The organism is Paenibacillus sp. EB106-04-04-XG159 (assembly GCF_058791835.1).
This window is the reverse complement of sequence record NZ_JBYTDY010000010.1, coordinates 1-57,671: the sequence shown is the minus strand read 5'-3', so window position 1 is coordinate 57,671 and position 57,671 is coordinate 1. Positions and strand designations below refer to the sequence as shown.

The following is a 57,671-nucleotide window of genomic DNA, read 5'->3' as shown; positions in this document are numbered from 1 at the left end:
ACAAGGTTGCAGTCCTGCGCGGGATGCTTGAATATTTGCACACGCCAGGGGCGCCATCCTCTAAGCAGCGCTTGAATGACCTGTTTGTTGCTCTGCTGAATCGTGAATATGATCAGATTAAGCAGGGTCAACAGTTGGATCCTGCAGCTGCCGATTGCTTCAAGGATTATTATCGGATCAGCGGCGGCAAGCATGAGGGGCAGATCATTGCGCTGTTCATTCATGCTATCAGCCAAGCGAAGGCCGATAAAGATGCTGCTCGGGCTGCGGCTATTTACGCTGTTGCTCGCAAACATCATGCCTTCAGCAAAGTATTTTTCGATACCATACTGAATCGTGGAATGGCCGGGGCTCTGTTTGACCCTTATATGAAAGAGCAATTTGATACAGCAGATCGAGCTGGAGATGTCATTGACCTCGTATGTGAATGGGGCAGTTTGCATCTGCAGGTGTTGAGCAGCGTTTCATTTTCGAGCATGGCGCAGACTGCCTTGTTGGAGAAGCTCCGTCCAGAGAATGATCCGGTCACGGTCGTGAATGCGATTCTTGAACAGCTGCGCCGCCTGCCACGTACGAGATGGGAGGATGCTGAGCTTGCGGATTCTGCGTTAATAGAGAACTTAGCTTATGCCGCCAATGTATTCTTGCTGACAGAGCTTGATCTTGAATCGCTGACGAAAGAACAGCTGCTTCAGATCGGTTTCTTACAGCAACCGGATGAGGTAAGAGAATGGGCGGCTCGATTCGGCTCAGATGTGCAAGCCAAAGCTGCTATGATGCTGGCGGCTTACCAATGGTTTAGTTTGCGCCAGCCTGATATGAAGATGTTTGACGATTTATCGGATGCCGAGATCGAACAAGTACAGAAGCTTGGGCGCAAATGGTTGAGCCGTGAGGTCGTACCTTCACAATTCGACCGCATCGTACTCGCCTTTTATCGTGACGGCGATGCAGGTCTAGTGGAGTACGGAGCACTGTTACATTTCCTACAATCCTATGCCGCTGATAGAGAGATCGTCTACCAGTTCATGCAATGGTCGGAGTCGCATACAAGCTTTGTCCGTAAGCGTAAACCATCGCCTTCGTATAGTGCTGCCATTATCACGTATTTCAAAAAGCATGATAAAGAGGCGTTTAAGAAGCGAGCTTATCGCAAGCAGTATTTTGAACAAGCTGAATCGGCGCTCAAGCCTGTTTACGCCAAAGCTCGAATGGAGCTGGCTTCGCCGTTAATGCGTATGCTGACACGCAATCAAAAGGCAGTATTCGGCTTGCTGGCGATAGTTATCCTTGCAGGAGGCTCATTCATCGGCTTACAAGCCGCAGGAGTGTTCGATAAAGAAGCTCCACCAGTCACAGTCGATAATCCTGGAACCACTACTTCGCCACCAATAGTTGCGGAGAAGCCTATCGTCTATGCAGAGCAGGTAAGTAAGATCGTAGAGGGCAAGGAGCAGGTGGTAACTCAGCTCGTGTTTGGATTCAAGGATGGACAAGCTTGTGCTGAGTTTAAGCCCGAAACCTTGACCATTGTGGCTCCTGACGGAAGTAAGAAAGTGAACGATAAATTGGTGATTGCTTCTGCGTGCAGCGTTAATAGGGGGAAAGAGGCCGATCCTGTTAATGGAGCGGACGCAGGTACAGGAACAGGCACAGGAACGGATGCTGCTACCAATACCAATACTAATGCTAATGCTAATTCTGGTGCAAATGCGGATAAAGCGGCCGGTACTGGTGAAGGTGGAGCAGATAAGACCCAGCCCTCGGGAGCGGGTGACAGCACTGACAAGGGAACAGAGTCGGACGCCTCAGCCCCTGATTCAACAGACGTAAAGCAGGATGAATCCCCTCTGCTCAATCTCGTCACGATATCGTTGAACGAAAAATATGAAATGCCCATTGGAACGACAATTCAAATCGGTACGGAGTCGTACCCCCTAGTGGATAAACCGCTGAATGTACAATCTTAAACTGTTTAGCTTGTCTATATTATAAACGGCGTGATGAACCCGTATCTCCGAATGGAGGTACGGGTTTTTTGCGTGAGTGAGCCCTCGTTATGTTGGAGTTCATTCGCTTAGTGGTGACAATCGGGTACTATCCCGCTTGATCAGGAAATGGAAGCTTGGGGCGTAAGTGATAGTGACATAGTAGGGTGTAAATGAACTGTATGTTCATCGATCGGAACTTCCTATCTTCGGAGCATCTGAGTATTATCCCATTCGATCAGGTGAAGAAAAAGGATTCCTATTGTCTGAGTGTTTGGGTACTATCCCAATTAATCAGGAGGGTGGGGCCAAGGTTTGATTGATAGTGAACAGGGCAGGTCAGGTAAGAAGGGGTGACCATAGAGCAAGGATTCCTCTTGAGAGAGCGTTCGTGTACTATCCCAATCCATCAGGAAAATGGGGTATAGAGGGTGTGATAGAAAGTGAACCGAGAAGGTTGGGCAAGTAGAGGTGACCATAGAGCAAGGATCTCTCTTGAGAGAGCGTTTGGGTACTATCCCAATCCATCAGGAAAATGGGGTATAGAGGGTGTGATAGAAAGCGAACCGAGAAGGTTGGGCAAGTAGAGGTGACCATAGAGCAAGGGTCTCTATTGAGAGGCCGTTCGGGTACTATTCCAATCCATCAGGAAAATGGGTATAGAGGGTGTGATAGAAAGTGAACCGAACAGTTTGGGCAAGGAGGGGTGACCATAGAGCAAGGATCTCTATATTGAGAGAGCATTCGGGTACTATCCCAATTAGTCAGGGGAGTAATAATCTTTTCTGAGCAAAGGGGATAGTACCCGAATGGAGTGTAGAAAGGACATAGGGCAGGGGGATAGCAAAACGGATAAGTGGATCGGGTATGTCTAGTGAAGTGCTGGATGATTGATCGTGCTATCAATGAAAGTTTCTAGGAAAAAAGCGTGATGTACAGTTTCTGAGCAAAGGGGATAGTGCCCGAATGGAGTGTAGAAGGGACATAAGGTAGGGGGATAGCAAAACAAATAAGCGGATCGAGTATGTCTAGTGAAGTGCTGGATGATTGGTCGTGCTACCAATGAAAGATTCTAAGAAAAAAGCGTGATGTACAGTTTCTGAGCAAAGGGGATCGAGTATGCCTATACAGGCTCGATAAGCTGAGGTTTCATGATCTCTACCGCCTATTGGGCTCCAGTTCGTCATCCGTTTCGCATATGTGTCACGAATTTGTTCCGATGAAAGATTGGATATAGGGGTGTCCTGATGAATGAGAATGGCGACAGAACGTATGGTCCACAGTTAGAAAAAAATGAAAAAAATACTTGATATTTTTTCATTACGGCCATATTATTTAGAATTAAATTATTCAATATTAAATTAATAAAGCAGGGAGAATTGTTGAATGGCTGAGAACGATCAGATGGTTGAACTTCCCCTCCTGTTCAAGAAGCTAATCAAGAAGATGACACAGGAATGGAAAAGGCGCATACCTGAGGACTTGTCTATGTCGCAGCACCGCATGCTGTATGAGCTTAGTCAACGAGGACCGATGAAGGCTATTGAGATGGCGGAAATATTGACGGTCACTGCGGGAGCTATTACAGGCATGACGGATAAGTTGGTTGAGTATGGTTGGGTTGAGCGGAATCGCAGTGAAGAGGACCGTAGAATTGTTCGACTGCAATTGACGACAGAAGGCGAGAGGTTAATTGACTCGTTAAAAGTACGGCAAAGAGAGACGATGTTAGCGTTTCTAGATTTTTTGCCGCCGGAAGATATCGCGCATTTGCAGCGGATATTCACACGTATGCTGGATGAGATTGAAAATACGAAGGGGGAATAGCTGATTGGAGCATTTATCTCATAAACGGAAAGTATCGATCATGCTGGCGATTATTGCAGCTATGTTCTTCTCTGCGATTAACCAGACGATCGTAGGTACGGCGTTACCTCGTATTAGTGCAATTTTGAACGGAATGGATCATTATACTTGGGTGATTACGATCTATATGCTGACTTCTACCATTGCCACTGTTCTGGTAGGGAAGTTATCCGATATATATGGGCGCAAACCGTTTATATTGACGGGTATTGTATTTTTTGTTATAGGTGCGTTCTTGACAGGTTTCTCGAAGGATATATTTCAATTAATCACTTACCGAGGCATCCAAGGTGTTGGTGCCGGTATTATTATGTCCTCTGCCTTTATGGCTGTAGGGGATCTGTTCGCACCTCGTGAACGGGGCAAATGGACTGGAGTTATGATGTCTGTATTTGGTGTATCAAGCGTGATCGGGCCTGCACTTGGCGGCTTAATTGTAGATAATATGCCGTGGCAGTGGGTATTCTGGATCTTCCTGCCGCTTGGAATTGTAGCATTCGTGATGATAATGACGATGTTTCCGAAGACCGAACGACGCGCATCGGAGTCAATTGACTACTTGGGTGCGTTATTCTTAACGTTGACTATTGTTCCACTGCTGCTTGGTTTCTCATGGGCAGGTACAATATATGCTTGGGGATCTCCAGAAATTATCTGGATGTTCACGGCTGCGCTCGTATTTATGATTATATTTGTGATGGTGGAATTGCGAGTGAAGAGCCCTATTCTTCCCATGTATCTCTTCCGCAACGATATTGTTACACTATCGAATTTGATTGGTTTCATCATGAATGCGGGAATGATGGGCGCCTTAATCTACCTGCCGTTCTTCGTTCAAGGCGTTGAAGGTATCGCGCCAACTTACTCGGGGTATGTTACGATGCCGATGTCGATCAGTATGGTGATTATCAGTTCCTTAGTTGGGCGCTGGATTACGAAGACAGGGAAATACAAGCGTTACGCGCTATGGGGAATGCCATTTATGATCGGTGGTATGATCATCATGGCTTTTATGAACAGCGTATGGGTAGCTGTTCTTAGTATGATTGTATTTGGAGTAGGTATGGGATTCGGAATGCCTGTATTCTCGATCACCGTACAAAATGCAGTAAATCCTCGGGATCTCGGTGTAGCAACAGCTTCATCGCAATTGTTCCGCAACTTGGGCAGTACGATTGGGATTGCGGTTATGGGTACGATCATGTCTACCAAATTAGCTGGCAATATTAAAGAAGCGATGGCATCTGCACCTAAGGTGGATATGACGAAGCTGGATCCTGCGGTAGCAAAGAATCTAGCAGTGCTTCAGAATCCGCAAGCGCTGCTGGATCAGCCAAAGCTCGAGGAGATACAGGCTGCACTTCCAGATGAAGTACAATCACTCTTCACGCAAATGCTAGATATGCTTCGTGACGCATTAAGCTCTTCCCTGACAACTGTATTCTTGTCAGGATCTGCGCTGCTGGTGATTGCAGCCGTTCTGACCTTCTTCTTGCGTGAGATTCCGCTGCGAACCTCCAACAGCCTGTATCCAAAAGAAGGACTGCAGCAAGGCGATCAGCCTGCTCAAGCTTCAACAGGTGCTGCAGTTTTGGATAAAGCTTAATCATTAGTAATAAATAGACTGGATAGGCTGGCGTCATAGTTCATCGTGAGATGCGCCAGTCTATTTTAATGGTGGTTTCCATATTATTATTCAAGATATTCGTTTTCTCACTGTAATCTTGCATCTGGTTTATATACAATAACGATATAATCTGATAACGCTTGCAAGGAGGAAGTTAATATGAGAGTGGATGCTCATCAGCATTATTGGAAGCTTGAACGTGGTGATTATGGTTGGTTGACCCCGGATATGAAGAAGTTATATCGTGATTATGAACCTAAAGATCTGCTTCCAAGCCTAAAGCAGCAATACATAGATAAGACGATTGTGGTTCAAGCGGCAGCGACGTTGGAAGAGACGGAATATATGCTGTCGTTGGCTGATCAGAATGAAACAATAGCAGGTGTAGTAGGATGGGTGGACTTGTCAGATACGAATTGGCGTCAGCATCTGGAGCAATTCCGCAAGCATTCGAAGTTTGTAGGCTTCCGCATTATGATTCAGGACATGCCGGACGCAAGCGTAGTACTAGAGCCTGCATATATAAAAGCTCTGCAAGAGATTGAAGCGGATGACCTGCCTGTGGATCTTCTGCTAAAGTCGGATCAATTGCATGTACTGACTGAACTGATGAAGCATGTTCCGCGTTTGCGCGGAGTTATTGATCATATAGCTAAGCCTCGGATCACGGAGGGAATTATAGAGCCGTGGGCTAGTCAAATGCAGGAGTTGGCGCAGTATCCGAATCTGTTCTGCAAACTGTCAGGGATGGTGACTGAGGCGGATCATGTTCAATGGAAGCAGGCAGACTTCGATGAATATATTAAGCTGTGCATTACTCATTTCGGTGTAGAACGAGTTATGTTCGGCAGCGATTGGCCTGTATGCCTCTTGGCGGCAGGATACGAAGATGTGGTGAATGTGCTGATGCGAGCGCTGCCAGCGGACTTTACACGTGAGGATCAGGATAAGCTGTTTGGAGCAAATGCATTGCGATTCTATAAGCTTGACTTGGAGTAGTTTAGCGAGCTTATAAAGATTGAAAGGCGCACACCATGGAATGGTATGCGCCTTTCTCTATTCAAGGAATGTTATTTATTGAGATGAGTGCTGCTTATAAGCGCTAATATCTACTCCGACTCCATCAGCTAAACGAGTTCCGAACGTGACATCAGCACGGAAGAAGTTGCAGATGGCGCGCATCTGTACTTCTGGTCGACATACCTTAAGATCGTTGACGATATTGAGCACTAAGCGATCTTGCTCTTCTGGAAGCAAGCTGCGATATCGCTCGCTAGCTTGTGTGAAATCGTCTGTCTTCTCGATCTTGCGGCGCATGGTTGTGCCGTGCAGGGGCATTTCACTCTCCGCGTACTGAGGCGCTTCCTTATAGCCAGGCACTTGGCTGTTAGGCTCATAATTCGCAGGAGACGGATTCTGATTAACCTGCATCGCACCGTCACGCTGATTGTTGCGAACGCCTGCGAAAGGACAATTCACGGGGATCTGCAGATAGTTCGCGCCTAATCGGTAACGTTGAGTATCCGGATAGGAGAACAGTCGGCCTTGAAGCAGCTTATCCTCGGAAGGCTCAATGCCTGGCACGAGCACGCTAGGTGAGAAGGCAGCCTGCTCGACTTCCGCAAAGAAATTCGTCGGGTTCTGATTCAGCGTCATGCGGCCAACCGGCATAAGCGGGAATTGGTCCTCCGGCCATACCTTGGTCGCATCGAGAGGGTCGAATGCCAGCGCGTCACCGTCTGGTTCCATGATCTGTACATTCAATTCCCATTCGGGGAAATTGCCCGCATCGATAGCTTCACGCAGATCGCGGGTAGCATGGTTAAAGTCCTGACCGCCGACTTCAGCAGCCTGCTCAGCAGTCAAGCTGCGGATACCCTGCTGCGACTTCCAGGTGTATTTGATATAGCGTACTCGCCCTTCGACATTCACCCATTTGAAGGCATGAACGCTAAAGCCGTCCATCTCGCGATAGTTGGCCGGGATGCCTCGGTCTGAGAACACCCATGACATCATGTGTGTTGATTCAGGTGTTAAGGACATGAAATCCCAGTAATGATCAGGTGTCTGGATATTGGTATGCGGTGCTGGCTTCAAGGAGTGAACCATGTCAGGGAACTTTATTGCATCGCGTATAAAGAATACAGGCAGGTTGTTTCCAACGAGGTCATAGTTGCCCTCCGTTGTATAGAACTTAACTGCGAATCCGCGAGGATCACGCAATGTTTCTGGTGATGTGCCGCCATGAATAACGGTCGAGAAGCGTACAAACACTTTCGTTTCAGCTTCTGGATCCTGCAAGAATGCCGCCTTGGTGTACTCTGCCATGCTCTTATAAGGCTTGAAGACGCCATAAGCGCCTGCACCGCGCGCATGCACGACGCGCTCAGGGATACGCTCGCGGTCGAAATGTGCCAACTTCTCTAGCAGATGATAGTCTTCAAGCAATACGGGACCGCGCTGACCTGCGGTCTTGGAGCTTTGGTTGTCTGATACTGGCGCACCTTGATTCGTCGTTAAGTGTTGCTGTTCATTCATAGACTAGCCTCCTGTACATCGTTATTGAGAATGTTTATCAATAAGGTGATATTACTCTAACACAAAAATAATTACTTATCAATAATAATTATAAATAAATATAAGTTATAAATTACGAAATATATTAACGGGATAAGATATTAATTTGACTAATAAAAACGAACTGAGGAGGGCAGCTTCGGTTCGATCTGAAGAGATGCTTAGGTTATGTATATTCCTTGATATGCCTATGTAGTCGAGATTGAATCCAAATAGCTGCATCGATCGGATGGGTGATTGGCAAATAGTGATCGAACGGGACTCTAGTAATATGATGCGGCAATATTTCGGCGGGAAGCTTGAATGTATCGTCGTGTTGACCCCACAATATGGAGATTCGCTCAGCATAAGCGTTGAAGTTGATCTGAAACTGAAAGGTCTGTTTATCGGATAACAACGCAAGTGACTTCGCAGTTGCATATCTAACCCGCGGCGAGCGGAGTTCCTCGATGATCATGGATATGAGATCGTGTGGTATATGATGGTACTGTCTGTTACCCTCCATCAAAGGCAGGGATTTCATAATAAAAAAGGGTGCCATCCAGCGTAGAAGCAATCGGGTAAGGCATTCGTATTTATATAAACGAGGGACAGGACTTAATATGGGATGCAGGAGAAGTAGATGTTCGATTAATTCAGGAGCACGCTCGAATACTTTATGGGCTATTAATCCGCCGAAGGAGTGTCCTGCAAGCACCACTGGCCGATCTGAAGATTGCAGTGCTTCGATAACGGACAAGTGAATTCCTTCCATATAATCCTCATGGTCGCAGCTTGGCGAACGCCCGTAGCCTGGAAGGTCCAGAAACCACATCGGGATGTTCTTCAAGAAGTGAGCAATCGGCAGCAGCATATCAGATGAACTGAAATTGCCATGTATAAATACAAGGGTCGGCATTGAAGAGTCGCCAGCAATCTCCCATGTTGCCAGTCTGCCTCGTTGCCCGCGAATTATCGGTAGATCGGAACGGAGATAACCGGGTAGATAGCGATGAAGCGGAGTGGGCTTCTCTATTTGACCTTGAGCGAGTTGAATATCATTCGGTGGACCGAGTGCGCTATCGAGTGATATTTTCGGAATACGGATGGTTATACCCGACATATGCGAGATTCGGTAATCGACATCCGCTATGACAGATGAAAGCAGCTCTTCGGTGTGGAGAACGGGCAATTGGTGACGTTCTCTAAGCTTGACGGTGGCGCTGGTGTCTGGAAGCGCGGCCGCATGCGGTGAGGGCTTATCGGGCGGTGATGCGAGGAACCGCCCGATAAGCCGCTGCGGCACCGAGCGCAGCGGTGCCGCGACCCGCAGCTCGCGCGCTATGCGCTGCGCGAGCTGCTTCGCTTGCAGCTGCTGACCCATAGGGTCCAGCAGCGGGTACGTGTCGGAGCGCGGGTCAGCTTCGCTTACCAGCGCTCCGACATAGGCTGCCACCGTATCCACGGATACGAGGGGCAGCCACTCTGTGCCGCGGCGGCCGGCAGGCATGTTGCCGGCACAGCCGCGGCGCGCCGCGCTCACGAACAGCCCGAAGCTGCTCAGCTGTTCGTGAGCGCCAGTCCGGGCGTCGCCAATAACGACGCCCGGACTCACCACAGACAGCGGCACGCCGAGCTGATCGCTCGCTTGCCGCAGGTTCGCTTCCGCGCGCAGCTTCGCGCGTTCGTAGTGCTTTATGGGGCGGGCTTCTTCGCCAACGCTCAGAGGCCCGCCCATATAGATAACATGTCGCAGCGAGTTAGACTCGCACATCGCCGACATGAACTGACACACATGGCGAGTGCCGTGCACCAGAATACGATCTGCCTCTTTCTCGCTCATGTCCAGATCCATTGGTCCTCCCGCATGGATGAGGACCGACGCAGTAAGAGCAAGCTCACGATGATCCGCGGATAAGCCCAGATTGGGAAGATCCAAGTCGCCGATGAGTGGAATAATACGATCGAAGGGCGTATTGCCGCGCTCATTGCTGTGCTGCAGGCTCGACCGATCCATTTGCGTCAGCACTTCTATAAGACGAGATTCCGAACGTGTAACAGCTAGGATTCGGCAATCGTGTAAATGAGCTAGGAGGTGCTTCATAATATATCTTCCGATAAAGCCGGTGGCCCCAATGATTAGCACAGTCTGCATAGTGAATCTCCTTTTCGGCAGAATATGTCATATAGTGTATATTCTTCTACGCAGTAATATGTCGGAAGTTGTGACATCATACAATAATTATGGAAAATATAGACTGTTATGAATCGTTCGGACTTCGAATAAGGAGCGATTCGGCGTCAATATTGGTTTAGGTTATTGGAGTTCAGCGAGTGATATTGGTGGCAGTCTACAGTTTGATTAGAGTGGTATGCTAATTGTGACGGGGAGAAGAATATGAAATATTTAACAATATTCTGTCAATTGCGTGTTAAAGCTATTTCCATAGTATAATATCAGCAAATCATAGAACAGCAGGTGAAGATGAATATGCAACCGATAGCTAAAATTGCAGAACAGTTGGACATTGTACCGGATGAACTAGAACAGTACGGCAAATATGCCGCCAAGCTTAGCGATGAATTGTGGGAACGAATTTGCATGAAGCAGGACGGGAAGCTTATTCTAGTTACAGCTATGAATCCAACGCCAGCAGGTGAAGGCAAGACGCTGACAACGATCGGTCTTACACAGGGCATGAACCGCATTGGGCACAAGACCGTCGCTGCGCTGCGTGAGCCGTCTCTTGGACCATGTATGGGAATGAAGGGTGGAGCAACAGGCAGCGGAGGGGCGCAGATCGTTCCTGCAGCGGATATTAACCTGCACTTCACTGGCGATATCCATGCGGTGACATCTGCTCATAACCTCGTTGCGGCTATGCTGGATAATCATATTTTCCATGGAAATGCACTTCGAATTGATCCGAATCGCATCTTATGGAAGCGCGCGGTGGACATGAATGATCGGGCGCTGCGCCGCACCGTTGTTGGCTTAGGCGACGGCAACGGCACAGTTCGTGAGGATGGCTCGATGATAACGACTGCATCTGAAGTCATGGCGGTGCTTGGTCTTGCAGATCATATGGCAGACCTGCGCTTGCGCCTTGGACGCATGCATCTCGCCTACTCTATTGAAGGTGAGCCTATAACGGTTGATGATCTGGGCGCGACGGATGCGATGTGTGTCCTGCTTCGCCACGCGATTAAGCCTAATCTCGTTCAAACGATCGAAGGAAACCCAGTGCTCGTACATGGCGGGCCTTTCGCCAATATTGCCCACGGTTGTTCCAGTGTGTTGGCAACGCGCTTTGGCTTGAAGCTCGCGGATTATGTTGTCACGGAAGCAGGCTTCGGCGCAGACCTGGGCGCCGAGAAATTCATGAACATCAAGTGCCGCCAGGCGGGGCTCTATCCTTCGGTCGTTGTCATTGTGGCGACAGTGAAGGCATTGAAGTACAATGGCGGAATTGCGAAGGATGCGCTGACCGAGGAGAATCGAGAGGCTTTGAAGGCTGGATTCGCTAACCTGGCGCGTCATATTGAGAATGTACGTAAATTCGGCGTGCCTGTTGTAGTAGCTGTAAACCGCTTTGCGACGGATACGGAAGCTGAACTGGAAGATGTGCTTCGCTACTGCCGCGAGCATGGGGCGGAGGCAGCATTGTCCGAAGCTTGGGCGAAAGGCGGAGCAGGGACAGAGGAGCTGGCGAACATAGTAGCTTCAATGGCGGAATACTCAAACGCTAAGCAAGAGTTCAAGCTGCTGTACGCTGATGACTTGCCGCTTAAGGAGAAGATTGAAACGATTGTTCGCGAGATCTATCGCGGGGCAGGCGTACGTTTCTCTCCGCGCGCAGAACGCGCGTTGAAGAGCATAGAGGCAGGTGCTGGCCGCTCACTGCCGATCTGCATGGCGAAGACTCCTTACTCTTTCTCGGATCAGCCTAAATTGCTGGGGGCTCCATCGGACTTTATGATGGAAGTGAGCGATGTGCGGTTGTCGAATGGAGCAGGCTTTGTCGTTGTAGAGACGGGCGCGGTGATGACGATGCCAGGATTGCCGAAGTTGCCGGCGGCGCTCCACATTCGATTGGATGAGGATGGTTCAGTGAGGGGATTATCCTAATACACATACATATTAAACATTTTGCATATCCGAGCTCTGGCCAGTGGTCAGGGCTTTTTTCTGTTCCTGTATAGCAGTATTCATGTGTATGAAAATACCAGTTGATGCTGCGGCTCCCAGTATAATAGAATAATGCCTGTTGTGGTCAGATAATGGAACTTATATATCAAAGGGGAGCAACAGACAGATGAAAATGGAACAACATAAGGTTCACATCGCAACAGCTGATCCAAGCGCGTTAGGATTGTTCGGTCTCGCCATGGTTACACTTGTCGCATCTTCACAGAAGCTAGGATGGACGGATGGAACGTCATTTGTGCTGCCGTGGGCTATCTTCCTAGGTGCGATCGCGCAATTATTTGCGTGTGTTCACGATGCAAAGAAGGGCAACACATTTGGTACAACGGCATTTGGCGGGTATGGATTATTCTGGTTGGGTGTCGGTATGTCTTGGATGATTCAGCATGGCGTATTCGGAGAGTCGATGGCCATGAGTGCTGATCCGAAGCAGCTAGGTCTCGCGTTTGCCGGATACTTGATCTTTACTTTGTTCATGACAATCGGTGCGATGGAGACACATAAAGTGTTATTTTTCATCTTCGTACTCATTGACATATTGTTCCTGGGTTTGACGATGGATTCTTTCGGAATTGCAGCGCACACGATGCATACTATTGCAGGAATAGCTGAATTCGGCGTCGCGTTGCTCAGCTTCTACGGCTCAGCGGCGTCTGTATTGAATCCGCATTTTGGTCGATTCTTTCTTCCAGTAGGCAAGCCGTTCGGCATATTTAAGAAGCAATAATTCTAATCATCTAATTCCAGTGCATTTTGCGCTGTCACACGAGCGTCTTCTGACGCTGCGGTCTTATACCGCGGCTTCGGGGGCGCTTTTTTTGATGGATGAAGCAGCACTACTTAGAAATTAAATATCCCTAGCCACGGGGCGACGCGGCTAGGGAAAATAGGGGGTTACAAAGAAAGTGTGAACCATATGCAATCATATGTGTTCATTACTTCTATTGCCGAAAGTTACTTTACGCGTGAGTTGTTCTTAACGAATTCAACGATCTCGTCCACGTAACCGAATGCAAGCGCAGTTACGGTATCAGCTGCACCGTAGTAGATTGCGATGCGGCCAGTTTCCGCGTCCACGAGGGATGCACAAGGGAATGCTACGTTTGGAACGTCGCCAACACACTCGTAAATAGTTGATGGTTGCAGCAAGTATGGCTCGCTGCGGTACAGCACTTTCCAAGGCTGTTCAAGATCAAGCAATGCTGCGCCGAAAGCATATACGAAGCCGTTGCAAGAGTTCAACACGCCGTGGTAGATCATGAGCCAGCCTTCGCTAGTTTCGATCGGAATCGGACCAGCGCCGACTTTCTTGGACTGCCATCCACCCAATGTTCCCATTACGTGACGGTGGCGGCCCCAGAATTCCATGTCAGGGCTCTCGCTGTAGAAGATATCTCCAAATGGTGTATGTCCTGTGTCAGACGGACGGCTAACCATTGCATAGTTGCCGTTAATCTTACGAGGGAACATAACGCCATTACGGTTGTAAGGCAAGAATGCATTTTCAAGCTGGTGGAACGTCTTGAAGTCATATGTGTAAGCTACACCGATCGTTGGACCGTGGTAAAGGTTACACCAAGTTACATAGAAACGATCTTCGATCCAAACGACGCGAGGATCGTAGCCTTCGATGAAGTTGCCGATCTCAGGATCGTTGCATTCAAATTTAAGAGGCTCTTCGTTAATATCCCATTTCAAGCCGTCTTTACTGAAGCCTACATGCAAACGCATGTAACGGTTGCGATCGTCGCAGCGGAATACGCCAGCGAAGCCGTCTTCAAAAGGCACAACAGCACTGTTGAAGATACTGTTGGAGTTAGGAAGCAGATCGCGTGGAATTACTGGGTTCTGGCTATAGCGCCACAGGACGTCGCGATGACCTTCAGGACGCTCTTCCCAAGGCATATTCGGTACGTTAGGGCCGATGATGTTAAGTTTGCTCATGAACATTCCCCTCGCTTTACATAAATAAGAGTAAAAATAAGTGCTGCAGCGCATCAATGTTTACAATTGTAAGATTGTGAGCTGCTTCAGCTTGTTGTTAGCGTTTTCTTTACACTCTAAATGTAAAATAAAATGCACACTATGTCAATACATAAGTGTGCATTAATGTGAAATAAATGTGCAATTATTAGTTGGGAATGTTACATTAATTCAAACTATTGTTTATTCATCTGCACAGCCATGCGAATAAGCTCTTTCGGACGATCCGGGTGCTCGATGCGCCAAACGAGTTGTTCACCTGCGCGCATGCCCATCTCTTCCTTAGGTACATCGACTGTCGGGAGGCTTGGAAGCAAGTAGGCCAGCTGCCCGATATTGTCGAAGCCGGTTAGGATCATCTCTTCTGGAACTCGATGCCCAGCTTCACGCAGCAAATAGATTAGTTCGACAGCGATCTCGTCATTCGCGCAGACGAAGCCGCGAGGGAGTCGTTCCATCTCTTGCAGTGCTTTACGTAATTGAGCCGCATCATAATAGTGGCGGGGCAAATGGTTGATGATGCTCAATGCGGGATCCATTGCAATTCCGCTGTTATTCATGGCTTGCTGGAAGCCTAACCAGCGCTCTTGATAGCTGAGGCATGAGCCGACGTCCCCGACGAAGCCGAGTTCTCGGTATCCTTGAGAAACCAAGTGCTTGGTCATCTCATATACGCTGTCTTTGTTATTAACGAGCAGGGTGTCTGTCTTCAGATCATTCATATTGAAGTCAGCATAAGTATCTACGAAAAGCGAGGGGATACCCGTGCTCTCTATTCGTTCGTAATACGCGCGCAGGAAGGCGCCAATGGTGACAATTCCCGCAGGTGTTTGCTGCTCGAATAACGCCGGCAGCTTCAGATGATCCTCTTCCTCCTCATCTATAATCGTCATAGCCACTGTATATCTATGTTCCTTCAATGAGGTGTTTAATCCTTTTATAAATGAAGTCCAGTAATGGTTCCCCACATAATCAGAGTGCGTAAGCAGCGCAATAAGGCGGTTGCCTCTGTGTACGGCAGGCTTCTGAAGCTCTTGCTCCTGCGCTTGTACTTGGAAGGACTCCAGCATTCCAGGAGGAAACTTGGTATAGCCCATGTCTATCGCGCGCTGAATAATGAGGGAACGTGTGTCTTCCTTCAGTCCAGGTTCATTATTAAGCGCTTTCGAGATCGTGTTGCGCGACAATTGAAGCGCGTCGGCGATATGCTGCTGAGTAATCTTCTTGGTCATTAGATATTCGCTCCGAATGTTGAATTGGTCCGATACGATGTAGATAACTACCTATATGAAGTATAAAGTAGCTTTACAAATTTGACAAATGTAAAGTTGATATATGTTCATTAAGCGGCTTGCTCCAGTTATTTCAATCTTGTCGTCCAATGTGCTACACTAGGCGTGATTTCTATCGGCATAATTTGGTGTAGAGGAGGATAACAGAATGACAACGCTGTTGATTGTTGATGATGACAAGGAGATCGCTCAATTGATTCGGATCTACGCGGTCAATGAAGGATACAACTGCTTGCTGGCACATGACGGTTCGGAAGCGCTCAACGTCATAGAGCATGAGCCGATTGATCTTATCGTGCTCGATGTAATGATGCCCAAGCTGGACGGGCTTGAAGTGACGCGCCGTATTCGAAATAAGCAGCAAGGGATCCCCATTCTGATGATAAGCGCGAAGACAGAGGATATGGATAAGATCATGGGGCTGATGACAGGCGCCGATGATTATATGACGAAGCCGTTCAACCCGCTGGAGCTGATGGCTCGCGTCAAGTCGCTGCTGCGGAGAACTTATCAGCTGAACCCGCGCATGAAGGCGGGGGAAGCGGTCCAACAGGATGGAGTGCTGCAGCTCGGGAAGCTGGAGGTAAATAAGGAGCTTCATACGGTGAAGGTGGACGGCGAGGCTGTACATCTGACCTCCATCGAGTTTGAGATCCTGTATACGATGGTGAAGCAGCCGGGTCGAGTATATCGTGCGGAAGATCTGTACGAGCTGGTGTGGAAGGAGCCGTTCCAGGGGGCTCATAATACGATTGCCGCACACATCAGCAAGCTGCGAGACAAGGTTCATAAGCACGGGCAACCTTATATTCATACTGTATGGGGAGTAGGGTATAAGGTGGAGGATAGTGGACAATGAAGTGGAAGATGCTGCTTTACGTCGCATTATCGCTCGTCATCTCCTTAAGTGTTACTTATCTATCATTTTTATTTGTCGATACGCTCTATCGCAGCGGGAGAAGCTCCGGAATTTTGGCTGTAGCAGAGATTCTAAGAAGCAGTATTGGAGCTGTACCTGTCGTCATATGCAGCCTGTTGTTTTGGTTTATCGTGGCCTATCTGATCATGATGACGATGTTCATTCGGCGCATATCCAGAATTACAGCCGCTGTGCAGGAGATGGCTAACGGGAATCTCTCGAAGCGAATCGAGGTCGGCGGCAAGGATGAGATCGGCAAGCTGGAGTACAATATCAACTACATGGTAGAGCAGCTTACCCGCTCGATGGAAGAAGAGCGCTTGGCTGAACGGACGAAGGCAGAGCTTGTTACGAACGTCTCACATGATCTGCGAACACCGCTAACGTCTATTCTAGGTTATCTCGGCTTGGTGGAGCAGGATCGTTATCGCGACGAAGTGGAGCTGCGCCATTATATTCATATCGCGTATGAGAAGGCGGAGCGCCTTCACTTGATGATAGAGGATCTGTTTGAGTATACGCGTATGAGCGGCGGTGCACCGCTATCGCTGCAGCAGGTGCAGCTTAACGGTTTAATCAGTCAGCTGTACGTTCATTATCGTCAGCCGATGGAGGATGCCGGTATGGAGCTGCGGATGCAGATTCCAGATACGCCAGTCATGATCCAAGCGGACTCGCTTAAGCTGGTGAGGGTGCTGGACAATCTGCTGACGAACGCGATGAAGTATGGCCGCGATGGCGGGGCTGTAGATATTCTGCTTAAGAAGCAATCCAGAGCGGCGACGATCGAAGTGGTCAATTATGGTGAGCCGATCCCAGAAGCGGATCTTCCGCATGTGTTCGACCGTTTCTATCGCGCGGATAAATCGCGCGGCGATGATACACGAGGGTCAGGACTTGGCTTGGCGATTGCACGGGCGATAACGGAGCTGCATGGCGGAAGCATTCGGGTAACGAGTGACCGTCAAGACACACGTTTTATCGTAGATTTCCCGCTATCATCATAATTTCTTCATAATTTCGCAAAGGTTCTTTAAACTCTCCTGTCTATACTGAGTCCATATGATCTGGTCGAGAGCGAGGAGAGTTAACGATGCGACAAATGAAGAGCGAGCCACAGCAGCTGCAATCCACATCTAGAGCCAAGAGAAAACGAACGGGCCGTAAGCTATTGGGCGTGATGTTTATTGCAGCAGGATTGTTGTGGATGTTGGAGATAATGGATGTGCCGATCGCCGATAGCACTATTAACAAAGCATATGGACAGGTATTACAAGTGAGGGACCAGTTTATGATGTCTACCAACAATCGTATGCTTGCTAAGGAGCATATAAGTGCCGAAGCTGCTGCTGTAATAGATGCCGAAACAGGTGAGATTCTGTTCTATAAAAATGACGAGAAGCGTCTTCCTCCGGCTAGTACGACTAAGATTATGACCGCATTGATCGCGCTGGAGTCAACGAATCCTGACGAAGGCGTTATGGTTGGGGACGAGGTGCTCTGGACGGAAGAAGATGAGAGCACGGCAGGCTTGGAGTCAGGGCAGCTGATGACGTGGCAAGAGCTGATCACAGCTATGATGCTTCCTTCCGGCAATGATGCCGCGAGGACGATTGCGGTTCAAGTCGGCATGAAGCATGCTCCTGCAGGCGCAACGCGAGAAGAGGCCTACCAAACGTTTATACAGCTGATGAACCAACGCGCCGCATCGCTCGGTATGAACGATACGCACTATATGAATCCGCATGGCATGCATGATAAGAGACATTACACAACGGCGAATGATCTGTCTAAGCTTGCCCGCGAAGCGATGAACAATGAGCTCTTTCGTGAAATAGTCGAAGAGAAGCAGGCTAATCTTGGAGTGACTTATCAGGATCAATATAGTGAAAAAATGGTCGTTAATCGGAACCAGCTGCTGCAGCCGGACAGCGGCTATTATTATGAAGGCGCGATCGGCATTAAGACAGGTTTCACCGATCAAGCCGGATATTGTCTGGTCTCATCTGCGGTCCGCGAAGGCACAGAAGTGATTGCAGTCGTACTTCATTCTGGGATGGAGGAAGTATGGACCGACTCACATACGCTGCTCGATTATGGCTTTGAACGTTTGCTGTAACATACAAAGAACCTCCAACACCGTTGAAGCGGCATTGGAGGTTCTTGTCGTTAGTTAGGCTTACAGCTTCGTGATCCGTCCATCAATCTTAGCGGATACCGCTTTTGCATTGATGATGTATTCTTCGACCACTTCGTAGAGCGTTACGCCTGTATTAAGGGCATTGTCTTTCTTCAGCATCTCGTAGCCGTCCCCGCCTGCGATGACGAAGTCGTTCGTCGCGATCCGGTAAGTCTTAGCGTCATCGATAGGTTGGCCGCCAACCTTCACATTCGTTACGCGGCTACCCGCAGGCTGCTTCTTATCGAAGGTGAATGACATGCCGCTCACATGCGGGAAGCGTCCTCCGCTTTCTTCGATCTTGCTGACGCCATTCTCAAGCGCTGCGCGAAGCTCCTTGCCCGTTGCTTCCACAACAGCCAGTGTGTTCGGGAATGGAAGCACATCGTACAGATTGCGCTTCGTGATATCGCCCGCTTGGATCGAAGCGCGGATGCCTCCGCCGTTCGTCAGCGCGACATCAGCTTCGAAGCCAGGCATCGAGCGCGTGCGCTCCAGCATAGCGTCTGCTACAAGGTTGCCGAGATTCGTTTCTTCGGCGCGGATCTTCGTGCGTTCACCGTCAAGCAGAACGGAAGCCGTGCCGATCTTTTCATTCAACTGTCCATCTGTATTCTTCTTCAGCTCTTCTACGCGCTTCGCTGTCTCGGCATCAGCAACGGTATCCTTGTTATACTCAATCAAGCTGCTGGAGAAATGCACGAGCTCGTCATTATGATAGAACATATCTACTCGGCCGAGGGATTTGCCGTATTCCCAGTCCTGAACGATGTATACGCCGTTCACGAGTTCAGGCCTCGTCAGCTTGGTATGGGAGTGCCCGCCGATGATTAAGTCTACGCCTTCCACTTGCTTCGCAATCTCGCGATCTGCCGCAAGGCCGGAGTGCGATACGATGATGACTTCATCTGCCATGGATTGCAGCATAGGAACCCATTCCTTCGCGACCTCAACCGGGTCCTTAAAGGTTAGGCCCTTGACGTTGTCAGGATGGGTGACAATTGGAGTTTCCTCCGTTATCAGGCCGAGGAATGCGATTTTTTTGCCTTCTATTTCTTTAATCATATAAGGATCCAAGAGCGGTTTATCATTAGCGTCAAATACGTTGGCACCGAGAACGGGGAATTTGAACATCTTCGATACCTTCGATAATTGCTCGTGACCGAAGTCAAACTCATGGTTGCCGGCGACCATCATGTCGTAGCCGATCGGGTTAACCAGTGCCGTGATGGATTCACCTTTCGACAGGTTGGCATAAATCGTGCCTTGAATCATATCTCCCGCGTCGATCAGCATCGTATTCGGATTCTCCGAACGCAGCTCCTTCATCAAGGTGACGAGCTTGGCATAACCCATTTCCACCTTGCCATCATCAAGAACATGACCGTGAACATCATTCGTATGTCCAATCGTAAGCTGAACCGTGATTGCATCACCAAGCGCGTCAACGAATTCTTGGCGAGTCACTTCGCTGCCTTCCAATTGTAGATCCAGTCCAGCCTGTTTCGCGACAGCTTGAAGTGTCTCTGGGCTTGCTGGCTTGTGCAGCAGCTTCCACTGCTCCGGTGTAACAATGCCATCCTGCTTCGCCCATGTCAGTGCACGAGCAGCCCAGCTTCCTTTCACGGCTGGATCGATCGCCTGTACTTTTGCCTCTCCGCCTTGTACACGCGCCAGCATGACGACGGCTTCCACTAACGTAATAGGACGAGTTAGCTCCAGGCCGTCTTCAGAGCCGTTTATGTACGCTTTCTGCTGCATCCATGCGCTGTGATCGATAGGCTGCAGCGGAGCGGCTGCCAGAGGTCCTGCTATTACGGATGCAAGTAATGCAGTTAACGATAATGCAAGTCCAAGCTTCTTACGATTCATCAATGGACACCCCCGTGGTATGATTAGAGCCTTGTCTAGATGGTATCATAGACAATTTGTGGGAATCGATACATACTGTGTTAAGCCAATGATAAGATTTCATGAACAATCGGTGCAATCGACAATGACACTGGTTGATGGCCGGCACGATCCCTCCCTCATTTCTACAGTTCCCAACAGAATGTAAGTGCTTACAAAACTCTAGTGCAGCATGCGCGTTACCTAGATATTGTACCTAATTTGAAACCAATATGGCAATAACATCCTTTACACTCCTGAAGGATAAGCGCACACCCTAAATATAAACACATTCTATCTATACCCAAACAAAAAACCGCCGGAGCACCAGCTCCAGCGGGTATGATACATCGTATGGTCACGCTAATCCTGCGTCTTACAGTTCATCAAAGCCGTTATCGTCGCCTACTTTGCCGTAGTTGCGGGATTTCGCTTCAAAGAAATCAGTCTTGGTCGCATTCAGCGCTTCATCAGAGAATGGCTTAATCCATGGCATACAGTTGATATCTACGTTCTGATACGCTTGCTCCAGTCCCATCATTTTCAGACGGCGATTGGCAATGTATTTGATGTAATCGGACAGCTCGCGAAGATCGATGCCGCGGACTTTGTCCAGTGTGTAATGTGCCCAGTTGGTTTCCAGCTGCACCGCACGATCGATTGTTGCATACACGTAGTCCATATTTTCCTTCGTATTCAGTTCCGGGTAGTCCACCAGCAACTGCTTGAACACTTCGCCGAAGAAGTAGCAGTGCTGATTCTCATCACGCTGAATGTACGAGATCATCTGGCTAGTGCCCATCATCTTCTGGTCGCGCGCGAGATTGTAGAAGAAGGCGAATGTACTGTAGAAGAAGATCCCTTCTAGAATCAGATCGGCAACGAGCGCTTCGAAGAAGGTCTGCGGCGTCTGCTCATTGCGGAAGTTCTGATAGATGTCGGCGATGAAGCGATTGCGCTCCAGCAGCACTTTATCATGCTTCCAATATTCGAATATCTCTTTCTGCTCTTGATCGGACACGAGGGAAGACAACACGTACGAGTAGGATTGGTTGTGTACAACCTCCTGTTGACCTATGATCGCAGCGATCGCCTCCAAGGAGGAATCGGTAAAGTAATCGCGCACATCGCCGACGAACATCGTTTGCATCGAATCGAGAACAGCAAGCAGGGAAATATTGATCTTGAACGTATCCTGCTCCTCCTTCTCTAGAAGAGGGTATTGCTGCGCGTCCTTCGCCATCGGGATTTCGTCTGGAATCCAGTGGTTGAGCAGCAGAACTTTGTACAATTTGTACATATGCGGCATGCGAATGTCGTCCCAATTCAGGATCCCGGAGCATTCGCCGTTAATGATGCGCGTTGATTGGTTAGGTGCTTCCGTGTTGAAGATCATCTGCTGGTTCAGCAGGTTGGTCATGGTTGTCATGTAAAATGAGCTCCTCTCTCTTCGCTAACGAGTGCACCCGCCGAATCGGAGCTCGACAGGTGCGCGGTTGTTTGAAACTATGGAAATGGTTATGAACTGCAGGATTCACACTCATCAATGGTTAGTGCTTGAGAACGTACATAATAGGTCGATTTCATACCTGTGCGCCATGCATCCAGATGAAGATTCAAGAAGTCCACAGCTCGAATGTCCGGTCGAACGTACAGATTGAAGCTCTGGCCTTGATCGATATGGCGCTGACGCGCGCCTGCCATGCGGATAGAAGCGTGCTGATCCAGACGGAATGCTGTCTTATAGTACCAGATCGTCTTCTCGGACAGATCTGGAGCAGGGTTCGCAATCTTATAAGTTGTCTTCTCCTCGTAGCTGAGCAGATCGTATACAGGATCGATACTTGCTGTCGAACCCGCGATAATCGAAGTTGAACCGTTAGGCGCTACCGCCATCAGCCAGCCGTTGCGCATGCCGTTCGCTTGTACTTCCGCCGCAAGCTGCTGCCATTGCTCAGTTGTTACATATGCGCCTGAACGAGTGCCCGTCGTATACTCGCGGTCAGTGAAGTATTGGCCATTTTCCCAATCAGAGCCTTGGAAGAGCGGGTATGCGCCTTTTTCCTTCGCCAGATTCATAGAAGATTGAACGGCAAGGTAGTTAATACGTTCGTACAAGTGGTCATTGAACGTAACAGCTTCTGCCGACTCCCATGCAATGCCTTCTAGCGCAAGCAGGTGATGCAGCCCGAATGTGCCTAGACCGATCGCGCGGTAGCGGCTGTTCGTGTACTGGGCTTGCAGCACTTGAATATTGTTAATGTCGATAACGTTGTCGAGCATGCGCACTTGAATCGGAATGAGGCGCTCCAGCACGTCGGCGCGTACAGCGCGCGCCAGGTGAATCGAGTTCAAGTTGCAGACGACGAAGTCGCCTGGAATCTTGCTGATCACGATGCGTGTTTGTCCGTCCTTCGTAACGAGCTCTTCATGCTCAATTACCGTTTGCGATTGATTCTGGAATATTTCCGTACACAAGTTGGAGCAGTAGACCATACCGTGCGCCTTGTTCGGATTCGCACGATTGACTGTATCCTTATAGAACATGTAAGGTGTGCCCGTCTCCAACTGCGACTTCAGAACACGCTTCATAATATCGATTGCCGGCAGCGTGATGCGCGAGAGATTCGGATTAGCGACTGCTTCCGCGTACTTGTCACGGAATGAGCCGTTGCCGAATGACTCGTCATAGAAGTCTTCCAAGCCGAGTGCGCGGCCTTTCTCATCTTTCCAGCCCATCGTTTTCTTGACTTCATGCGGACAGAATAGATGCCAGTCGTCGCGGCTGTCTACAGCTTCCATAAACAGATCCGGAATGCTGATTCCATGGAAAATATCGTGAGCGCGCATTCGCTCGTCCCCGTTGTTCAGCTTCAGATCCAAGAAGGAGAGGATGTCCTTATGGAATACATCCAAGTAAACGGCGACTGCGCCTTTGCGTGTGCCTAACTGGTCAACGCTTACCGCTGTATTGTTCAGCTGGCGAATCCAAGGGATAACGCCGGAGCTTGTATTCTTATGTCCGCGGATGTCCGAGCCTCGTGCTCGTACCTTGCCGAGGTAGACGCCGATGCCGCCGCCCATCTTGCTTAGGCGGGCTACATCGGTATTGGAGTCGAAGATTCCTTCGAGTGAATCATCGACCGTATCGATAAAGCAGCTGGACAATTGGCCTGCGACCTTCTTGCCCGCATTTGCCATTGTCGGTGTCGCCGCTGTCATATATAAATTGCTCATCGCCCAGTAAGCTTCCTTCGCCAGCTGCACTCGGCGTTCCGCCGGCTCCTTATGCATCAGGTACATGGCGATGACCATGTATCGTTCTTGCGGCAGCTCCATCGTTCTGCCATCAAAGTCGGTGGTCAGATAGCGCTCCGCCAAAGTTAATAAGCCGATGTAGTCGAACAGTTCATCGCCTCGAGGATCGATCGCGGCGCCAAGCTCGCGGATCTGTTCAACGGTGTAGGCCTCGAGCATCTCCTCACGGTATAAGCCCAGCTCGACCAGCTTCTTCACGAGCTTATAGAAGTCTCCGTACGGCTTGTCCGGGTAAGCTTTATAGTTGCGATGCAGAGCCGCTTCCTTGTACAGCTTCGTCAGCAGCGCGCGAGCCGCAACAAACTTCCAATCCGGCTCCTCGCGTGTCACGAGCTCCAACGCGGTCATGATCGCAGACTGCGTAATATCGCTGGCCTGGATGGAAGGGTGACGCAGCTTCGTCATGACCCCGCGATGCCATTGGTCGCGATTCAGATGCGGGAAGTCTTCCATGATCCGCTCTCCGTAGCGAACGATGCGCGCCTCGTCAAAGGCGAGCGAGCGGTTGTTAGGCTTTAATACGGTATTTATCGTGTAAGTCGTAATCATCTTGTGGTTCCTCCTCCGGATTATCCGTTCGACAACATATTAAAAAGCCGACCAATCCCCAACAAATAGGGATTCAGGTCGGCATAATCAATGGTTTAAGCCCATAGCTAATAGCCCATGCTTGAACTGTACCAGCACCTGAATGGTGGCTGTTAGACAGTAACAAGACATAGCGAGGCCGCACGCAAGGACAGCAGTAAGCGTTGAATCGGCATGAACATGATTCTCAACGAACTGTGCGTCTTGCATGAAGAAGCTAGTTCCTGAACATTCCCTATTCCGCGTAGGATATGTTTCGTGTTGCAGGCAGGTCTCCTGACTTCGGAGCCATCAGCTGCCAACGCCTTCCCGATATCACTCAGTGGCGGGGGGCGCCTCCTTGCAGCACGTGCTGCAAATCGCGCTTGGCGAGCATAGCTGTCAGTGTGGCTGACAGCACTCCATACAGTGGCGGGACCGTGACGGATTCGCACCGTCTTCCCTATTAAGCGCAGCCTGTTTCGGAACGTCGAGCTGCTAGAGATAACGAATACCTCGGGCTCGAATTCTGTCCGTATTCAGGTCTGCTTCACCTGCTACATTTCAATATGTAGTTGTGCTCTAGTAAATATACTACAACATATTGAGTGTGTAAATAGTTTTACGGTGATAAATATCACATTTCCAGATCGATAAAGACTTGTAATTTGGATGCCGTTGTGTTAGACGATCGGGGTGTACATAGCAGCCAACTGTTCGATTTCATGTGACGGATAGATGTGAATTTCTGACTTGGAAGCATCGGAAACATTAGCAGCATTGGCTGCCGCCAGCATGCCGCAGGCGACTTGAGAGGCTTCGATCGGACGATAGCGGCGCAGAGGTCCTCTCAATAAGAACCGCATAACCGGAGCAGTCCAGATGGCAATCTGTTCTCCGAATCGAAATTCCTGCCGTTTGCCTACTAATAGAGATGGACGGAATATGTGCAGGGCAGGCAGCGAGAGCGCCGCAAGCGATTGCTCAAGTTCTCCTTTAACACGGCTGTAGAAGATGGATGACTTCGCATCTGCCCCCATAGCTGTGATGACGAGGAATTGGGTGGCACCCGCATCTCGAGCGAGTTGAGCAGCCTTTAATGGATATTCATAATCCACTCTGCGAAAGGCTTCCTTCGTCTTGGCCTTCTTTATCGTTGTTCCGAGGCAGCAATATACATCATCTACCTGAAAATGTTTGGCCGCTTCCTCTAAGTTGTTGTAATCGATGACGTGTTCTGTGACGCGCTGCAGGGCAATACCCGTCGATCGCCGGCTCAATACCTCCACTCGCGCATAGCTGCTCGTGATGCGCTTCAACAGTTCGCTTCCGACCAGACCGCTTGCTCCAAGAACTAATGCACGTTTATCGCTCATCATCATCCGCTTCCTTTCTTACTAATATGAATAGATAGTTCTAATATTATAAACTATTGCCGCCCTTGAAGTCTCTCGCAGGTTGAGCAAAGATTACTTGTGCGAAGGCATGGCTGCGGCATTTGCATAGTGGAATCATTCATCCTAATACAGAATCCTGCGGGGGAAACTCCGCAGGATTCTTTGCGTATAAAGGCAATATAGCGGATCATATCCATGTATGTGCAATTTTAGAGGAATACGGGAATAATAGTGATGATTCGGGTTATGAATGGAGCATCATACATCATAGAACATAGAGATGAACTGCTATATATTTCAATCGATGTATGAAAGTGATTAAAAGGAGGAATGCATATGGCTGCACAGCAATCACAGACAGTGGACATACGAACTTTGAAATCGAAACGAATCAAGAGGTATGCCGCATTATTGGGCGTTGGCCTGCTTATGATGCTGATGACAGGCTGCGTACCCGGAGATGGTTCTTACAGTCCTGCTGATCCAGCAGGCTTCTTCTGGGGAATATGGCACGGGTGGATCGCGCCGATCAGTCTAATTGCTCAGTTGTTTAGCGATTCGTGGCGCTTGTACGAGCCGATTAATTCGGGCTGGTGGTATGATTTCGGATTCTATGTGGCCATCATCAGCGGTTTTGGCGGAATCTCGTTGTCACGCAAGCGCAAAAAGTGATGGATCGTATAACCATCATGGATTATTTACCAAGAAAACATTTTATATAGAGATCGCGTCTAATGTTAAAAAGGGGCAGCCTAGGCGGTCCCTTATTCATCTTGCACTATGGAGCAGAAGGAGTGAATTGGATGAAAGCAGGACGACGCTTGCGTCAGATTGTACAAGCAGTTATGGGATGTGTGCTTGCGCTTTCGGCGACACCGGTGCTGGCTGTCAGTGGACATGATAACGGCTCATCACCTGAGAAGATGACACCAACCGCCTCTATTGATGCCATTGCTCATCAAAAGATAGGTTTTGTAGATAAAGAAGATGGTACCATTTACTATGTAGTTGAGCCTGCTGGTTCACATGATCGATCCTACATTGTGGAGCGAACCCCAGACGGCACGCTTATGCGCTGGGAAGACGATTATGAAGCGATCTACAACGTAGGCAGCAACCAGCCAATCGTATCCGTAAACGCAGGTGAAATGGGTATCAAATATGACTATAACCAAACCTACTATTACAATACGCAGGACGATAAGATGCATCATGGCCAGTTCTTCAGTTATTCTCCGGATGGAAAATGGGGGGTAACCAAACAGATTCTATGGCATTCGGCAGTCCCCGCAGAGGACGGAAGAATACCTATCTCGATGGAGAAGAGCTACTGGCTGAAGAATAACGCTACAGGAGAAATAAACGAATGGTTCTCTAGCTATAACACGAGTCCAATCTACTGGATGCCGGATAATAAACTGCTCGTACAACGTTACAGTGAGCAGGCGAAGCAGAATGAGATTGATATCTATGATCCGGCAACGAATCAGTGGTCATTCGTGAAGTATGCTTCACTGCGCGGATATAATGCGAACAGCAATTCTATGCTATATGCGCTGAATGAACCAAACCGGACGGAGCAAATATACGACTTCAAGACGCAGCGATCGCATAAGCTGACGGGGCCAGCGGAACGTGAGAAGATAACATCGTCTGCTGAAGAGGGATATAAGGATCTTCCTCAGCTGGATCAGAAGCTGATCACGATGTCGCTGCCGGTCAAATCGATTGCGCTAGTTCATGACCAGTATCATGTCGTTCATATTGACGGCAAGGATGTAGCAGTGGACTACACATTTAATAAGAATGATAACTTGTGGATCCCTGTCAAGCCGCTGCTTGACGCTCTTGGCTGGAAGATTGAAGTGCAGGAGACGAGCGGGAAGCACAGTCAATATGTGATTACTTCTGATCAGGGTCGTATTGAATTGACGCCTGACAACAGCCTGATCGTGAAGGATCGATTATTTATGACACTTAGCCAATTGCAGTCTCTGGGCTATTCTAATGTATCTGTAACGGCTAATGTGAAATAGGGCATCGTATAATTTGAAATGAATGACGTATAAACAGGGCTATGCATTCCTTGAGGGGAGTGCATGGCCCTATTATGTATGTTTTCCTGCTCTCTTGCCGGTGATGTTATGACGATTTGACGATATGACGTTAGGACAGATCCCGTTTGGTAAAGAAGGCGCATGAGATAAAGTAAGAGATGATCATCATGAGAGCAGAAACACTGAGTGCAGCCACTCCTAAGATGTTAGCGGATGAAACGGTCGTGATTCCAAGCTGCCCGATCAAAAAATCTTTCTGAATCAATGAGAGTCCCCCGATGATTAAGGCGATGATAATGATGATGGATACCATATTCTCTTTATCTTTCATTAGCAGATATACAGGGATATTCACGCTGATGATGATGAAGCCGAGTGAGCTGACCAGCAGGATCGTGAAGATGTTGACGTCTACATCAAAGCCGATGAGTGGCAGCAGCGCCGTAGTAATAAGACCAAGGCCTATACCGGCCAAAATAAAAACAATGGTGGAACAGTATTTCGCTGTGATGAACTGTTTACGGGTAACGGGAAGTGTATTTACGAATGAATACGTATTATTTTTCTTATCCATAGCGAGATTGTTTAAGAATACAAATACACCTGTTAAAATACCGGAATAGATGAAATTGTGCATCATCTGATAACTGGATATCGACAGCAGCAGCAGGATGAATAGGGCCGTTGGCCAGATGTTGAGGGACTTTTTGAATTCCATGTTCAGAAGTGACGCATTCATAATAGAATTCCTCCTTGAAGTGACCGTCTAGTATGAAAATACATAATATCCTCAAGTGACGGACGTTCATAGACGACCTGCTGTTCAAAGATGTGCATGGCTGATTCGCGCTCTTTCACCAGTCCTTCGAATCCGATCTCCGTTTCACGCAAACCGATGAATAGGGAGCGAATATCAGCATCCAAGAGGCGCTTATCGCCTTTTACGAGCACGTAATGATCAAACAGTTGATCCTTCTCCTCATGCAGTACGATTCGGCCTTCATTCATAAACAGCACGTAGTCGGACATCCGATCGAGGTCTGTCGTCACATGCGTGGAGTAGATCATCGTCTTGCGTTCATCCTGCATCCATTCGCTGAGGAGATCGAGCAGCTCGCGGCGGAATACGGGATCAAGTCCCGCAGTCGGTTCGTCCATGATGAGCAGATCAGGTCGATGAGAAAGTGCGACGGCGATCGAAAATTTCATCTTCATCCCCTTGGAAGCCTCGTCAATCTTCGTGTTCTCCTTCAGTTGAAAGTGGCTCATCAGCTGCTTGTACAGCTTCTCATCCCATTCTTTATAAAATGGGGCAATGACCTCTTTCATCTTCTTCATCGTAAAGCGTCCATAGAAGTGACTCTCATCGGAGACGAATCCGATACGCTGTTTAATCTCGATCTCGTCTCTTGGCATGTCAAGTCCAAAGATGCGAATCTGCCCCTCAATCGGGCGCACGATATTCATCAGCATGCGGAGCAGAGTCGTTTTGCCGGCGCCGTTTGGTCCGATGAGACCCGTAATATAACCTTGCTGTACGTTGAAAGTTAATGAATCGGTTTCGTAGCTGCTGAATGTCTTGCGAAGTTGCTGAACTTCAATGGCGTTCATTGTTCATCCTCCTCATAGAGCATCTGAATATGGGCCAGTAATGTGTGCAGTTCGATGTTCAAGTCTTTGGCTTCTTGTACGGCTTCTTCAAGCTTGGTCTCCATCTGGCGCACGCGCTGTTCACGAATGAGCTCCGGATTGGCTCCGGATACGAAAGAGCCTTTGCCGACGACGCTGTCCAACAGTCCTTCGCGTTCTAATTCTTCATAAGCGCGCTTCGTCGTGATGGCGCTGATCTGCAATTCCTTCGCCAATAGGCGAATGGAGGGAAGCGGGGATCCCGCGGGCAGCTCGCCGCTGAAGATCGCGTTGCGAATCTGGCGAACGATCTGCGCGTATATAGGCTCGTCCGTAGACGGGGAGATGTGAATATAGATCATAGGCGGCTTCACCTCGTTTAGTGTATATATTTAATATATACACTATGTACGATGAAGTCAAACAGAAAAAGCACATGGATCATCACGTAAAGTGGTGTCCCATGTGCTTGATATCTGTATGAAAGTATGGCGCGGACTATGAGATACCGGCATTTTTCTTTAGGCGGTTTACGATCTGTAAGAAGTCCTCGTGCGAGATGCCTGGCGCGAATTCTTCCGGCATATCCTCGAGGTCCGGTATCGGCGCGCCTACAGGAGTGCCTTCTCTCACTTCCAGCTTACCGCCGTCGATGGGATGTGTACCGCTCCAGATGAGTCCGATGTCCTTATAGTCGTTATCGCTCCAAGTATAGAGCACGCGGCCGAGGCCCATATCCTCGAACTTGCGCGCCGAATGGAACGCGTAATTATCGAGGTTGGGGATCGGAAGCATCTTCGTCATATCAACACCTGTCGCGATCTCCAGCGCTTTCGAGTAAGCCATGATATGAGCGCCGCCGCGTACGAGCAAGTATCCGATCATCTCTCGAGCCGTCGGATGATCGGTCATTTCGTAGACGCGCATCTTATGTGTACGCGCTCCGCATTCCAAGAAGAAATTGTGCACCAGATCCAGCACAAGGTTGCCGCTGTTGAACACATAGTCGCCTGCCCACGGGCGACCCATGGAGTCGCCGACCATAGCGGTCTGGGCGTTGGCGATGAAGTGATACGTATTGCGCACATCCTTGCCTGGGCGCAGTGGAGCGGAGTCGGGGGGACCTGGCTGTGTGGTTCCTTCCAGCACGAGATTAATGGTATTAGTCACTAGCTCGACGTGGCCGAACTCCTCAGCTGTTATGCTGGCTACAAGATCATAGAAAGGCTTAAGCTTCTTCTTCTGGCGAAAATTAAAGGATTGGAACATATAATTGTTCAGTGTGGACATCTCCCCGAATCGTCCACCGAGCAGCTCTTGCACGGCCGCCGCGGCGTTAGGATCGCCGTGCTTCGGCTGCGGCAGCTCGATCGCCAAGCGATTGATTCGTTTGAACAAGGATGACACCTCCTCTGTGAAACGTGTTTGCCGTCTGTCGTACAGGTTGACATTAGTCGATCATTCATTCCATTGGATAATTCCTATGTAGTAAGGTGGATGTCCTATGCCAATGCGTATGGGAGTTGGTGACATTTGTCTTGCGAGTATGAATATTTATGTGATAAAAGTACAGTAAGGAGCACAAACGAGAATTCACAGTTAGTATGCTTCGACAGTATGTGTAGCCTAAGAACTTCATCTCTTAACTTCAGCGTAGGCATGTAATTAATGTAATCAATAATAGATGTAATGGAGGAGAGTCACTTGAGAATTTATGTGATACGCCATGCAGATCCGGATTACACCAACGATACGATTACTACAGCTGGACATAAGGAGGCAGAGGCGTTAGCGGATCGATTGTCTCGCGTTGGAGTGGATTATATGTATACGTCCCCGCTCGGTAGAGCACAAGCCACGATGCGCTACACGTCGGAGCGGCTTCATTTGCAGCCAGAAACGCTTCACTGGACGAGAGAAATCACGGGCATGTATACGACATTGGAGGCATACGGAACGTTCAGTCCTTTCAATACACCTGGAGAATTGATTCTCGATGGTGACACATTGCCTGGATCTCATGATTGGTTTGAAAGGCCGTATTTTACAGACGTGCGGCTGCAAGAAACGATTGCAGAGATTCATCAAGGCTCGGATGAGCTGCTGAAGCGACATGGCTATGAAAGAGTAGGGGGTCGATACCGCTGCATTCAGCCGAATGACAGCATAATCGCCGTATTCTGCCATGGAGGCTTCGGACTAACCTGGCTCGCTCATCTATTAAATTTGCCACTGTCGATCGTATGGTCATCTTTTTGGCTGGCGCCGACCTCAGTGACGACAATATTCATGGACCAGCGTTCCCATGAATGGGCTGTCCCGCGCTGCATTGAGCTCGGTGATACATCTCATTTGCATGCTGCAGGACTGCCCGTACAATTGCGCGGTATTTGGAAGGATACTTTGGATTATCAGATGCAACAGCTACCATAAGCTATAATCGGTTTACATTTCGATCTTATGCATAGCAGTATGCTTGTAGTAGGTTGGAGTAACACCGTAAACATGTTTGAATTTCTTAATGAAGTAGGCAGAACTGTTGAAGCCAACCTTAGCTGAGATCTGCTCGACATTCAGATTAGTCGTCAAGATCAGCTCACCTGCTTGCTGCAGCCGCTGTTTCGTGACGAAATCGGTGAAGTTCAATCCGGTTTCTTCCTTAAATATGCGGCTTAAATAACGAGGGCTCAACTGGACCTGTTCAGCGACCATATCGAGGGACAGTTGAGTACCTAAGTTAGCTTGAATAAACAGCATAGCTGCTTGAACAATTTCATTGTTCTTGTTGTTGCTGCGACTCTCAATGTACTGAAAGGCGGATTCCGCAACGCTGATAAGCCATTGCTGAATTCGGATGATATCCTTCGCTTGTTTGAAGCCTTCACGAAGCTCCTGTTCGATCCCATCCTGTGATTTATAATGTATTTCGATTAAATATTGACGCACTACAGTAAATGCTTCTCGCCATTTATGGTGGCAGTGCTCCGCTGAATAATTGCGTTCAGCTAGCAGGTCGACGAATTGCTGCACGCTTTCCCGAACACGATGGATCTTCCCGGTACGCAAGCTGGCGGCAAACTCCTCCAAGTATTCCTCACATATAACCTCGTTGCTTCCTTCCCTTTCCAACAACGTTTCTCCGTAGTAAATGCCGTTTGCAGGTAGAAAGAATTGATAGTTCATCAATGCATGCGTCTTATGGAACGACAGATGAAGGTCGAGTGGTGAAATGACCCACGGTCCTATAGCAGCTGCAATACGGGTGGAGAAGGTGATGTCGACATAGCGGGACACATCTCGAAGCAGGTCGACTATTGGTTTATCATGAGCCTCTCTAGCTCCTACAATGGCACATAGCTGATCGTTTCCATATTCCGCAACTAACCATACCAGATGATGATCTGAATAAGCTTCGATATGTTCGATTAGACGATATTTCAGAAATTGACTGTTTTCTAAGTTGATGTATGCCATTTGTTCAGGATCAGGCTTTATCAGGACGGCACAGAAGCAGGGCATGCTTAAATCCATCTGCAACAGCTTTACTCGCTCTGCTAACTCTTCCTGACTGCGAATCGTTTGACAAAGCAGTCCCGTAACGAAATTATGCTTGATGATCGGCATGTTGGTGGTAAGTGTATCTTGCAGCTCATGAACCCTATTTGACAAATTATTAATGACCTTATCGATCAAATGATATTCGTTGACTGTCTTATCGCCCTGCGGTTGATGGAACAATCCAGCAGCCTTAGCAATAATCGAGCGGAGCGGGTGATACATATTGAACGTAAAAATGTTAGAGATGATGATTCCGATCAGAATGGCGATGATACAGATTAGAATTAAGGTATTGCGAATGACTGCCGATTTCTTGTAAAACTCATCAACTGGCGTAATGTTAATCAGCTTCCAGTCCGTTCCCCCAAGCGTCTGATAGGTGATCATAGATTTCACATCATCTACTTGTTCGATGAAGTTGCCGGACCGTTCAGAAGATTGCAGGATATGCCGGATGTAGGGTTCCTGCTTTATATTTCGATATAAGGATTGCGGCTGACTGTCAGAGACGATATCCCCTTGTGTATCTATTAGAAGCATCTGACCGACGTCGGTCGGCTCGGACGATCTAATAATGCGATGCAGAGCTTGTTCATTCACATGAATAGCAACGTACCCTTTAATCTTGTTTGGATCAGAAACGATAGGATACGCACGTACGAAAGTCACCAGATCGGAGGCCTGCGAATTACAGCATTGAGCGCCTGGCACTGGACGCGCTGCAAGCCATATATCCTTTCGCTGTGAGCGCTCAATTGTCTCGATCCAGTCGGTATGGAGCGTTCTGTTATTATCCATAATTGTCATGCCTGTTCGAGAAGAGATCACCATATTGTTGACTTTGTAATAGACGCTGATGGAGTCGAGGATATCTGAATTGCTGGTAACGATCATTTGGAGCATCTCGTAAATGTCCTGAATCTTCATGTGTTTGCCAGACACGGTGTTATTGAACAGCAGCACGAAGTTGTCTTTATACTCTTGTGAGGCGACCAATTGCAGATATAGCTTATCCGCATGATTGACAACCTTATCCTCCATGATCTGTCTGATCTGAGCGAGCATCCGATGATTTACCTTCTGCACCTGTTCGTTGAAGTTGGAAGTGAAATAGACATAAGAGGTAATCCCGACAAAAATTAGGGTGATTAGGATTAGCGCAATATAAGACAATATCAATTTGTAATATACGGTGTTCCATTTCTTAAACAGCTTCATCGTTGATCTCCAGCTCCATTGTGATCCGAATGGTGAAATGCTTTCGGTAGGTTAGGTATATCAGGCAATGTATTTACTAATAGGTGAACTTATTATTGTAAACGCTTTCAATAGGTTGTGAACGTACTAAACAGCGCCTTATTTCATAAATAATACCATTTTTATATGTTTCTGTGGAAGAAAAAAAGAAAATGTCTTGATGAAGAACGTCGTGAATTATCCCACTTTTCTCATGATGAAGATCCTTATATTTTCGTGAAATCTTGCTATTTCTCAAAGATCGATTATGCACTATTTTGGTAACAAAGCCTTTTAGGTCATTCTAGTAGGCCTGACAACCAAGAAAGGAGGAATGATATGAACCGTACGCCGCTTATTCATGACCAACGATCGGTAATTCATCGCATCTTTACACAATTGTGGCTTAACCATCTGAGTCCTTATTGGAAAACGAGGTACCTAGTTCTTCTGTTTCTGCCAGCGATCGCATACTACATCATTTTTCATTATGTTCCGATTTACGGGATTCTGATCGCCTTCAAAGATTATCGGTTCAAACTCGGCATATGGGGTAGTCCTTGGGTTGGCTTAGAGCATTTTCGCGATTTGTTCAGTTTGCCTAGTTTCTGGGAGGTATTTCGTAACACCATTATTATTAGCTTCTATAAGCTAGTATTCAGCTTCCCAGCACCCATTATTTTGGCACTGATGCTTAATGAGGTTAGACATATGATCTTTAAGCGATTCGTGCAGACGATTAGCTACGTGCCTCATTTTTTATCATGGGTAGTCATCGCTGGACTATTTGTACAATTTCTTTCGCCGTCGATAGGGCCGATCAATATTCTGCTAAAGGCGTTCGGGATCGATCCCATCTATTTTCTCGGGGACCCGAAGTGGTTCCGCGCTGTACTCGTGCTGACTGAGGTGTGGAAAAGTGTCGGTTGGGGCACGATCATTTATTTGGCGGTATTGACGGGTATTAATCCTGAGCTGTATGAGGCATCTAAGGTAGATGGCGCTTCCCGCATGCAAAACATACGTTACATCACATTGCCATCCATGGCTCCGGTAGTGACGATCATGTTTATTCTTGCTGTCGGTCAAATCGTCAACGATGACTTCGACCAAGTGTTCAATCTATATTCTCCTGCCGTTTATCAGGTCGGCGATGTACTCAGTACCTATACGTATCGAAGGGGACTTGTTGAGCTAGAATACAGCTTTGCAGCTACTGTTGGCCTGTTTAAGAACATCATCGCATTTGTGCTGATTGTCATTACGAACACGATATCTAAGAAGATAAACGAGTACGGTTTATGGTAGTCTCGCGATGTACTGTTCAAACGGCTGATGGAAATGACAAAGTGATAAGGAGGTGGTAGCATCGTGACTGGCAGAAGAACCTTAATGAAATCCGGATATGTATTTGACTTTGTAAATTATTCTTTATTGATTCTGCTGTGTGTCGTGACGATATATCCTTTTCTGTACTTGCTAACGCTCTCCCTTACGTCTGGAGATGTATCGTTGACGCAATTGAATATCATCCCCAAAAAGGTGACTTTTCTGAGTTACGAGAAGGTGTTGACCAATGAATATGTAGCTAACGGATTTGTTCGTACGTTGACCCGTACCCTTATTGGAACAATTGTTACGGTAGTGGCGATGGTCCTCACTGCTTACCCGTTAGCGAAGAAGCAGTTCCCACATCGAGGATTTTGGACTATGTTTATTGTGTTCACCATGTTTTTCTCCGGTGGCCTGATTCCAAACTACTTCCTGATCAAGAACCTTGGGCTTATGAACACCATATGGGCGCTTATATTGCCAGGCCTGATTCATACCTTTCAGATGCTTATCGCCCGCAACTTCTTTATGACCTTGCCTGAAGCGTTGGAGGAATCAGCCAAGATTGACGGTGCGAATGATATTACGGTTCTTTTTCGGATTGTATTTCCGCTATCCATGCCGATCATTGCCACTCTTACATTATGGTCAGCTGTCGGGCATTGGAATGCATGGTTTGACAGTCTCATCTATATTACCGATTCGCATCAGCAAGTACTGCAGGTTGTGCTGCGGCGTATCGTCTTGGAAGGAACCAAGCAGATGATGGACTTGGGTGCTTATAATGACGAGAATATCATTGCCAATCCTGAAACGATCAAGGCAGCAACCGTTATGGTAGCAACTATTCCGATACTGCTCGTGTATCCATTTGTGCAGAAGCATTTTGTAAAAGGTATCATCGTCGGCTCGTTGAAAGGATAGAAGAGTGCTGCTAACGGCCGTTTTGAGAGCGCTATCATATTTGAAGGGGGAATCTATTCATGTATAACCGTACGAAGAAGCTGTTATCTATTGGAATGATGCTGTGCTTGACTATGACTCTCGTGTTATCTGGCTGTGGATCCAATGAAAGCAAATCGAATAATAGCGAGCCGCAGGTGTCCACTAACGAAGGCAGCAAGACGAATGAAGAGAGCAAGCAGGTCGTGCCAGATGCCAATAAGAAATATACAATCTCTGTGGCTCTTCCTTCTAATCAACCGAGAGACCCTAATGGAGAGATACTAAAATATTACGAAGAGAAATTCAATGCGGATTACGATGTGTGGGATATTGAAGCGAGTAAATATGAGGAATTGCTAAATCTTAAATTCGCCTCTGGTGAAATTCCCGATCGTTTCCGAGTTGCGAATGGTTTTGTCAATTTGGCTAAGTACGTAGATCAGGATCTGTTAGCTGAGATTCCAATTGAAATGCTTAAGGAGCATGCTCCATACCTGTACAACGATTTTATTGAAAAACAAGCTCCCGGTGCTCTTGAGTACGGCAAAATAGATGGAAAGCTATATGGAATCCCGCATCCTGCTGGCATTAATTATAGAAAGCCGATCATATGGCGCGGTGACTGGTTGGAGAAAGTAGGAATTACGAAGACGCCTGAATCGTTGGAGGAGTTTGAAGAGGCATTCTATAAATTCGTGAATGAAGACCCTGACAACAATGGCAAGAAGGATACGTATGGACTGTCCCAATCCGGACTCGAAGCCATTTACGGAGCATTCGGATATATTCCAAGTATATGGCAGAAACGTGATGGTCAACTGGTGTATGCGTCTGTACAGCCAGAAGTTAAACAAGCGCTAGCTTATTTGAGCAAGTGGTACAAAGATGGCGTGATTGATCCAGAGTTTATAACGGGTGAGAATCAGGGTGGATATTCTGCGTTCTCCCAACCATTCTTCAACAGTCGGATCGGGTTTACGAGCGTTGGCGGGTACTATCATTGGAAGCCTTTATTGTACCCTGGTGACTCGAAGTCAGAAAACTTCCTTGAGATGAAGAAGATTAATCCAACGGCTGTTGAAAAACTGCAATATGGATTGCCGCCAAAAGGACCAGAAGGCAAGATGGGATCACTATGGAGCAGTGTAGTAAACGGCAACTTCGAAGTGTTCGGCAAGGATATGGAGAAAGACCCGGAAAAGATGGCTAAGATGCTGCAAGATATGAACGATTTCAATGTTACCTACGAGGATTATCTCACCTCGATCTTCGGCTTCAAAGGTCAGCATTGGGATAATGACAAAGAAACAGGCCTACCTGCGCTCAAGGAAGGTGTAGACGCTAATTCTCTGTCTAAACAAGGCGTTGGCTTGAATCCATTTGCAATTGCCGAGTATGATGTGATGCGTGCCAAGCCTCGCTTCGATTGGGCAGATGAGCATTTCTTTGCAATCGGCGGTATCGCTAACGAATTACTGGCACCACTTCCTTCTGACAGCAAGTATAAAGCTGAGCTGAAGAAGATGGAGGATGAAATGTTTATCTCCATCATTACTGGCGATAAGCCGCTAGATTACTTCGATGAATTCGTTAGCAAATGGGAGAAATCAGGCGGTGCTCAGCTGACTAAAGAAGCGAACGAGTGGTTTAGTGCTATAGGAAAATAAATGCCTGTTTAGTGGTAGCAAGCTTACTTTCATCGTTACACCGTTCATTTAAATATGATAACGGAAGGGGAGCTACTTTAATCAATGAACAGACAAAAGTTTTCACTCCTAATGGCTTTACTCATGGTAATTACCTTTACATTGGGTGAAGTTGGTACTGCCGCAGCTGCGGCAGTACCTCCAGGAAAGGGAAAGTCAAGTACCAATGACTTATTTCCGTCTTCAGCAGAGTCGGTTACAGAAGCGACATATGGCAAAGTGGTTCATATCACTTTAGACGGGTTCTACAGTGAGCTATTCGATTTGGCTAAGGAAAAAGGCACGAGCATTCCTAATCTATCTAAATTGGTGTCTTCTGGAGTTCGCTTCACGGATATGAAAACGACGATTCCGTCGAATCAGGCTGCCCGTTATTCTGCAATGACTGGTGCTTACCCCGCAGAGACCGTAAACACGTCCGTTTATTACGACTCCGCTGCGAAAGCGATTGTTGGCGATGGTCAGAATCGTCCAGAGTATGAGCTCTTTACGAATCAGGCAGAAACGTTGACCCAAGTGTTGACGGATAATGGTCGTTCGGCGTTAGCCATTAACATGAAAGCAGTGAAAGACGAACCCGTGTATATGGCTACAGGTTCCACATCGATGCAATCTGCAGTGGAGGCTGCTATACAATACATATCAACTAATGACCAGCCTGATTATTTAGCGCTTTACTCGGATGAATTGCGCATTGGCGGTACTTATTTGAACAATCAGTCAGGACTTGCCGACAATATGCTGCTGAAACTGCAAGCCGTTGACGTGCAGTTGGGTCTTTTGATGGACAAAATTGAGGAAATCGGGAATTCGCAGGCAACGACTTACGTGATTACCTCGAACGTTGGAAATGCTGCTGGTGCTGCAAAGCAAGCTCCTGCAGTGGTCAACGCTCTTTCCGGTCTTGGATTTCCTGTAGCTCAAGTTCGAGCAGGAGCATTAAGTGATTGCTGCGTATCCGGGGATTCTATGCCAGATGATCCGTCTATCTTATGGCTGAAGAATTACCAAGCGAAATACATGCAATTGTACTTCCTCAAAGATGTTTCAGAGGTGGAATATAATCAGATTGTCAGCAAGCTGAAATCGCTCGCCGTTGTACAAGAAGTGTTGGGGCGAGCAGAACTTCATGCTCTGCGGGTAGATCCTCGATTTGCTGATTTGCTAGTGGTGCCTGCGACGGGTGCGACATTCAATCCAGCTGCGACAGGGCAAACGACGATTGATACGCTCGAGCCTGAATTGAGAACGATGTTTGCGCTTATTTCCGGAAATAAGGTCGCGTTAGAAGATAGGGGCGGAAAAGTAAAGGAAGAAGTCGGAATTGTGGATTGGGCACCGACTATTGCTAGCCTGTTAGCAGTCCGTAATCCACTAAACTCGGAGGGACGAAATTTGATGAACATGGAGGTCAGTCTTGTCGACGGTGGGTATGCGATCTACATTAACTGGGATGGGTTCGCTTATAATTGGTACGAATTAGCCAACACGGCTTCGTATACAGGTACGCCAACCTTGAACGCCCTCATGCAGGAAGGTATCACCTTCACCAATGCGCGTACCAATTTGCCTTCCATTACGAATCCGATGCAAATCGGTATTGTTACTGGTGGATACCCAATAGATACGGGTAATAGCTATCGATATTATGATGTGTTGCAGAATAAAGTGATTCAATATGCACGCGATAACAAATTAGAAACATTAGCTGAGGCAGCTGTCAATCATGGCATAGATATCGCTGCTGCTACGACATATATCTTCGAGGGACGAGGGGCTGAGGCTGGCAACGAGAAGCGTCCCTATTTTGGGGATCTCGGCTTTGGTGAGGCTGTGGATGTCTTGATCAATCTAATCAATGAGCAGCCGGTTGTGTCTGGTGGGAAAACGATTAAGATGGATGGCATACCGCGATTCATGTCCGCATATGGTTCCCAGATCGACGCTGATGGACATAACCAATCGGGAAAAACAGCTGCCACGATGAAAGAATATAATGACAGAATTGCAAAGACGGTAATAGATTACGATGCTCATCTGGGACGACTCGTTCAAGCGCTGAAGGATGCGGGGATATATGAACGGACTACGATATTCTTAACGACAGATCATGGTATGGCTACATTCGGAGCGCCGGTGCAGAACCCGCAACCGCCTTATCCTCCAGGAACGCTGTCCAGCTTGACGGATCTGGAGCAGACAATCGCTGAAGTGGGACAGATGTTCCAAGGTGAGAACTTTAAGGTGGAAAGCGTATATCAGGAAGGCCAACAAGCACAGCCGGATACTCAAGTCGTCATCACGTCTGTCGGTCTGAATGCGATGATCAATTTCCGCATACCAGTTGAGAACGCCGTATATGAGGAAATTGTGAAGCGGGTGCAGTCTAAGGAATATTATGGTGACCATCTGTATAAGATGGACCTGCTCAAGAGAGGGATGCCTCCAGGCTGGGCGGATCTGCTCATTTCCCCTAAGCCTCCGTATAACTTCAAAACAGGCAATCCCGATCAGGCGAGAGGTATAAATGGACAGCACGACTCACTGGATGATTCCGCGTCACACATATTTATGTTGATGTCAGGAGCAGCTGTAAAGAAGCAGTTTGTTTATGACAAACAGGTACTCAACTTGAACGTTGGGCCAACGATTGCTCGTGTACTCGGCATTGAAGGGCCTTCTGGAGCCAAAGCCCAAGTACTTGATGATGTACTAATAGATGCTTATAGAGGGCCGCTCCTGAAGATCGATGACCTCGTTGAAGATGCTGTAACGGTAAATACAGAATACGTTACGATTAAAGGCAGCACCTCGCCTCAAGCGATGATAAGAATCAATGGGGAATTGCTCGGATCAGCGGATGATACTGGTATCTTTGCGGTTCAGAAGAAGCTCGATCTTGGCATTAACCGATTAATCGTTGAAGCTGAGGCAGACGGAAGAAAGACGCGTCAGATCGTCTTCGCAACTTATGAGATGCCAAGAGAGGAACTGCGACAGAAGTTGGAGTTGGCAGACTCTTTATACAAGCATGCTGTAGAGGGTAGCGAATTCGGCCAATATAAGCCTGGATCAAGAGCGGCACTGTTCGCTGTTATTCGGCAGGCGATGCAGGTGAATGATAATCCGGCTGCTCTAGAGGTGGAAGTTTCCCTTGCTACGATACGATTGAGCGATGCGCTTTCTAAGTTCCGTGCTAGCTTTTACGGAGGGTATCATATATATGGAGACTTCTTGCTGAACGGTGCGGATAAGCAAAATGTTCGCATTACGCTGCACAATGACGATAACAGTGTATCGTATACGGCAGTATATAACGAAGTAGGTTCTACAGCACTCGGAAAGTATCAATTAACCGATGCTACCGATGCCCTCGGTAATGCAATGGCTGGACGACTGCATTATTACTTCGATGTTCCTGCTGGAGCTTATACGATAACCGTGACTCTTGGAGACAACACGGTGTCCACACAGGTTGAGACTAATTCGAATACCCTCGCTGTTTTCCCTTGGGGCACATACTTTACGCAGCATGTAGACGACTTGTCTATGCCGCCTACTAATTTGGAAGGGCCTGCTGTCCCGACTGGCTTGACCGCGCATAGAGGCAATGGGAAGGTATCTTTGTCCTGGGAGGCCAACAAAGAGCCTAACCTTGCTGGATATTACATCTATGTTAATGGTGAACAAACAGCAAGCTATACGACAGGTAATACATCGTTTACGATCGACGGCTTGAAGAATGGCCAGATGTACTCCTTCCGCATAAGCGCATTCGACACTAGCGGCAAGGAATCAGAAAAAAGTGCGGAAGTGGTAGTCATTCCAGGCGATATGAGCTTCATTATCAGTGATGGAGTACTGACGCGTACAGCAGGAATATCGGCAACCGTAAAAGTTACCCCAAGTTCTAATTCCGCTCAAGAAGGTATGCCGACGGTTGTGTTTGAGCTGATGAAGGGAACAACGCCAGTCAGTATTATCGCTTTGCAGCAGCAATTGACATCCCCTGAGGTGCTTACAGCTCATTTCAACGTGAGCGGAGCTGACTATACCGTTAAAGTATTTGTGGTGGATCGCTTCGACGGCAGCCTCGAGAATATCGGCAACAGCTTGGCTGAGCCTGTTACGTTAAGATAAGGGCTAGCCACAAGAGCTGTTGAAGATCGATTGGCTTATTCATCGATCCGTGAGGCGGAGCCATTAATGAAAACACAATCTTACCCGCCGGATCTGTTGTTAGGTCCGGCGGTATAGGAAAGCGGGGATTTCAAGTGAGAGCCCGGATACTTCTTATGTTTATCGTTATCGTCTTATGCTTAAGCAGCGCACCTGTAACTATGGCAGCTTCGCCGGTCATTTCTCTGAACGCGATTAGTGAGAAACGACCGGGAGATGCTGTGACCATTGCAGGAACGGCCGGTTGGGATGAAGTCCTTATTAAGGTGGTGCGTCCCGACAACACAATGTTGTATTTCGACGTCGCGCCTGTATCTGAGGGCAACTTCGCTGTTATTATCACTTTGCCTGCAGATGCTGAAGCAGGTACGTATATCGTGGCAGCTGGTAGGGGAAATGATGTGACGACACGTAATTTCGTCGTTAAAGAAACTGCTGATTCGGGAACGGGGTATTCGTTTGGCTCCGGGATTAGCGGCAGCAGTGGAAAGAGGCTCGGAGAGGATGCCGCTACGATTACGATCGTCAAAGGAAATGATGGAAGAGATGTGAGGAACGTGCGTCTGGATCCGGCACGATTGAAGCAGGCATGTGCTCTGTTGGCTGACTCGCCGAGAGAAGAACAGCTCGTTATCGTTCAAGTTGCAGGGGTTCAAGCGGTAGCGAATGTGGAAGTACCTTATTCCGTCTGTGTAGATGCGGCTTTGAAAGCACCGGATGCGGTTATTTCGATTCAATTTCATGATTTCACTTATGAATTGCCTTTGAAGTTATTCAAGAGTGGCGTCTTGGATGAGTTGTTAGGTACTCCGTTAGGTGCAGACTTATCGCAAGTGAAGCTGCATGTAGGCATTGGCGTGGTGGACAGTTCTTTGTCAACTTCATTGAAGGGGCTTGTACAGCAGCAAGGGGCGCAGTGGATTGGTGAAGCTGTCGAGTTTAACCTTAACATCGAGATGGACGGTCGGCTGGTGCCGATACACCAATATGGTAAACATTTCGTAGTAAGAACGATGCACATCAATCAAGCGCTGGATGCGTCTCGAACGACAGTGATTGTCTTCGATCCTGTTAAAGGTACAATGAGCTTTGCTCCCGCACAATTTACGGTGAGGGACGGACAGACGCATGTCGCGATCAAGCGGAATGCGGATAGCATCTATGCAATTGTACAATCAAGCCCTTCATTTCTTGATATAAGGGGGCATTGGGCTCAGACAGATATAGAGCTGCTTGCTGCCAAACGAATAGTTAATGGAATTACGCCGATGAATTATGCTCCAGATCACTCGATTACGCGGGCGCAATTTGCGGCTATGCTCGTTCGATCTTTAGGGATTACGCCAAAGCAAGGTAAGGTGGAGTTCTTGGATGTGCGGTCTTCGGATTGGTTTGCTGAGGTAGTGGGAACGGCGGCGGATGCAGGAATCGTCAAGGGATATGAGGACGGGTCCTTCCGACCGAATGATAGCATTACTCGAGAGCAGATGGTCGTGATGATGGTGCGAGCACTGGATTGGATCGGAAATGGTAACACTGCCAATGTTTCTACTGATATATTGGCTAGATTCGCGGATCACGCGAAGATCGGTTCTTGGGCAATTCCTGCGATGCAGCGGGTTGTGGCAACAGGCCTACTGGAAGGCGTAACCGCCGATACTCTCGCCCCCACTGAGCTAGCGACACGGGCACAGGCTGTTGTCATCCTGAAGCGCTGGCTGCAATTTGTGGAGTTTATCGATCGCTGATGAGAAGGAATATGAGGGCCCTGATCCACTAGCAGCATGAAGCAGGCTGTCATCACAAAGGGCTGAATAAAGGCAGAAAAGGGGCTGTACTCGAGCATGGCAATACCATTGCCATTGCATGCGAGTCAGTCCCTTCGTCAAATTATTTGAAAGTGGAGTTAGCCATAGCGGAGACGATATGCTTCTGCATCATGGTGAATACGACGATGATCGGCAGCGTCGCCATGACACTTGCGGCCATGATGATATGGAAGTACATGGCTTCATCGCCGGCAATCGAATCCCTTAACATCGCGATGCCGACGGTCAGCACTCGCATATCATTCGTGTTGGTCATAATGAGCGGCCAGAAGTATGAATTCCAGCTGGAGATGAAGATCAACACGCCAAGGGTCACGATAGTCGGCAGCGTCATCGGCAGCAGAATGCGATACAGCATCGAGAGCCTGCCCGCGCCATCCACGCGAGCAGCCTCCAGCACATCGTTATTAACCGACTTGAAGGCTTGACGCAGCAGGAATATGCCATATGCCGAAGCCCCATGCGGGATGATGAGCGCCCAGAACGTATCGAGCCAGTCCAGCTTGGACATAAGCACATATACCGGCACAAATATAACCTGGTCCGGAATAATCATTGCCGCAAGAACGAAGAAGAACAGTGCATCTCTGCCCGGAAAGCGGCCCTTCGCAAATGCATAAGCCGCCAGCAATGCGACGTTAAGCTGAAGGAAGATGATGCCGACGGTCATAATCAAGGTATTGCTAAAGAAGCGCCCGTACGGCATGATCCGAAATGCTTCAGCATAATTTCCCCAGGCAAACGATTCGGGCCACAGCGTAGGTACAGCGAGGCGCATCTCTCCCTGTGTCTTCAGAGAGCTGATCAGCAGCCAGTACACGGGGAAGAACATGACAGCAGTCACGATCAGCGCGGCGATCAATCGAAGGGCATACTCCGTTTTAACCCTGCGCTGGCCGGCCATGCGGTTATCCTTCATAGTGCACCTTCTTTCGACTGACGTACCATTGAACGAGCGTTAACAGCATGATGATGACGAACAGCACCATAACGAGCGCAGAAGCTCGACCTGTCTTGAAATCAACGAAGGCCATCGTATAGATCCAATAGACTATCGCATTCGAAGCCTGCAGCGGCCCGCCGTTGGTCATGATATCGATGGATTGAAACACCTGCATCGAAGAGATGAAGGTTGTAATGACGAGAAACAGCGTCATAGGCGATAACAGCGGCAGTGTGATATTCCAGAATTGCCGAGAACGAGTTGCGCCGTCTATCGCAGAAGCCTCGTAATACTCTATCGGAATGCTTCGCATGCCGGCGATGAACAGAATCATCGCGAAGCCGGCGCCTTTCCATACCGAGACGGCAACGAGTGCCGGAAGCACGGTGGTTGGATCGACCAGCCAATTAACGCCCTCAAGCCCAAACCAGCGCAGCACAGCATTGAGCAGGCCGTATTGGCTGTTATAGATCCACACGAATACCATGGCTGCAATGACCATGGATATGTAATGCGGCATAAATAAGATGCCGCGCATAAATCCAAATAGGCGAGAAGAGTGAACATTGAACAGCAAAGCGAGCAGCAGGCCGAAGCCTAGCGTAAGGGTAACATCCAGACCCGTGTAGATGAACGTTACTTTCAAAGAGTTGTAGAAATCCTCATTGGTTAGAAGCCACTCGTAATTGTTAAGCCCAACAAATTTCTTAACAGGCCGTGTCATATTCCAATTGGTCAGACTTATATAGAACGAGTACACTAACGGATAGTATAGAAACACAACCAAAAAGATTAATGCTGGCAGTGCAAACATGAAGTCCTTCAGCTTCTCCAGCCTGCTTCTGTAGGATGTGCTGCGCCGAGTAGAGGCGGACACCCGTGTGGACGGGGGTGTCACAGCCTCATTAGCGCCTTTAATACCGGATAGCTTCGTGTCCATCATTAGCCCTCGTAATCCGCAAGTATGTCATTCATCTTCTTAGCGGCTTCAGGCATTAATGAAACAGGATCTTTCTGATTCAGAATCATCTCTCCAACCACTTCTTTGTAAACAGCGCTGAATTCAGGATAAGCTGGATGCTGAAGGCGCGGAGTTACATTGTCAAAGTTATCGAATACGACTTTATATTGCGGCCATCTCTCAAAGTATGCTTGACCTTCGGCTGACTCGAACGCCGACTTGCGTGTTGGCAGGTAGCCGACTGATTCCGCCCACTTGATGTTATGCTCGGAGGATGTCATGAACTTGACGAATTTCCAAGCTGCTTCCTTCTGTTTCTCATCTACGCCGTCCATCATAACGATGCCTGCACCGCCGATATTAGATGTGCGCGTCTTGTCTCCTGGAAGGAAGGATACGCCCACTTCAAATTGCGCATTCTCACGGTACATCTTCAAGTTAGCTGACGTGTGCTGAACCATAGCGATTTCACCGTTCAAGAACATTTGACGCATAGTATCGGAAGCGCCTTTGCCGTAGCCCATATGCATCGAGCCGTCCTTCAGCCATTTGTTGAAGTTTTCGAGGTAGCGAAGTGACTCAGGCGTATCTACTGCTGCTTTCGTCCGATCCTCAGTCAGAATGCTGCCGCCGCCATTGATGTTCCACGGATCGTAATACCAAGCGTCCCAGCCCGGAACAGAGAAGGCATAACGAGTCGTTTTGCCATTTTCACGCTTCGTCACCTTCTCATTGTACGCTTCGATCTCATCCCATGTTTGCGGCGGTTGAACGCCAAGCTCATCTAACAAGGTCTTATTGTAGACGAATACACTGGTGCTGACGATGAGCGGGAATCCGTACTGCTTGCCGTTATAAGCGTAAGCTTGCAGCATGCCTTTGGAGAAGTCGTTCACATCAACCTTATCTCGTTCGATATAGGGTGTCATGTCTGCAAAGACACCGCTGTCTGCAAAGTTGGCTAAGGAAGCGACTTCCACATTCGTAACTGCGGGCACGTCGTTGGCAGCGACTGCGGCCTGCAGCTTCTTGTGCAGGTCAGCGTAACCGCCCTGATATACCGGTTCAACCGTGATGTATGGATACTCCTTATTGAATTCCTGCAGCATGTAGTTCAATCCCGGCATCTGCGCCTCAGCATGGGAATGCCAGTACTGAATCGTAATTGGCGTTTTGTCCTCTTGTTCAACTGGCTTTGCTGCAGCCGGTTCACTGCTTCCTTCAGTGGATTGGCTTGTAGAGCAGGCTGCCAGACTAAGCGCTAGTGTACAAGCGAGAATTGCCTTGAACCATCTCTTTGCTTTCATGAAATATACCCCTATTCTCTCGAGTGTAGTTTGTGTTCAGAGTGATCTTTGTTTGCATATATTTACCTTACATGTCATCTGTTAACGGATCGTTAGAGATATGTAAATGTTTGGTTAATAAAATGATAGTATGAAACAACTTTTGCACACGAAAAAACCCGAACGTTCTCTATCAGCGAAGTGATAGTGAAGTTCGGGTTATGTTGCGTCGTTATACTTACCAGCCGCGTATGTAGGACTTCGGCGGCGTTAGCTCGGCCTTCAGCACCTGTGCCGCATGACGCGGCCAATAAGGATCGCGCAGCAACTCACGGCCTATAAAGACGAGGTCGGCGCGATAATGCCGCACGATATCTTCCGCATGCGTAGGCTCCGTAATGAGACCAACAGCGCCAGTCATAATTCCTGCCGCTTGACGGATGTCCGAGGCATACTGCACTTGATAGCCCGGGTAGACGTCTGGCACAGCAGGTACGAGTCCGCCAGAGCTGCAGTCGACCAAGTCAACGCCTTGCTCCTTCATGCGGCGGGCATAATCGATAAACGTCTCCCAGGAGTTGCCGCCTGGGGCATATTCATTAGCAGAGATGCGGACGAACAGCGGTTTCGTCCAATCCCGGCGCACGACATCGATGATATCTTCTAGAAAACGATATCTGTTATCTATGGAACCGCCGTAGTTGTCCATGCGCTCATTGGTTAATGGAGACATGAACTCGTTGATCAGATATCCATGAGCGCCGTGAAGCTCGATTACATCGAAGCCAGCTTCCTTTGCTCTCCGAGCGCCATCAGCAAAAGCTTTAATCGTCTTGCGGATGTCGTCGAGCGTCATTTCTTGTGGAACGGCATAGCTATCGCTAAATCGAAGAGCTGATGGAGCAACCGAATTCGGAACGGTCGCCTTGCGGCCCGCATGGGCGAGTTGAATACCGATGCGCGCTCCTTGCGCATGTACCATGTCGACAAGACGGCGCAAGCCGTCCACATGCTCGTCGCTCCAGATGCCGAGATCCTGCGCCGAGATGCGGCCATGCGGCTGAACAGCTGTCGCCTCCAGCATGATGAGTCCAACTTGACCCACGGCGCGGCTTGTATAATGAACAAGGTGCCAGTCATTTACCATGCCGTCTTCTTGTGAGCAAGCGTACATGCACATGGGAGACATAACGATCCGGTTCGGAATAATAACATCGCGTATTGTAATAGAATCGAACAGTGATGGCATAGTATTCCCTCCTGTATCTAGATGGACTTAAGTAGATAATGATAATGTTCAGGTATCTAAGAGAGTTGTTCTCTTATTTTGCTTCTATGAATATTATACCCACAGCTTCAACATAGAAACAAATCCTGCACACCACATATTTCCATATAGTTACTTTAGAATACGATCCATCCAAGCTAAACAGTCGGAAGTGACCTCGTCGCGATTCGTTTCATTGAGCAACTCATGACGTGCTCCAGGGTAGGTAATAAGAGTTACTTCTTTAATGTTAAGTTTATGATACATGTCAGCTAAACGCGGAACACCCTTATTGAAATTACTGACGGGGTCTTCAGTTCCAGCGATCATCAGAACAGGCAAGTCCTTAGGAATGGAGCTCATCACATCTGATTGATGGATACGGTTCAGCAGCTTGAAAAATTCATGATAGAAGCCAACCGTACACACATACCCGCAATGTGGATTATCGATATACTTCTGCACTTCGGCCTCATCTCGGCTTAACCAGTCGAACTCGGTCTTGTTGGGGTTAAAGCGGCGATTAAAGCTGCCAAAGGTTAAGTTGTCAATAAATTTGCTGCGGTGCTTCCATCCCTTCATGCCTGCGATCAGACGCGATACTGCGACGCCTGCGAGCAGTTCCGGTCCGCGCGGACCGTTGCTGGCGCAAAGGATAGCACCGTCCAGCAGCTTGCCGTGCTGAGCAATATACATTTGTGTCAAGAAAGAGCCCATGCTATGTCCAAATAGAATAAGTGGAACTCCAGGATGACGATCTCGTATGTAAAGGCTCAATCTCTCCATATCGCTTACCATATTCATCATGCCATTTTTGCTTAGATGCCCCATTTCAGAAGCATCGGGGGCCGTTTGTCCGTGACCGAGATGGTCATTAGCATATACAACATAGCCGGCTGCGGTCAAAGACTCGGCAAAGCGCTTGTAACGAGTACCTGTTTCGGCCATGCCGTGCGAAATCTGGACAGCGGCTCTGATATTTGTCTCAGGTTCCCACACCGTGACATATACCTTGCCGCGGCTGGCACTGTCCAACCAGAACGTTGAAGCTATCATAGAGAAGCCTCCTCCATCTTTGTTACATTCACCATATCCTATTTACCTACTTGTGAAAAGGGTGATCTCAAGAATATAGTGCTGGCGTGAAAATGTGTGCATCTGCAGCGTGGGAGATTCTTACCAGCGTGCTGTTATCTATGGTATGATGGGTTCGTTCCAACATGGATAATAATTTAGGAGCAAGGAGGATTGGCTATGTTCCAACCTACGATGTACAGCGGCGATCCGGCTATAGATTATCCTATGCTGCGAGCGCAATTGGCTGCTTTGATTGAAGATGAACCGAGTCTAATCGCGAATCTCGCAAATGCCTCAGCCTTGCTCTGGCACGGATTGAAGGATATTAACTGGGCTGGCTTCTATCTATATGAAGCGTCCACGAACCAACTGGTGCTCGGTCCATTCCAAGGGCTGCCGGCATGCGTGCGCATTCCGTTAGGACGTGGAGTGTGCGGTACAGCGGCTGCGGAGCGCATCACTCAGGTTGTGCCGGATGTGCACGCCTTCCCTGGACATATTGCATGCGATGCGAATTCGCGCTCGGAGATCGTTGTTCCGCTAATTCGAGACGGTGAGCTCGTCGGCGTATTGGATATCGATAGTCCGATACTGGAGCGCTTCGGTGAGCAGGATCGGCAATGGCTTGAAGAGTTGGCGGGGCTGCTTATGATTGGGCAGCGCGGCAAATAACAGGACCGCAGCGGGTGCAAATCTAACGATTATTGAATAACAGGGATATTTTCTATGCATTTGCACCCGTGATCGGTCGAAATCGAGGGAGAGATGAGCTTATCATCGTTGCTTGCGTTCTCAATAAGTCGATATAATAGACGTATTGATGCATCATGCTGATGTAGCTCAGGGGTAGAGCAACGCACTCGTAATGCGTAGGTCGGGGGTTCAATTCCCTTCATCAGCACCATCCATATTCCAGTAACAGCGCGGCTTCTCGAATGTTCGAGGGCCGCGCTTTTGTGTGCTTGTGAGCATCAATAGAATAATAATCTGCTCTCAGTTTGGGAAGGTGAGATAATGCCCAATGCCAAGTTGAAGCTATATTCTATATTGGACGTATCCATGATAGATAGGCGAATCTGTGGTCGTAAGTCTTCTATATTGGAGGTCTACACTATAAAACCGGGAAATCGTACAAATTGCTCTCTTTTTGCTCAAAGTTAGTGTATGGATCCAATATAGCAGATGATTGAGCTTAAAGTTAGGTTCTATCCTGTACAAAATCCAGTATAGGTGCGTGGCACTTAAGGTACGGCATAAAGTGATACTCTTATTCTATAGCAATTGGCTTAACGAATTCTCTTTTAGCCTGTAGTAACGAATAGTGCGTCCCTTGGAAATAGGCTCTAGCCAGCCCTTTTCTGTTGCCGAATGTAGAAGTTTACGTACGGTGCGGTAATCGATCCCCCAAGCATCACATACATCTTTCGGACGTATGGGTCTTCCGAGCCGCCAGGCAAGATGAAGCAATTCCTTCTCCATCTTCGTAGTTCGATTATCTGTGTAGTTATGGAGTAGATAAGGGCCAATCGCGAGCTGAAGCAGCATACGGCAGACATCAGGGCGTTGCTGCACATCATCGAAGGAGAAGTGGATCATACGCCAACCTAAACCTGTGAGAAAGGTATCCCGATTCAGCGCGTAGCTGAATTTTTCACGGTCCATATCTTTGACGTGACTTTGAAAGCCGTCACATTCGATGCCGAACCGTCCGAAGGGAGTAATAAAGGCAAAGTCGAGGAATTGGGATTTTCGATTCCAGTCATATATTTCGTATTCAGGATGCAGGTGGTCGAAGTTCCCGAACAGGGGCCACCAAATGTTCTGAAGTAAAAGCTTCTCTGCATATTGATGTCCGCGAAGCAATCGGCCCTTGCGTTCGCCGCTTCGGCTCGCCAAATGTTTCTCAAGAAAAGCATGATGCGATGATTCGAATGCGTTCAAGTGTATCGCCTCCAGTCTTGAATATAAACAAAAAAGAACGCCCAACAACCTTATGGTAGTTGGACGTTCTTCGTCTAAAATTATTGTAGCAGGCAAAGTGGTTACACGTCTATCCCGCTTGCTATTCTTTAACCCGATTAAATGGTAAGTAGCTAAGCGGCTATGTTGGATATATCCACTAACTTTCGATAAATAACGCTTGTAGATAGGGCTATAGTGGATAAATCCAACTAAAAAGCAGATTTGTGCCCAAATGAGCAGATTTATAGCGTCCTATCTTGGATGAATCCAAGATAGAGGGTGGTTAGCGGATAAATGATCTACCTATCCTGCATTCATCCATTATAGCGGAGGGTACAGCGAGTTACAGTCTTCCCAACGTATTTTATGTTATTTTAATGTTCAGATAATATCCCTTTAATATTCGCGCGGTATATTTAATTCATCACATCACCCCCTTTTAACATTAACATAGATGATTACAAGCAAAGCGGTTGTAAGATCCCCCTCACAGGGTCTTGCAGCCGCTTTTGCTATTCTCACACGATATATTTGCGACTAAACTAAAAGAGGTGCGTATGTAGATTCGTAGAAATTACCACCTCAAATTGTAAAGGAGATGTGCATATGGGATTTTTAGACGGTTTAATGGGAAATGCTTCATCCGTAAATGAAAAGGACGTTCAACAGGAACTGCAGTCGATTCTATTCCAAGGAGAGACGGTCGATAAGGCATATAAGATCATCCGCGATATGTTCGTATTCACGAATAAACGCTTAATTCTGGTGGATGTACAAGGAGTTACGGGCAAGAAGGTGGAGTATCTATCGATTCCATATAAGAGTGTATCGCGCTTCAGCATCGAGACGGCGGGAACGTTCGATCTGGATGCGGAGTTGAAAATTTGGATTTCAAGCGCGGTCGAGCCTACGGTTTCGAAGACATTCAAAAAAGACTCCAACGTGTATGAAGTGCAGAGCTTGCTTGCTGAAAAAGTATTGAAATAATCGAATGCATCTATATCGATAATCGCATACGAACCCAAGAAATCCATGGATACTAATCCATGGATTTCTATTTTTTTTTTATACAAAAAATTGAAAATACCCATTGCACTAAGTGTATTAAGTGATATAATACACTACATACAGAACAGGGAATAAGTGCCAATATTTATGGATATAAAATACAGCAATGATCGGAGGGAGACCTTTGGGTGGCATTGAAGCAGGCGGCATGCAGTTTGATCTAGATTTAAGCAAACCGTTGTATGAGCAAGTACTGCAGCAGATACGAGGTTCAGTCGCAAGAGGAGGGATTGCATTGGGAGATAAAATACCGTCAGTACGTGAGTTAGCTCAGAACTTAAAGATCAATCCCAATACCGTGATGCGCGCGTACCAAGAATTAGAGAGAGATGGCTTAACCGAGACGCGGCGCGGGCAAGGGACGTTCATTACGACGAATGGTGAAGTTGTTGAGAATATCCGCCATACGTTGGCACAGGAAGCACTGAATGAATTTTTAGAGAAAATGCACAGCATTGGGTTCACAAGAACAGATATACAACGATTATTGCATGAAGGGGACGAATAAACGATGAAGACGGAGTTTGCGATTACGGCAGAGCATCTTACGAAGCGATACGACAACAAGTACGCATTGCAGGATTTCTCGATTCAACTGCCTGCGAACCGTGTGATTGGGGTATTGGGTGCGAACGGGGCCGGCAAGTCCACTTTTTTTCGGATGATTACGGGGATGGTTCTGCCTGATCAAGGCCGGTTTGAAGTATTCGGCAAGAAGCCGGGTTGGGAGACAAATGCACTGATCTCTTACCTCCCTGACCGAGCACAGTGGTACAAATACCATACCGTTCAGCAAGCATTGGAATGGGGGGACGCTTTGCTGCCGGGCTTTGATAAGAAACGTGCCGAGTCCTTGCTGGATTTCATGAAATTAGATCCAACCATGAAGGTGGAGGGAATGTCCCGGGGGCAAGAGGCGCGTCTGATGCTGACCCTGTGTATGTGTCGAGATGTACCGATGCTGATTCTTGATGAGCCTTTTGCGGGCATCGATTTAATCTCGCGCGAACGAATTATCGGGGCGTTGATCGATAACTTGAGCGAACGGCAGCAGACGGTGCTTGTGAGCACGCATGAAATCCAAGAAGCCGAGAGTCTGTTTGATTATGCGTTATTCATGGATGCAGGTCAGGCATTGCTTCACGGTGATGTTGAAATGCTGCGGGCAGAGCGGGGATCGATGGAGAACATCTACCGCAATCTATATCGGTAAGGGAGAGAGACTAATGAATGGTAGTGCATTGACATATTTAATTAAGCATGAGTTTAAATTCCGCAAGCGAAATTGCAGAAGCCGCAAGTGGATCGGTTTTTATGGGGTGGCTATTGCAGTACTTATTGCAATTGCTTATGGATTCTTGCATGCAACTATCGTCTTTCAACCGACAACGTTGTTATTTTTAATCTTCATCTTTCCCTATGCAGGCTTTATGCGAGCCATGATGACCGTATCGAAGGAATGGAAAGACGGGACGTATGGCTGGTGGCTGACTCTTCCTTATTCGAGGGGAACGCTGCTTCGGGCGAAATATATCGCTTGCGGGATGTGGATCGTTATTTTGGGATTGATTACTCTTGCTGTCACCGTGGTGGTCGGCATTTGTACCATGTGGATTCAAGGTCATCTTGAGGCAGATGCTCTCTCTCAATTTCTTCAATCCGTGGCAATAGCTTATCTATTCATCTATACAACAATGCCTTTCATGTTGGGGTTTGGGATCTTTGGTTCCATCGTAAGACATTCAAACTGGAAGCCAGCGATGCCGCTGATCTGGGTCTGTTTCGGCTTTTCCGGTAATGTATTAAGTTGGGTTCCAGTACTGATAAAAGGTGACAATTTTAATTTTACAAATTTGTATCAAATGACAGGGGACAGTATGACATGGTTGTGGTTGGTTGTAACGTTTGCGGCCTCCTGCCTCTTAGGTGCTCTGATGATGTGGATTGCATCGAATTTGATGAAAAAACAATTAACTCTATAAATATTTAGGGAGGTTATTATTATGACTACAGCGATTGAAGTTAAGGGTTTGGAAAAAGCCTACGCAGGCAAGCAGGCAGTTCGAAATATACATTTTCAGGTGCGAAAGGGGAGCTGTTTCGGGCTTCTTGGGCCGAACGGCGCTGGGAAATCGACGACGATGAAAATTTTATCCTGCATCACGCAAGCAGATAAAGGTTCTGTCCAAGTGCTAGGATATGATGTAGCGAAACAGGCGGAAGAAGTGAAGAAGATCATAGGCTATGTTCCGCAAAATATTACGCTCTACGATAAGCTTAGTGCTTACGATAATCTGGTCTTTTTCGGCGAATTGTACGGTGTCACAGGGAAAGCTTTGAAGGAACGTATCGATGAAGTCTTACATCAAGTAGGTCTAGCAGATCGCGCCAAGGATGCGGTAGGGACGTTCTCAGGCGGGATGATGCGCCGGATTAATATTGCTGCAGCGCTGCTGCACCGTCCGAAATTTATGATCCTGGATGAGCCGACAGTGGGGATTGATCCGCAGTCTCGCAACCATATCTTTGAACTAATCCGCTCCATGAAAGAAGAGGGAATCACGATCATCTACTCCACCCACTACATGGAAGAAGTCGAAGCGTTATGTGACGATGTCGCTATAATCGATCATGGCAAGGTTGTTGCCGAGGGCGCATTAAATGACCTGCTCGCACAGTATGGCGGGAAGTCGGTATATTTAGAGCTTGAAGGTGACGTAGAACCGAATTTATCCTCCATTGAAGGGACACTAACGCGCCAAGGGCGGGGTTATAAAATTGAAACGAATACGGTACTTGAAACGATTGGTGAAGTCGCAGAGTTATGCCGTATGAAGGGGTATAAGCCGATTCAGTTAGAGGTTGTGCGACCTTCGTTGGAAATGGTATTTCTACATTTGACAGGCACATCGCTACGGGATGCCTAAGGGAGAGGGGAATAATAATGATACTTACAATTGCGCGAAAAGAAATTAAACTGTTATTGAAGGAAAAGGGTTCTTTCTTCTGGCTGCTTGGTATGCCGATCATCTTCATTGTCATCTTTGCTTCGGTATTTAGCAACATGGGTTCCTCTGGCATTACGATCCAATATGTAGACCAAGACCAAAGTGCGGCGTCCAAGCAATTTCTCCAGACGATCCAAGGCATCGACGGATTCCATCTCAAAAATAACCCGGATCTAACGGCTGATGAACAAATTGATCAAATTAAAAATGGTAAATTATCAGCACTGCTAGTTTTTCCGAAAGGCTTCGGTGAAAGTATGCAATCCGGAACGGAGCAGGCTGAAGTCGTACTGTATCACGATGGATTGAGCGGCTCCGAGATTGCACCCATGCAGGCGGTATTGCAGAATATTTCGAATCAGTATCAAGAAAAGAAGCTGGAAGGCGTACTGACGGCCGCTGGGAAAAGTGAGGCGGAGATGAAGCAGGTGCTCACACCGCCGATCAAAGTCTCAGAGAAGCAAGAAGTTACCGGGGGCTCGATAGATCCGATCAGTCAGATTGTCCCTGGATATACGGTGATGTTCGCATTCTTCGTTATTACTTCTATGGTGCGCCGGTTCATTAAAGATAAAGAATCGGGTATGACAGCTCGCCTGACCAGCACACCGATGAAATCGATCAGTTATTTGGTCGGCATGTGGATTCCTTATTTACTCGTTGTCGTCGTGCAATGCGGGATCTTGCTTACGTTTGGGCATTTTGCATACAACTTGAATCTTGGTGACTTAGTTGCGATCGGTTCGTTGGTTCTTGGCATCGCGATTTGTGGTACAGGACTTGGGCTTATGATTTCTCTATTCGTAAAAAGTGAAAACCAGGGTATGGCTTTCACTCAAATCATTACCATGGGTGGCGCCGTGCTTGGAGGCTTGTGGTTTCCGTCGGATTTGATGCCTTCATTCCTGCAGAACATTGGTATGCTTATGCCGCAATATTGGGCGCAAAAAGGATTGCAGAACGTAATGGTGCACGGAGCGAATATCTGGAATATATTGCCTAATATTGGGGTGCTTCTCCTGATTGCAGTATTGGCGCTAGGAATTGCTAGTCTTGGATTTAATCGTTTTATGAAAACGGCTGTGCACTAGGAAAGCAGCCGAGCAGGGTCCTCTATGTTGTTAGGACTGTGGGTTGTGGCCTAGCACTCATTCATGTGCTCTTTAATAGGATGTTGTGAAGTCACAACACCTAAGGAGGTATTCGGCACGTGAAGAAGAGAAAAGCTGGGATAAATAAGACTACTTCTACGAAACAGGCACAGAGACATGTTCATGAATTTGAAGGCAGTACCATGCTCGCTGAACAAGGGGCGGATCGACATAACCATCGCTTTGCAGGCGTTACGGGGCAAGCCATTCGCTCCGGGAACAGTCATGTTCATGAAATTGATCTCACCCATACGGACTTCTTGAACCATTTCCATAATCTAAGAAGGATTCGAACAGGGCCGGCGATTCCTGTCGGCAATGGTAAACATGTACATTTTGTTACGGGGCAGACGACATTAAATGATGGCCATGTACACCAATTTAAGTTCGCAACCTTGATTCAAGCCCCTCTGGTGAAATAGAAAAATTGATTCAAATTCAGTTGACGTAAATATAAAGTGGAATAACATGGTTGAACGTATGTCACAATCTAGGCGTTAAATTATTCATTTTGGCGAGTTTAGGATGGATATGATCTATAAGAGTAAGTATTTAAGGAGAAATAAACCTCTATGAAACACCTTCAATTATGTAAAAGAGCCACAGGAATGATGATATGCTCCCATCATAGTAGACAGTAGATAAAACAAAAACTTCTACTGCTACAATGATGGGAGTTTTTCTGATG

44 protein-coding genes, 1 tRNA gene and 1 riboswitch (1 of these 46 running past the window's edge) are annotated in these 57,671 nt (G+C 47.8%); of the genes, 26 read left to right on the top strand and 19 right to left on the bottom strand.

What is annotated here, in order from left to right; genetic code table 11:
• The 4 genes from AC3WTP_RS13680 to AC3WTP_RS13665 all read left to right on the top strand — a co-directional run.
• Positions 1 to 1,970, top strand: the 3' portion of a protein-coding gene (locus AC3WTP_RS13680; RefSeq protein WP_492395177.1) for a GAP1-N2 domain-containing protein. The gene continues 1,021 nt to the left of window position 1, outside the view; the window shows 1,970 of its 2,991 coding nt (coding positions 1,022–2,991); its start codon lies off the left edge, out of view; its stop codon occupies positions 1,968 to 1,970.
• A 1,404-nt stretch (positions 1,971 to 3,374) separates the two neighbouring features.
• Positions 3,375 to 3,815 carry a MarR family winged helix-turn-helix transcriptional regulator gene (locus tag AC3WTP_RS13675; protein WP_492395176.1) on the top strand — a complete coding sequence of 147 codons (441 nt, stop codon included), beginning with the start codon at positions 3,375 to 3,377 and terminating at the stop codon, positions 3,813 to 3,815.
• A gap of 4 nt (positions 3,816 to 3,819) precedes the next feature.
• Positions 3,820 to 5,460, top strand: coding sequence for an MDR family MFS transporter (locus tag AC3WTP_RS13670; protein WP_492395175.1), 1,641 nt, complete (start codon positions 3,820 to 3,822; stop codon positions 5,458 to 5,460).
• A 180-nt stretch (positions 5,461 to 5,640) separates the two neighbouring features.
• The gene (locus AC3WTP_RS13665) at positions 5,641 to 6,480 is read left to right on the top strand and encodes an amidohydrolase family protein (RefSeq protein WP_492395174.1); all 840 of its coding nucleotides are present in this window, start codon (positions 5,641 to 5,643) and stop codon (positions 6,478 to 6,480) included.
• Between the two features lie 75 nt (positions 6,481 to 6,555).
• Here the strand turns inward: AC3WTP_RS13665 and AC3WTP_RS13660 are convergent, their stop codons facing one another.
• Together AC3WTP_RS13660 and AC3WTP_RS13655 are read right to left on the bottom strand one after the other, a co-directional pair.
• Entirely contained in the window at positions 6,556 to 8,019 is a 1,464-nt protein-coding gene (locus tag AC3WTP_RS13660; RefSeq protein WP_492395173.1) for a catalase, read from the bottom strand.
• A 205-nt stretch (positions 8,020 to 8,224) separates the two neighbouring features.
• Entirely contained in the window at positions 8,225 to 10,192 is a 1,968-nt protein-coding gene (locus AC3WTP_RS13655; protein ID WP_492395172.1) for an alpha/beta fold hydrolase, read from the bottom strand.
• Between the two features lie 324 nt (positions 10,193 to 10,516).
• Between AC3WTP_RS13655 and AC3WTP_RS13650 the strand changes: the two genes are divergently transcribed.
• Together AC3WTP_RS13650 and AC3WTP_RS13645 are read left to right on the top strand one after the other, a co-directional pair.
• The gene (locus AC3WTP_RS13650; RefSeq protein WP_492395171.1) at positions 10,517 to 12,166 is read left to right on the top strand and encodes a formate--tetrahydrofolate ligase; all 1,650 of its coding nucleotides are present in this window, start codon (positions 10,517 to 10,519) and stop codon (positions 12,164 to 12,166) included.
• A gap of 187 nt (positions 12,167 to 12,353) precedes the next feature.
• On the top strand, positions 12,354 to 12,971 hold the full coding sequence (locus tag AC3WTP_RS13645) for an acetate uptake transporter (RefSeq protein ID WP_492395170.1): 618 nt from the start codon (positions 12,354 to 12,356) through the stop codon (positions 12,969 to 12,971).
• A gap of 227 nt (positions 12,972 to 13,198) precedes the next feature.
• Here the strand turns inward: AC3WTP_RS13645 and AC3WTP_RS13640 are convergent, their stop codons facing one another.
• Together AC3WTP_RS13640 and AC3WTP_RS13635 are read right to left on the bottom strand one after the other, a co-directional pair.
• On the bottom strand, positions 13,199 to 14,188 hold the full coding sequence (locus AC3WTP_RS13640; protein WP_492395169.1) for a glycoside hydrolase family 130 protein: 990 nt from the start codon (positions 14,186 to 14,188) through the stop codon (positions 13,199 to 13,201).
• Positions 14,189 to 14,403: 215 nt separating this feature from the next.
• Positions 14,404 to 15,459: a LacI family DNA-binding transcriptional regulator gene (locus tag AC3WTP_RS13635; RefSeq protein WP_492395168.1), complete on the bottom strand. Its 1,056-nt coding sequence runs from the start codon at positions 15,457 to 15,459 to the stop codon at positions 14,404 to 14,406.
• 208 nt (positions 15,460 to 15,667) lie between these two features.
• Between AC3WTP_RS13635 and AC3WTP_RS13630 the strand changes: the two genes are divergently transcribed.
• The 3 genes from AC3WTP_RS13630 (at position 15,668) to AC3WTP_RS13620 (ending at position 18,557) form a co-directional block, all read left to right on the top strand.
• Positions 15,668 to 16,378 (top strand): response regulator transcription factor, encoded by a 711-nt coding sequence (locus tag AC3WTP_RS13630; protein WP_492395167.1) that lies wholly within the window; start codon positions 15,668 to 15,670, stop codon positions 16,376 to 16,378.
• Entirely contained in the window at positions 16,375 to 17,445 is a 1,071-nt protein-coding gene (locus tag AC3WTP_RS13625; protein WP_492395166.1) for a sensor histidine kinase, read from the top strand. The genes AC3WTP_RS13630 and AC3WTP_RS13625 overlap by 4 nt, the downstream gene beginning before the upstream one ends.
• 86 nt (positions 17,446 to 17,531) lie before the next feature.
• Positions 17,532 to 18,557, top strand: coding sequence for a D-alanyl-D-alanine carboxypeptidase family protein (locus AC3WTP_RS13620; protein ID WP_492395165.1), 1,026 nt, complete (start codon positions 17,532 to 17,534; stop codon positions 18,555 to 18,557).
• A gap of 60 nt (positions 18,558 to 18,617) precedes the next feature.
• Here AC3WTP_RS13620 and AC3WTP_RS13615 read toward each other — a convergent pair whose 3' ends face one another.
• The 4 genes from AC3WTP_RS13615 to AC3WTP_RS13600 all read right to left on the bottom strand — a co-directional run bounded on the left by AC3WTP_RS13615 (position 18,618) and on the right by AC3WTP_RS13600 (position 25,768).
• Positions 18,618 to 20,489, bottom strand: a complete 1,872-nt coding sequence (locus tag AC3WTP_RS13615; protein ID WP_492395164.1) for a bifunctional metallophosphatase/5'-nucleotidase — start codon at positions 20,487 to 20,489, stop codon at positions 18,618 to 18,620.
• 394 nt (positions 20,490 to 20,883) lie between these two features.
• Complete coding sequence (locus tag AC3WTP_RS13610) at positions 20,884 to 21,915, bottom strand: ribonucleotide-diphosphate reductase subunit beta (protein ID WP_492395313.1); 1,032 nt, start codon at positions 21,913 to 21,915, stop codon at positions 20,884 to 20,886.
• 110 nt (positions 21,916 to 22,025) lie between these two features.
• On the bottom strand, positions 22,026 to 24,374 hold the full coding sequence (locus tag AC3WTP_RS13605; protein WP_492395163.1) for a ribonucleoside-diphosphate reductase subunit alpha: 2,349 nt from the start codon (positions 24,372 to 24,374) through the stop codon (positions 22,026 to 22,028).
• A gap of 288 nt (positions 24,375 to 24,662) precedes the next feature.
• A riboswitch (cobalamin riboswitch) is annotated at positions 24,663 to 24,906 on the bottom strand.
• 169 nt (positions 24,907 to 25,075) lie between these two features.
• Positions 25,076 to 25,768 carry an NAD-dependent epimerase/dehydratase family protein gene (locus AC3WTP_RS13600; protein ID WP_492395162.1) on the bottom strand — a complete coding sequence of 231 codons (693 nt, stop codon included), beginning with the start codon at positions 25,766 to 25,768 and terminating at the stop codon, positions 25,076 to 25,078.
• A gap of 357 nt (positions 25,769 to 26,125) precedes the next feature.
• On the opposite strand from AC3WTP_RS13600, the gene AC3WTP_RS13595 reads away from it, so the two are divergent.
• Together AC3WTP_RS13595 and AC3WTP_RS13590 are read left to right on the top strand one after the other, a co-directional pair.
• Entirely contained in the window at positions 26,126 to 26,461 is a 336-nt protein-coding gene (locus AC3WTP_RS13595; protein ID WP_492395161.1) for a hypothetical protein, read from the top strand.
• A gap of 131 nt (positions 26,462 to 26,592) precedes the next feature.
• On the top strand, positions 26,593 to 27,825 hold the full coding sequence (locus AC3WTP_RS13590; RefSeq protein WP_492395160.1) for a hypothetical protein: 1,233 nt from the start codon (positions 26,593 to 26,595) through the stop codon (positions 27,823 to 27,825).
• Positions 27,826 to 27,955: 130 nt separating this feature from the next.
• On the opposite strand, the gene AC3WTP_RS13585 is transcribed toward AC3WTP_RS13590, so the two are convergent.
• From AC3WTP_RS13585 to AC3WTP_RS13570, 4 genes are all read right to left on the bottom strand, one after another.
• Positions 27,956 to 28,585, bottom strand: coding sequence for an ABC-2 transporter permease (locus AC3WTP_RS13585; protein WP_492395159.1), 630 nt, complete (start codon positions 28,583 to 28,585; stop codon positions 27,956 to 27,958).
• A complete protein-coding gene (locus tag AC3WTP_RS13580; protein WP_492395158.1) occupies positions 28,582 to 29,457 on the bottom strand; it encodes an ABC transporter ATP-binding protein in 876 nt (291 codons plus the stop codon). Before AC3WTP_RS13580 ends, AC3WTP_RS13585 begins: the two co-directional genes overlap by 4 nt.
• Positions 29,454 to 29,834, bottom strand: coding sequence for a GntR family transcriptional regulator (locus AC3WTP_RS13575; protein WP_492395312.1), 381 nt, complete (start codon positions 29,832 to 29,834; stop codon positions 29,454 to 29,456). The genes AC3WTP_RS13580 and AC3WTP_RS13575 overlap by 4 nt, the downstream gene beginning before the upstream one ends.
• Positions 29,835 to 29,973: 139 nt before the next feature.
• Positions 29,974 to 30,873, bottom strand: coding sequence for a manganese catalase family protein (locus AC3WTP_RS13570; protein ID WP_492395157.1), 900 nt, complete (start codon positions 30,871 to 30,873; stop codon positions 29,974 to 29,976).
• Positions 30,874 to 31,179: 306 nt separating this feature from the next.
• Here AC3WTP_RS13570 and AC3WTP_RS13565 point away from each other — a divergent pair, with 306 nt between their 5' ends.
• Positions 31,180 to 31,908 (top strand): histidine phosphatase family protein, encoded by a 729-nt coding sequence (locus AC3WTP_RS13565; protein ID WP_492395156.1) that lies wholly within the window; start codon positions 31,180 to 31,182, stop codon positions 31,906 to 31,908.
• Positions 31,909 to 31,920: 12 nt separating this feature from the next.
• On the opposite strand, the gene AC3WTP_RS13560 is transcribed toward AC3WTP_RS13565, so the two are convergent.
• A complete protein-coding gene (locus AC3WTP_RS13560) occupies positions 31,921 to 34,251 on the bottom strand; it encodes a helix-turn-helix domain-containing protein (RefSeq protein ID WP_492395155.1) in 2,331 nt (776 codons plus the stop codon).
• A 357-nt stretch (positions 34,252 to 34,608) separates the two neighbouring features.
• Between AC3WTP_RS13560 and AC3WTP_RS13555 the strand changes: the two genes are divergently transcribed.
• The 5 genes from AC3WTP_RS13555 to AC3WTP_RS13535 all read left to right on the top strand — a co-directional run bounded on the left by AC3WTP_RS13555 (position 34,609) and on the right by AC3WTP_RS13535 (position 44,179).
• Positions 34,609 to 35,577 carry an ABC transporter permease gene (locus tag AC3WTP_RS13555; protein WP_492395154.1) on the top strand — a complete coding sequence of 323 codons (969 nt, stop codon included), beginning with the start codon at positions 34,609 to 34,611 and terminating at the stop codon, positions 35,575 to 35,577.
• Positions 35,578 to 35,640: 63 nt separating this feature from the next.
• Positions 35,641 to 36,525: a carbohydrate ABC transporter permease gene (locus tag AC3WTP_RS13550; RefSeq protein ID WP_492395153.1), complete on the top strand. Its 885-nt coding sequence runs from the start codon at positions 35,641 to 35,643 to the stop codon at positions 36,523 to 36,525.
• A gap of 59 nt (positions 36,526 to 36,584) precedes the next feature.
• A complete protein-coding gene (locus AC3WTP_RS13545) occupies positions 36,585 to 38,213 on the top strand; it encodes an extracellular solute-binding protein (RefSeq protein ID WP_492395152.1) in 1,629 nt (542 codons plus the stop codon).
• 84 nt (positions 38,214 to 38,297) lie between these two features.
• Entirely contained in the window at positions 38,298 to 42,392 is a 4,095-nt protein-coding gene (locus tag AC3WTP_RS13540) for an alkaline phosphatase family protein (protein WP_492395151.1), read from the top strand.
• Between the two features lie 134 nt (positions 42,393 to 42,526).
• Complete coding sequence (locus tag AC3WTP_RS13535) at positions 42,527 to 44,179, top strand: S-layer homology domain-containing protein (RefSeq protein ID WP_492395150.1); 1,653 nt, start codon at positions 42,527 to 42,529, stop codon at positions 44,177 to 44,179.
• 142 nt (positions 44,180 to 44,321) lie between these two features.
• On the opposite strand, the gene AC3WTP_RS13530 is transcribed toward AC3WTP_RS13535, so the two are convergent.
• From AC3WTP_RS13530 to AC3WTP_RS13510, 5 genes are all read right to left on the bottom strand, one after another.
• Complete coding sequence (locus tag AC3WTP_RS13530) at positions 44,322 to 45,179, bottom strand: carbohydrate ABC transporter permease (RefSeq protein WP_492395149.1); 858 nt, start codon at positions 45,177 to 45,179, stop codon at positions 44,322 to 44,324.
• Positions 45,169 to 46,143, bottom strand: coding sequence for a carbohydrate ABC transporter permease (locus AC3WTP_RS13525; RefSeq protein WP_492395148.1), 975 nt, complete (start codon positions 46,141 to 46,143; stop codon positions 45,169 to 45,171). Before AC3WTP_RS13525 ends, AC3WTP_RS13530 begins: the two co-directional genes overlap by 11 nt.
• A gap of 2 nt (positions 46,144 to 46,145) precedes the next feature.
• Positions 46,146 to 47,471 (bottom strand): ABC transporter substrate-binding protein, encoded by a 1,326-nt coding sequence (locus AC3WTP_RS13520; protein ID WP_492395147.1) that lies wholly within the window; start codon positions 47,469 to 47,471, stop codon positions 46,146 to 46,148.
• A 217-nt stretch (positions 47,472 to 47,688) separates the two neighbouring features.
• Positions 47,689 to 48,699, bottom strand: a complete 1,011-nt coding sequence (namA, locus tag AC3WTP_RS13515) for an NADPH dehydrogenase NamA (RefSeq protein WP_492395146.1) — start codon at positions 48,697 to 48,699, stop codon at positions 47,689 to 47,691.
• 150 nt (positions 48,700 to 48,849) lie between these two features.
• Positions 48,850 to 49,773 carry an alpha/beta fold hydrolase gene (locus tag AC3WTP_RS13510; RefSeq protein WP_492395145.1) on the bottom strand — a complete coding sequence of 308 codons (924 nt, stop codon included), beginning with the start codon at positions 49,771 to 49,773 and terminating at the stop codon, positions 48,850 to 48,852.
• A 198-nt stretch (positions 49,774 to 49,971) separates the two neighbouring features.
• Between AC3WTP_RS13510 and AC3WTP_RS13505 the strand changes: the two genes are divergently transcribed.
• The gene (locus AC3WTP_RS13505) at positions 49,972 to 50,466 is read left to right on the top strand and encodes a GAF domain-containing protein (RefSeq protein ID WP_492395144.1); all 495 of its coding nucleotides are present in this window, start codon (positions 49,972 to 49,974) and stop codon (positions 50,464 to 50,466) included.
• A gap of 157 nt (positions 50,467 to 50,623) precedes the next feature.
• Positions 50,624 to 50,698 (top strand) — tRNA-Thr (locus tag AC3WTP_RS13500).
• A 368-nt stretch (positions 50,699 to 51,066) separates the two neighbouring features.
• On the opposite strand, the gene AC3WTP_RS13495 is transcribed toward AC3WTP_RS13500, so the two are convergent.
• Positions 51,067 to 51,735 (bottom strand): BlaI/MecI/CopY family transcriptional regulator, encoded by a 669-nt coding sequence (locus AC3WTP_RS13495; protein WP_492395143.1) that lies wholly within the window; start codon positions 51,733 to 51,735, stop codon positions 51,067 to 51,069.
• A 627-nt stretch (positions 51,736 to 52,362) separates the two neighbouring features.
• Here AC3WTP_RS13495 and AC3WTP_RS13490 point away from each other — a divergent pair.
• From AC3WTP_RS13490 to AC3WTP_RS13460, 7 genes are all read left to right on the top strand, one after another.
• Positions 52,363 to 52,743 (top strand): PH domain-containing protein, encoded by a 381-nt coding sequence (locus AC3WTP_RS13490; RefSeq protein ID WP_492395142.1) that lies wholly within the window; start codon positions 52,363 to 52,365, stop codon positions 52,741 to 52,743.
• A gap of 229 nt (positions 52,744 to 52,972) precedes the next feature.
• Positions 52,973 to 53,332 (top strand): GntR family transcriptional regulator, encoded by a 360-nt coding sequence (locus AC3WTP_RS13485; RefSeq protein WP_492395311.1) that lies wholly within the window; start codon positions 52,973 to 52,975, stop codon positions 53,330 to 53,332.
• 3 nt (positions 53,333 to 53,335) lie between these two features.
• Positions 53,336 to 54,037: an ABC transporter ATP-binding protein gene (locus AC3WTP_RS13480; RefSeq protein ID WP_492395141.1), complete on the top strand. Its 702-nt coding sequence runs from the start codon at positions 53,336 to 53,338 to the stop codon at positions 54,035 to 54,037.
• Between the two features lie 13 nt (positions 54,038 to 54,050).
• The gene (locus tag AC3WTP_RS13475; protein ID WP_492395140.1) at positions 54,051 to 54,806 is read left to right on the top strand and encodes an ABC-2 transporter permease; all 756 of its coding nucleotides are present in this window, start codon (positions 54,051 to 54,053) and stop codon (positions 54,804 to 54,806) included.
• Between the two features lie 21 nt (positions 54,807 to 54,827).
• A complete protein-coding gene (locus AC3WTP_RS13470) occupies positions 54,828 to 55,751 on the top strand; it encodes an ABC transporter ATP-binding protein (protein ID WP_492395139.1) in 924 nt (307 codons plus the stop codon).
• A 17-nt stretch (positions 55,752 to 55,768) separates the two neighbouring features.
• Entirely contained in the window at positions 55,769 to 56,923 is a 1,155-nt protein-coding gene (locus AC3WTP_RS13465; RefSeq protein WP_492395138.1) for an ABC transporter permease, read from the top strand.
• 119 nt (positions 56,924 to 57,042) lie between these two features.
• Positions 57,043 to 57,405 carry a YmaF family protein gene (locus AC3WTP_RS13460; RefSeq protein ID WP_492395137.1) on the top strand — a complete coding sequence of 121 codons (363 nt, stop codon included), beginning with the start codon at positions 57,043 to 57,045 and terminating at the stop codon, positions 57,403 to 57,405.
• Positions 57,406 to 57,671: the final 266 nt, after the last annotated feature.

What these genes read in the sequence shown, in the direction of transcription:
- AC3WTP_RS13675 (WP_492395176.1), top strand. Translation starts at nt 3,375, where the DNA reads ATGGCTGAGAACGATCAGATGGTTGAACTTCCCCTCCTGTTCAAGAAG.
- AC3WTP_RS13665 (WP_492395174.1), top strand. Translation starts at nt 5,641, where the DNA reads ATGAGAGTGGATGCTCATCAGCATTATTGGAAGCTTGAACGTGGTGAT.
- AC3WTP_RS13660 (WP_492395173.1), bottom strand. Translation starts at nt 8,019, where the DNA reads ATGAATGAACAGCAACACTTAACGACGAATCAAGGTGCGCCAGTATCA.
- AC3WTP_RS13655 (WP_492395172.1), bottom strand. Translation starts at nt 10,192, where the DNA reads ATGCAGACTGTGCTAATCATTGGGGCCACCGGCTTTATCGGAAGATAT.
- AC3WTP_RS13645 (WP_492395170.1), top strand. Translation starts at nt 12,354, where the DNA reads ATGAAAATGGAACAACATAAGGTTCACATCGCAACAGCTGATCCAAGC.
- AC3WTP_RS13640 (WP_492395169.1), bottom strand. Translation starts at nt 14,188, where the DNA reads ATGAGCAAACTTAACATCATCGGCCCTAACGTACCGAATATGCCTTGG.
- AC3WTP_RS13635 (WP_492395168.1), bottom strand. Translation starts at nt 15,459, where the DNA reads ATGACCAAGAAGATTACTCAGCAGCATATCGCCGACGCGCTTCAATTG.
- AC3WTP_RS13630 (WP_492395167.1), top strand. Translation starts at nt 15,668, where the DNA reads ATGACAACGCTGTTGATTGTTGATGATGACAAGGAGATCGCTCAATTG.
- AC3WTP_RS13625 (WP_492395166.1), top strand. Translation starts at nt 16,375, where the DNA reads ATGAAGTGGAAGATGCTGCTTTACGTCGCATTATCGCTCGTCATCTCC.
- AC3WTP_RS13620 (WP_492395165.1), top strand. Translation starts at nt 17,532, where the DNA reads ATGCGACAAATGAAGAGCGAGCCACAGCAGCTGCAATCCACATCTAGA.
- AC3WTP_RS13615 (WP_492395164.1), bottom strand. Translation starts at nt 20,489, where the DNA reads ATGAATCGTAAGAAGCTTGGACTTGCATTATCGTTAACTGCATTACTT.
- AC3WTP_RS13605 (WP_492395163.1), bottom strand. Translation starts at nt 24,374, where the DNA reads ATGATTACGACTTACACGATAAATACCGTATTAAAGCCTAACAACCGC.
- AC3WTP_RS13600 (WP_492395162.1), bottom strand. Translation starts at nt 25,768, where the DNA reads ATGAGCGATAAACGTGCATTAGTTCTTGGAGCAAGCGGTCTGGTCGGA.
- AC3WTP_RS13595 (WP_492395161.1), top strand. Translation starts at nt 26,126, where the DNA reads ATGGCTGCACAGCAATCACAGACAGTGGACATACGAACTTTGAAATCG.
- AC3WTP_RS13590 (WP_492395160.1), top strand. Translation starts at nt 26,593, where the DNA reads ATGAAAGCAGGACGACGCTTGCGTCAGATTGTACAAGCAGTTATGGGA.
- AC3WTP_RS13585 (WP_492395159.1), bottom strand. Translation starts at nt 28,585, where the DNA reads ATGAATGCGTCACTTCTGAACATGGAATTCAAAAAGTCCCTCAACATC.
- AC3WTP_RS13580 (WP_492395158.1), bottom strand. Translation starts at nt 29,457, where the DNA reads ATGAACGCCATTGAAGTTCAGCAACTTCGCAAGACATTCAGCAGCTAC.
- AC3WTP_RS13560 (WP_492395155.1), bottom strand. Translation starts at nt 34,251, where the DNA reads ATGAAGCTGTTTAAGAAATGGAACACCGTATATTACAAATTGATATTG.
- AC3WTP_RS13555 (WP_492395154.1), top strand. Translation starts at nt 34,609, where the DNA reads ATGAACCGTACGCCGCTTATTCATGACCAACGATCGGTAATTCATCGC.
- AC3WTP_RS13545 (WP_492395152.1), top strand. Translation starts at nt 36,585, where the DNA reads ATGTATAACCGTACGAAGAAGCTGTTATCTATTGGAATGATGCTGTGC.
- AC3WTP_RS13540 (WP_492395151.1), top strand. Translation starts at nt 38,298, where the DNA reads ATGAACAGACAAAAGTTTTCACTCCTAATGGCTTTACTCATGGTAATT.
- AC3WTP_RS13530 (WP_492395149.1), bottom strand. Translation starts at nt 45,179, where the DNA reads ATGAAGGATAACCGCATGGCCGGCCAGCGCAGGGTTAAAACGGAGTAT.
- AC3WTP_RS13525 (WP_492395148.1), bottom strand. Translation starts at nt 46,143, where the DNA reads ATGGACACGAAGCTATCCGGTATTAAAGGCGCTAATGAGGCTGTGACA.
- AC3WTP_RS13520 (WP_492395147.1), bottom strand. Translation starts at nt 47,471, where the DNA reads ATGAAAGCAAAGAGATGGTTCAAGGCAATTCTCGCTTGTACACTAGCG.
- namA (WP_492395146.1), bottom strand. Translation starts at nt 48,699, where the DNA reads ATGCCATCACTGTTCGATTCTATTACAATACGCGATGTTATTATTCCG.
- AC3WTP_RS13510 (WP_492395145.1), bottom strand. Translation starts at nt 49,773, where the DNA reads ATGATAGCTTCAACGTTCTGGTTGGACAGTGCCAGCCGCGGCAAGGTA.
- AC3WTP_RS13505 (WP_492395144.1), top strand. Translation starts at nt 49,972, where the DNA reads ATGTTCCAACCTACGATGTACAGCGGCGATCCGGCTATAGATTATCCT.
- AC3WTP_RS13490 (WP_492395142.1), top strand. Translation starts at nt 52,363, where the DNA reads ATGGGATTTTTAGACGGTTTAATGGGAAATGCTTCATCCGTAAATGAA.
- AC3WTP_RS13485 (WP_492395311.1), top strand. Translation starts at nt 52,973, where the DNA reads ATGCAGTTTGATCTAGATTTAAGCAAACCGTTGTATGAGCAAGTACTG.
- AC3WTP_RS13480 (WP_492395141.1), top strand. Translation starts at nt 53,336, where the DNA reads ATGAAGACGGAGTTTGCGATTACGGCAGAGCATCTTACGAAGCGATAC.
- AC3WTP_RS13475 (WP_492395140.1), top strand. Translation starts at nt 54,051, where the DNA reads ATGAATGGTAGTGCATTGACATATTTAATTAAGCATGAGTTTAAATTC.
- AC3WTP_RS13470 (WP_492395139.1), top strand. Translation starts at nt 54,828, where the DNA reads ATGACTACAGCGATTGAAGTTAAGGGTTTGGAAAAAGCCTACGCAGGC.
- AC3WTP_RS13465 (WP_492395138.1), top strand. Translation starts at nt 55,769, where the DNA reads ATGATACTTACAATTGCGCGAAAAGAAATTAAACTGTTATTGAAGGAA.